This window comes from Burkholderia sp. NRF60-BP8, assembly GCF_001522585.2.
GTDB lineage: Bacteria > Pseudomonadota > Gammaproteobacteria > Burkholderiales > Burkholderiaceae > Burkholderia.
The window spans coordinates 170,345-227,765 of record NZ_CP013373.1 but is presented as its reverse complement, the minus strand read 5'-3'; the positions used below and the strand labels follow the sequence as shown (position 1 = coordinate 227,765).

Annotated in this window: 50 protein-coding genes, 1 tRNA gene and 2 riboswitches (2 of these 53 cut by a window edge); of the genes, 20 read left to right on the top strand and 31 right to left on the bottom strand. The window is 68.4% G+C overall.

The features are described 5' to 3' along the window. From flhA to flhD, 18 genes are all read right to left on the bottom strand, one after another. On the bottom strand, positions 1–232 hold the beginning of the coding sequence (gene flhA, locus WS54_RS14065; RefSeq protein WP_034209569.1) for a flagellar biosynthesis protein FlhA. Its footprint begins 1,871 nt before the window's first position; 232 of the gene's 2,103 nt are visible here — the first part of the coding sequence; the start codon lies at positions 230–232; the stop codon falls past the left edge of the window. Further along, positions 229–1,428, bottom strand: coding sequence for a flagellar biosynthesis protein FlhB (gene flhB / locus WS54_RS14060; protein ID WP_034209570.1), 1,200 nt, complete (start codon positions 1,426–1,428; stop codon positions 229–231). Before flhB ends, flhA begins: the two co-directional genes overlap by 4 nt. Before the next feature lie 510 nt (positions 1,429–1,938). Beyond that, positions 1,939–2,445 (bottom strand): VOC family protein, encoded by a 507-nt coding sequence (locus WS54_RS14050; protein WP_059780378.1) that lies wholly within the window; start codon positions 2,443–2,445, stop codon positions 1,939–1,941. Between the two features lie 162 nt (positions 2,446–2,607). After that, a complete protein-coding gene (locus WS54_RS14045) occupies positions 2,608–3,849 on the bottom strand; it encodes a DUF3443 family protein (protein WP_059780379.1) in 1,242 nt (413 codons plus the stop codon). Between the two features lie 16 nt (positions 3,850–3,865). Beyond that, positions 3,866–4,369, bottom strand: coding sequence for a DUF2844 domain-containing protein (locus WS54_RS14040; protein ID WP_034209573.1), 504 nt, complete (start codon positions 4,367–4,369; stop codon positions 3,866–3,868). 258 nt (positions 4,370–4,627) lie between these two features. Beyond that, positions 4,628–5,359 (bottom strand): protein phosphatase CheZ, encoded by a 732-nt coding sequence (cheZ, locus tag WS54_RS14035; RefSeq protein ID WP_059780380.1) that lies wholly within the window; start codon positions 5,357–5,359, stop codon positions 4,628–4,630. Between the two features lies 1 nt (position 5,360). Beyond that, complete coding sequence (gene cheY, locus WS54_RS14030) at positions 5,361–5,756, bottom strand: chemotaxis response regulator CheY (protein ID WP_006754880.1); 396 nt, start codon at positions 5,754–5,756, stop codon at positions 5,361–5,363. A gap of 67 nt (positions 5,757–5,823) precedes the next feature. After that, positions 5,824–6,915, bottom strand: a complete 1,092-nt coding sequence (locus WS54_RS14025; RefSeq protein WP_034209575.1) for a protein-glutamate methylesterase/protein-glutamine glutaminase — start codon at positions 6,913–6,915, stop codon at positions 5,824–5,826. After that, positions 6,912–7,685 (bottom strand): chemoreceptor glutamine deamidase CheD, encoded by a 774-nt coding sequence (gene cheD / locus WS54_RS14020; RefSeq protein ID WP_059780381.1) that lies wholly within the window; start codon positions 7,683–7,685, stop codon positions 6,912–6,914. The genes WS54_RS14025 and cheD overlap by 4 nt, the downstream gene beginning before the upstream one ends. Further along, positions 7,682–8,668, bottom strand: a complete 987-nt coding sequence (locus tag WS54_RS14015) for a CheR family methyltransferase (RefSeq protein ID WP_059780382.1) — start codon at positions 8,666–8,668, stop codon at positions 7,682–7,684. The genes cheD and WS54_RS14015 overlap by 4 nt, the downstream gene beginning before the upstream one ends. Before the next feature lie 3 nt (positions 8,669–8,671). Then, positions 8,672–10,630: a methyl-accepting chemotaxis protein gene (locus WS54_RS14010; protein WP_059780383.1), complete on the bottom strand. Its 1,959-nt coding sequence runs from the start codon at positions 10,628–10,630 to the stop codon at positions 8,672–8,674. A gap of 37 nt (positions 10,631–10,667) precedes the next feature. Further along, positions 10,668–11,183 carry a chemotaxis protein CheW gene (gene cheW / locus WS54_RS14005; RefSeq protein WP_034209579.1) on the bottom strand — a complete coding sequence of 172 codons (516 nt, stop codon included), beginning with the start codon at positions 11,181–11,183 and terminating at the stop codon, positions 10,668–10,670. 47 nt (positions 11,184–11,230) lie between these two features. Next, positions 11,231–13,489, bottom strand: a complete 2,259-nt coding sequence (cheA, locus tag WS54_RS14000) for a chemotaxis protein CheA (protein WP_059780384.1) — start codon at positions 13,487–13,489, stop codon at positions 11,231–11,233. A gap of 33 nt (positions 13,490–13,522) precedes the next feature. Beyond that, positions 13,523–13,900, bottom strand: coding sequence for a response regulator (locus WS54_RS13995; protein WP_034209581.1), 378 nt, complete (start codon positions 13,898–13,900; stop codon positions 13,523–13,525). A gap of 16 nt (positions 13,901–13,916) precedes the next feature. Beyond that, positions 13,917–14,936 carry a flagellar motor protein MotB gene (gene motB, locus WS54_RS13990; protein WP_059780385.1) on the bottom strand — a complete coding sequence of 340 codons (1,020 nt, stop codon included), beginning with the start codon at positions 14,934–14,936 and terminating at the stop codon, positions 13,917–13,919. Positions 14,937–14,949: 13 nt separating this feature from the next. Further along, entirely contained in the window at positions 14,950–15,810 is an 861-nt protein-coding gene (motA, locus tag WS54_RS13985) for a flagellar motor stator protein MotA (protein WP_034209583.1), read from the bottom strand. A gap of 193 nt (positions 15,811–16,003) precedes the next feature. Continuing rightward, the gene (flhC, locus tag WS54_RS13980) at positions 16,004–16,558 is read right to left on the bottom strand and encodes a flagellar transcriptional regulator FlhC (protein WP_034209584.1); all 555 of its coding nucleotides are present in this window, start codon (positions 16,556–16,558) and stop codon (positions 16,004–16,006) included. A gap of 93 nt (positions 16,559–16,651) precedes the next feature. Next, complete coding sequence (gene flhD, locus WS54_RS13975) at positions 16,652–16,972, bottom strand: flagellar transcriptional regulator FlhD (RefSeq protein WP_034209585.1); 321 nt, start codon at positions 16,970–16,972, stop codon at positions 16,652–16,654. Between flhD and WS54_RS33860 the strand changes: the two genes are divergently transcribed. Further along, complete coding sequence (locus tag WS54_RS33860) at positions 16,971–17,321, top strand: hypothetical protein (protein ID WP_162499608.1); 351 nt, start codon at positions 16,971–16,973, stop codon at positions 17,319–17,321. The two genes, flhD and WS54_RS33860, sit on opposite strands and share 2 nt — an antisense overlap. Before the next feature lie 315 nt (positions 17,322–17,636). Beyond that, positions 17,637–18,698: a glycosyltransferase family 4 protein gene (locus WS54_RS13965; RefSeq protein ID WP_059780386.1), complete on the top strand. Its 1,062-nt coding sequence runs from the start codon at positions 17,637–17,639 to the stop codon at positions 18,696–18,698. Between the two features lie 104 nt (positions 18,699–18,802). Here the strand turns inward: WS54_RS13965 and WS54_RS13960 are convergent, their stop codons facing one another. Then, positions 18,803–19,099 (bottom strand): H-NS histone family protein, encoded by a 297-nt coding sequence (locus tag WS54_RS13960; protein WP_034183894.1) that lies wholly within the window; start codon positions 19,097–19,099, stop codon positions 18,803–18,805. Between the two features lie 299 nt (positions 19,100–19,398). On the opposite strand from WS54_RS13960, the gene aqpZ reads away from it, so the two are divergent. Further along, positions 19,399–20,139, top strand: coding sequence for an aquaporin Z (gene aqpZ / locus WS54_RS13955; RefSeq protein WP_034209587.1), 741 nt, complete (start codon positions 19,399–19,401; stop codon positions 20,137–20,139). A 131-nt stretch (positions 20,140–20,270) separates the two neighbouring features. Here aqpZ and WS54_RS13950 read toward each other — a convergent pair whose 3' ends face one another. Beyond that, the gene (locus WS54_RS13950) at positions 20,271–21,095 is read right to left on the bottom strand and encodes a Cof-type HAD-IIB family hydrolase (RefSeq protein ID WP_034209588.1); all 825 of its coding nucleotides are present in this window, start codon (positions 21,093–21,095) and stop codon (positions 20,271–20,273) included. 219 nt (positions 21,096–21,314) lie between these two features. After that, positions 21,315–22,196 carry a BadF/BadG/BcrA/BcrD ATPase family protein gene (locus WS54_RS13945; RefSeq protein ID WP_059780387.1) on the bottom strand — a complete coding sequence of 294 codons (882 nt, stop codon included), beginning with the start codon at positions 22,194–22,196 and terminating at the stop codon, positions 21,315–21,317. A gap of 142 nt (positions 22,197–22,338) precedes the next feature. On the opposite strand from WS54_RS13945, the gene WS54_RS13940 reads away from it, so the two are divergent. After that, a complete protein-coding gene (locus WS54_RS13940; RefSeq protein ID WP_059780388.1) occupies positions 22,339–22,941 on the top strand; it encodes a DNA-3-methyladenine glycosylase I in 603 nt (200 codons plus the stop codon). Between the two features lie 105 nt (positions 22,942–23,046). On the opposite strand, the gene WS54_RS13935 is transcribed toward WS54_RS13940, so the two are convergent. Then, positions 23,047–24,291 (bottom strand): PepSY-associated TM helix domain-containing protein, encoded by a 1,245-nt coding sequence (locus WS54_RS13935; protein ID WP_059780475.1) that lies wholly within the window; start codon positions 24,289–24,291, stop codon positions 23,047–23,049. A 229-nt stretch (positions 24,292–24,520) separates the two neighbouring features. Here WS54_RS13935 and WS54_RS13925 point away from each other — a divergent pair, with 229 nt between their 5' ends. Next, on the top strand, positions 24,521–26,644 hold the full coding sequence (locus WS54_RS13925) for a TonB-dependent siderophore receptor (protein WP_059780389.1): 2,124 nt from the start codon (positions 24,521–24,523) through the stop codon (positions 26,642–26,644). Between the two features lie 166 nt (positions 26,645–26,810). On the opposite strand, the gene rpsU is transcribed toward WS54_RS13925, so the two are convergent. Beyond that, on the bottom strand, positions 26,811–27,023 hold the full coding sequence (gene rpsU, locus WS54_RS13920; RefSeq protein ID WP_006401410.1) for a 30S ribosomal protein S21: 213 nt from the start codon (positions 27,021–27,023) through the stop codon (positions 26,811–26,813). 519 nt (positions 27,024–27,542) lie between these two features. Between rpsU and WS54_RS13915 the strand changes: the two genes are divergently transcribed. The 5 genes from WS54_RS13915 (at position 27,543) to vioA (ending at position 34,457) form a co-directional block, all read left to right on the top strand. Next, complete coding sequence (locus tag WS54_RS13915) at positions 27,543–28,712, top strand: flagellin (RefSeq protein WP_059780390.1); 1,170 nt, start codon at positions 27,543–27,545, stop codon at positions 28,710–28,712. 132 nt (positions 28,713–28,844) lie between these two features. Then, on the top strand, positions 28,845–30,353 hold the full coding sequence (fliD, locus tag WS54_RS13910; protein WP_059780391.1) for a flagellar filament capping protein FliD: 1,509 nt from the start codon (positions 28,845–28,847) through the stop codon (positions 30,351–30,353). Between the two features lie 25 nt (positions 30,354–30,378). Beyond that, positions 30,379–30,678, top strand: coding sequence for a flagellar protein FliT (locus WS54_RS13905; protein ID WP_034209594.1), 300 nt, complete (start codon positions 30,379–30,381; stop codon positions 30,676–30,678). A 259-nt stretch (positions 30,679–30,937) separates the two neighbouring features. Continuing rightward, entirely contained in the window at positions 30,938–33,286 is a 2,349-nt protein-coding gene (locus tag WS54_RS13900; protein WP_059780392.1) for a tetratricopeptide repeat protein, read from the top strand. A gap of 28 nt (positions 33,287–33,314) precedes the next feature. Next, positions 33,315–34,457, top strand: coding sequence for a dTDP-4-amino-4,6-dideoxy-D-glucose aminotransferase VioA (gene vioA / locus WS54_RS13895; protein WP_059780393.1), 1,143 nt, complete (start codon positions 33,315–33,317; stop codon positions 34,455–34,457). Positions 34,458–34,467: 10 nt separating this feature from the next. Here the strand turns inward: vioA and WS54_RS13890 are convergent, their stop codons facing one another. The 4 genes from WS54_RS13890 to WS54_RS13875 all read right to left on the bottom strand — a co-directional run bounded on the left by WS54_RS13890 (position 34,468) and on the right by WS54_RS13875 (position 39,292). Then, positions 34,468–35,130 carry an acetyltransferase gene (locus tag WS54_RS13890; protein ID WP_059780394.1) on the bottom strand — a complete coding sequence of 221 codons (663 nt, stop codon included), beginning with the start codon at positions 35,128–35,130 and terminating at the stop codon, positions 34,468–34,470. Between the two features lie 122 nt (positions 35,131–35,252). Next, positions 35,253–37,196 (bottom strand): tetratricopeptide repeat protein, encoded by a 1,944-nt coding sequence (locus WS54_RS13885; RefSeq protein ID WP_442861317.1) that lies wholly within the window; start codon positions 37,194–37,196, stop codon positions 35,253–35,255. 207 nt (positions 37,197–37,403) lie between these two features. Continuing rightward, on the bottom strand, positions 37,404–39,017 hold the full coding sequence (locus tag WS54_RS13880) for a TIGR04222 domain-containing membrane protein (protein ID WP_059780396.1): 1,614 nt from the start codon (positions 39,015–39,017) through the stop codon (positions 37,404–37,406). A 199-nt stretch (positions 39,018–39,216) separates the two neighbouring features. Next, positions 39,217–39,292 (bottom strand) — tRNA-Arg (locus tag WS54_RS13875). Positions 39,293–39,543: 251 nt separating this feature from the next. On the opposite strand from WS54_RS13875, the gene WS54_RS13870 reads away from it, so the two are divergent. Continuing rightward, entirely contained in the window at positions 39,544–40,431 is an 888-nt protein-coding gene (locus tag WS54_RS13870; protein ID WP_059780397.1) for a c-type cytochrome, read from the top strand. Between the two features lie 105 nt (positions 40,432–40,536). Here WS54_RS13870 and WS54_RS13865 read toward each other — a convergent pair whose 3' ends face one another. Next, positions 40,537–42,624, bottom strand: coding sequence for a UvrD-helicase domain-containing protein (locus WS54_RS13865; RefSeq protein WP_034209606.1), 2,088 nt, complete (start codon positions 42,622–42,624; stop codon positions 40,537–40,539). 669 nt (positions 42,625–43,293) lie between these two features. On the opposite strand from WS54_RS13865, the gene WS54_RS13860 reads away from it, so the two are divergent. From WS54_RS13860 to WS54_RS13830, 7 genes are all read left to right on the top strand, one after another. Continuing rightward, complete coding sequence (locus WS54_RS13860) at positions 43,294–44,346, top strand: oxidoreductase (RefSeq protein ID WP_034209607.1); 1,053 nt, start codon at positions 43,294–43,296, stop codon at positions 44,344–44,346. Between the two features lie 387 nt (positions 44,347–44,733). Beyond that, entirely contained in the window at positions 44,734–45,096 is a 363-nt protein-coding gene (locus WS54_RS13855) for a hypothetical protein (protein ID WP_034209609.1), read from the top strand. Between the two features lie 113 nt (positions 45,097–45,209). Beyond that, positions 45,210–45,311: riboswitch (glycine riboswitch) on the top strand. Positions 45,312–45,345: 34 nt separating this feature from the next. Continuing rightward, a riboswitch (glycine riboswitch) is annotated at positions 45,346–45,479 on the top strand. An 83-nt stretch (positions 45,480–45,562) separates the two neighbouring features. Further along, positions 45,563–46,681, top strand: coding sequence for a glycine cleavage system aminomethyltransferase GcvT (gene gcvT, locus WS54_RS13850; protein ID WP_034209610.1), 1,119 nt, complete (start codon positions 45,563–45,565; stop codon positions 46,679–46,681). Positions 46,682–46,805: 124 nt separating this feature from the next. After that, positions 46,806–47,186: a glycine cleavage system protein GcvH gene (gcvH, locus tag WS54_RS13845; RefSeq protein WP_059780398.1), complete on the top strand. Its 381-nt coding sequence runs from the start codon at positions 46,806–46,808 to the stop codon at positions 47,184–47,186. A 58-nt stretch (positions 47,187–47,244) separates the two neighbouring features. Then, positions 47,245–50,172, top strand: a complete 2,928-nt coding sequence (gcvP, locus tag WS54_RS13840) for an aminomethyl-transferring glycine dehydrogenase (RefSeq protein WP_059780399.1) — start codon at positions 47,245–47,247, stop codon at positions 50,170–50,172. Between the two features lie 150 nt (positions 50,173–50,322). After that, entirely contained in the window at positions 50,323–51,465 is a 1,143-nt protein-coding gene (locus tag WS54_RS13835) for an alginate lyase family protein (RefSeq protein WP_034209613.1), read from the top strand. A 30-nt stretch (positions 51,466–51,495) separates the two neighbouring features. Beyond that, on the top strand, positions 51,496–52,884 hold the full coding sequence (locus WS54_RS13830) for an L-serine ammonia-lyase (RefSeq protein WP_059780400.1): 1,389 nt from the start codon (positions 51,496–51,498) through the stop codon (positions 52,882–52,884). Between the two features lie 66 nt (positions 52,885–52,950). Here the strand turns inward: WS54_RS13830 and WS54_RS13825 are convergent, their stop codons facing one another. Together WS54_RS13825 and vapB are read right to left on the bottom strand one after the other, a co-directional pair. Then, complete coding sequence (locus WS54_RS13825) at positions 52,951–53,352, bottom strand: type II toxin-antitoxin system VapC family toxin (protein WP_034209615.1); 402 nt, start codon at positions 53,350–53,352, stop codon at positions 52,951–52,953. After that, positions 53,352–53,588, bottom strand: coding sequence for a type II toxin-antitoxin system VapB family antitoxin (gene vapB / locus WS54_RS13820; RefSeq protein ID WP_034209858.1), 237 nt, complete (start codon positions 53,586–53,588; stop codon positions 53,352–53,354). Before vapB ends, WS54_RS13825 begins: the two co-directional genes overlap by 1 nt. Before the next feature lie 341 nt (positions 53,589–53,929). Here vapB and WS54_RS13815 point away from each other — a divergent pair, with 341 nt between their 5' ends. Further along, positions 53,930–55,633, top strand: a complete 1,704-nt coding sequence (locus WS54_RS13815; protein WP_034209616.1) for a thiamine pyrophosphate-binding protein — start codon at positions 53,930–53,932, stop codon at positions 55,631–55,633. After that, on the top strand, positions 55,630–56,724 hold the full coding sequence (locus WS54_RS13810) for a hypothetical protein (protein ID WP_059780401.1): 1,095 nt from the start codon (positions 55,630–55,632) through the stop codon (positions 56,722–56,724). The genes WS54_RS13815 and WS54_RS13810 overlap by 4 nt, the downstream gene beginning before the upstream one ends. A gap of 111 nt (positions 56,725–56,835) precedes the next feature. Here WS54_RS13810 and WS54_RS13805 read toward each other — a convergent pair whose 3' ends face one another. After that, positions 56,836–57,421, bottom strand: the 3' portion of a protein-coding gene (locus WS54_RS13805; protein WP_027783194.1) for a helix-turn-helix domain-containing protein. 431 nt of this gene lie beyond the right edge of the window; only the last 586 of its 1,017 coding nucleotides appear in the window; its start codon lies off the right edge, out of view; its stop codon occupies positions 56,836–56,838.

The following is a 57,421-nucleotide window of genomic DNA, read 5'->3' as shown; positions in this document are numbered from 1 at the left end:
TCGGGAACGCCGCGAAGTCGAGCGGCTTCATCGTGTACATGCTGACGAGCAGCACCATCACGGACAGCGCGATGTTGAACGTGAACAGCAGATCCAGCAGCAGCGGCGGCAGCGGCAGGATCATCATCCCCAGGATCATGCAGATGAGGATCGGGCCCGCGAGCGCGCGCAGGTTCGTGCCCGCGAACGGGTTCGGGCGCTTCGCGAACAGGCCGGTGGTCGGGGTGCTCATGCCGCGTTCCCTTGCTTGCCGAGCGTGTCTTCGGCTTCTTCGCGCTCGTCGTCGGCGGACACTGACGCGCCCTTGTCGAGTTCGGCCGGCACGTCGAGATCGACCGGCACCGCCGGGAACGCGCCGCCTTCCGAACGGAAGCGCTTGAGCTGGTACACCCACGCGAGCACTTCGGCGACCGCCGAGTACAGCGAGCCGGGGATCTCGCGCTCGAGTTCGACGTTGTGATACAGCGCACGCGCGAGCGGCGGCGCTTCGAGCAGCGGCACGTTGTGTTCGGCCGCGAGCTCGCGGATGCGCGCGGCGACGAGGTTCACGCCCTTCGCGACGACCTTCGGCGCGCGCATCTCGCCGTCCGTGTATTGCAGCGCGACCGCGAAGTGCGTCGGGTTCGTGACGACCACGTCGGCCTTCGGCACGGCCGCCATCATCCGGCGGCGCGCGATCGCGCGCTGCTGCTGGCGGATCCGCCCCTTCACGTGCGGATCGCCTTCGTTCTCGCGATGCTCGCGCTTCACTTCTTCCTTCGTCATGCGCAACTTCTTGTTGTACTGCCAGAGTTGGTAAGGCACGTCGAGCCCGGCGACCACCAGCATCCCGGCGACCGTCGTGCCGCAGCACACGGCGACCAGATGCAGCGCATCGGGCAGCGCGGCGCCGAGCGGCTGCGTCGCGAGACCGAGCAGTTCGTCCTTGCTGCGCCAGATCGCGATGCCGCCGATCCCGCCGACGACCAGCGTCTTCGCGATCGACATCCCGAGCTGGATCGGTCCCTGGATCGAGAAGATCCGGCCGAGGCCCGAGATCGGGTTCAGGCGGTCGAACTTCAGCTCGAACGTCTTTGGCGAAATCAGCCAGCCGCCGAGCGCCATCGGCGCGAGCAGCGCGGCGACGCCGGTGAGCGCGAGCAGCGGCAGCAGCGCGGCGAAGCCTTCGAGGCTCGCGCTGCCGGCCGCCGACAGCATCCGGTTGGTGTCGAACGCGGTCGCGCGATCGAACGTGAACGCGCCGCGCAGCATCGCCTGCAGATGGCCGCCCGACGGGCCTGCGAGCAGCCATGCGCCGTAGAACCCCGCCGCGAGCAGCGCGAACGAAGCCAGTTCGCGCGAACGCGCGACCTGCCCCTCCTCGCGCGCCTTCTCGCGGCGCCTGGGAGTGGCGGCTTCGGTCTTGTCGAGATCGCTCTCGTCTGCCACGGGGCCTCCGGTCGGGTACGGCGGAATGCCGCTTTCCAGTGACACCGATTATTCATGGAGGCGTCAAACGCCGATCGGTCGAGCAAAGCCGGGAAAGGGGGGTATTTCGGGGAATCGGGCGAGCCGCCGCAAACGCTGTCGGATCGGGGCCGCAACGATGCGACGCGCGGCGGAAAACGGTCCGGTCGGCGTATGGCGACGCGGTGGTCGCAAGCGGAGCGGCCGCGGCGTAATGCGACGGGGAACGGTGAAACGACGGGCGGGAAAGACGGGGGAAACGGGGCCGGACGCAATGGGGCCGGGAGTCGGGGGCGGTCTCGGGTCTCGGGTCTCGGGTCTCGGGTCTCGGGTCTCGGGTCTCGGGTCTCGGGTCTCGGGTCTCGGGTCTCGGGTCTCCGGCTTCGGGCTTCGGGCTTCGGGCTTCGGGCTTCGGGCTTCGGGGCTTCGGGCCCCGCGCGTCGCGACAGGCCGGCGGCCGCCGGCCCGAACGACCTGCAAGACCTGGGCGGCCTAAGCGGATTCGCCTGCCGCCGCGCGCTGCAGCGCGTCGAGATCGAGCTTCTTCATCGTCATCACCTGCGCCATCACGCGCTCGGCGCGGGCCGGGTCGCCCGTCATCAGTTCGGCCATCTGCACGGGCACGACCTGCCACGACACGCCGAAGCGGTCGCGCAGCCAGCCGCATTGCTGCGCGCGCTCGTCCCCGCCTTCGGACAGGCGCGTCCAGTAATGGTCGATCTCGTCCTGGTCGCGGCAGTTGACGACGAACGACACGGCCGGCGTCATCTGGAACACGGGGCCGCCGTTCAACGCGACGAACGCCTGCCCGTCGAGCTCGAACGCCACGGTCATCACCGCGCCCTCGGCGTTGCCGGACGCGTGCGCGCCGGCCTTGCCGTAGCGCGCGACGTGCACGATGCGCGCGTTGTCGAACACCGATACGTAGAAAGCGGCCGCCGCCTCGGCGTCGCGGTCGAACCACAGGAACGGCGTGATGCGCTGGATACGCGAGTTCATGGCGTTGTCTCCTCGATGTCGTGCCGGCACCGGTGCCGGTCTTACATCGTAGGCGCTATGCCGGCGCCTGGCAGCGATCCGGTTCGTAGCGCCCGCCCGGCACGCCGGAATAAAAAAGGGGCGATCGCTCGCCCCCTCGTTCCTGCGTCCGGCCGTGCCGCGTCAGAACGCGACGAACGGCTGCGCGCCGCCGCTCGCGGTCTTGTCCATCCCGAAGTAGATCGTCTTGCCGTAGAAGTGCGGCATGCCGATGTCGAGCCAGTTGGACGAGCCGAACGGGCCCGCGATGTCGTTGAACGCGAACGTCGACGGGTTCGAGAACAGCGAATCCGCGTTCGCGACCGTCATCGACACGGTGCCCGACGCGCCGTTCTGGCCGCTCAGCGTGGCCGAGTAGGGGGTCGTGGTCGACGGGCAGTAGAACTCCGTGTTCCGCGAGCACGGCGTCGACGTCGACGTCGAATCGTTGAAGAAATACGCGTTCGAGCCCGTATCGAAGAACGCGGTCACGTTGCGCCCCTGGAACGTCGCGCTGACGTCGCCGGTCGTGGTCGACGTCATCACCGTCTTGCCGCTCAGGTTCGGCAGGCCGAACGTCAGCGTGCCGGTCGCGCTCGCCTGCCCGCTGGGCGAGATGTCGGGCATCTGCACGCTCACGCCGTCGTTGTTCGCGAACCGATGCACCGGGTTGGCCACCTGCTGCGCGAGCGGCACGAGCGCGACCGTGCAGCTCGCGTTGTCGCCGTTCGGGCACGCGTAGTAGTTGTTGCTCGTCGACGTCGACGTCGCGCAGGTCGTACCGCAGTCGTACGGCGCCGGCCCGATGCCGAGGATCCCGTTCGCGCCGAGCGCGCCGGTCGAGTTGGCCGACGCGCCGCCGTTCGTGCACGAGCTCGGCACGTTCGTCGTGCCGAGGTCGCCGATGATCTGCACGGGCAGCGCGCTCGCCTGCTCGGCGCCGATCGACAGGTCGACGGTGCGCACCGACCCCCACGTGTAGCTCGACACGAACTTGCCGCATTCGGCGACCGGCGCGCCGCCGCTCGTCACCTGCGGCAGGCTGTCGTGCACGCCCGCCACCGCGCTGCCTACGAGCCGCAGCCCGTAGGACGCGGTATCGACGAGCACGTTGTTGACGATCTGGCAGTTCGACGTGCCCGGCACGCAGACCTTCACGCTGATGGTCGGGATGTTGATCACGTTCGCGGCGCCCGCGCCGACCGTGATGACGGCCGTGTTGCCGCTGTTGCCGTCGGACCCGCCCGAGCCATTGCCGCCGGTGTTGCCGTTGTTGGCCGAACCGCCGCCGCCATCGCCGCCGCCGCATGCCGTCACGAGCGCGGCCGTTGCGGCGAGGAGGCCCAGCATGCCGAGCCAGCGCTTGAATGTACGAGGAATGCTCAAGATCGCTCTCCCGCTGTCACTGGATATCGGTGCCGGCCACGCCGGCCGGCAGCGCCGACGGCAGCCATGCCTGGCCGGAGAAGGCGCCCATGTGGCCGCCCGTCCGGATCACGAGGCCGCTCGTCTCGACGGCCACCGGCGCGCGCCAGCCGCGCGCCCGATGCGCGGCCTCGACGCCGGCGGTGTACTGCGGGAAATAGCTGCCGAGCAGCGACGCGAGATCCGGCATCGTCGGCCCGCGCCACGCGAGGCCGAACACGCTGCCGGCGGCCGACGTGTATTCGTGAATGACGGTGCCCGATCCGAGCGTGATCTCACGGACGGTATAAGCGGCCGTGCTCGTCTGCACGCCGTCCGCCGAGCGCATCGCGCGCTGCAGCGCACGCACGGTGGCGGCCTGATCGTCCGCCGGCGGCGACATCGGCGCGCCGCCCAGTTCCGCGTGTGCGTGGACGGCCCACAGCACACCCATTGCAGCCGTCGCATGCGCGACGGTCCAGCCCAAGCGTTTCAGCTTCACGTTCCCCCCCACGGGACTGGCTTCGTTGCCGACGGCGCCGCCATCGGCCCACGCCGCCTGCCAACTTATGAATCTTACGGATGATGCTACGTTGCTGCTGACGCGTAGTATGCCTGCGGAGTGTGGCCAAGTGTCAATTCGACGCAGGATCACGCCGCGCCGCGCAGGGGCGGCGCGCACGGAAAAACGAGGCGGGGACGGGGAATGCACGCATCGGGCGGCCCGCGGAACGGGGCGCGCGGATGCGCCGCGGCAGGATCAGAAGCCGAGGCTCGCGAGCAGGTCGTCGACCTGCCCCTGGTCCTGGACGACGTCGGATTTGCCTTCCGGCGCGATCTGCGGGCCGTTCAGCAGCGATTCGGGGCTGCCGGTCGCGCTCATCTGCTCGGCCGCGAGCGCGGCCGCGGTGGCCGCGAACTGCTCGCGCCGCTCCGGCGCGATGTTCTCGACGAGCACGGTGAGGAGCTGCTGCTCGATCAGGTAGACCATGTCCATGATCTTCTTGATCACCTGCCCGGTCAGATCCTGGAAATCCTGCGCGAGCATGATCTCGAGCAGTTGCGCGCGGGTCGCCGACGTCGACTCGGGCAACGCGCGCAGGAACGCGCGCGTATCGTCCATCAGCTCACGCACTTCCGCGTGCTCGATCGGCGCGGCGTACCACTGCGCCCAGCGTGCGTCAAGCGCCTCGGCCTCGTTCTGCACGCGCTCCTGCATCGGCTTCGCGATCTCGATCGCATTCAGCACGCGCACCGCGGCCTGCTCGGTCATCGTCGCGACGTAGCGCAGCCGGTCGCGCGCGTCGGGCACGGCTTCCGCCGCGCGCTCGACGTGCTTGTCGAGCCCGAGCTCGCGCATCGAATCGCGCAGCGTGCGCGTGACCTGGCCGATGCGCGCGAGAATGCGGTCGCTCGGGAAGTCGGCGCCTTCTGGATGGCTGTCGGCGCTGAACCCCGCGCCGGCGAGCGCCGCATGGATCGGCTCGTTCACGTCAGCTCCCGGCTTTCGCCATCTTGTCGATGATCTTGTTCAGCTTCTCGTCGAGCGTCGCGGCCGTGAACGGTTTCACGACGTAGCCGCTCGCGCCGGCCTGCGCGGCCGCGATGATGTTCTCCTTCTTCGACTCGGCCGTGACCATCAGCACCGGCAGGTGCGTGAGCGTCGCGTCCGCGCGGATTTCCTTCAGCATCGCGAGGCCGTCGAGGTTCGGCATGTTCCAGTCGGAGATCACGAAGTCGAAGCCGCCGCCGCGCAGCCGCGCGAGGCCGGCCGCGCCGTCCTCGGCTTCGTCGACGTTCGTGTAGCCCAGTTCCTTGAGCAGGTTGCGGACGATCCGGCGCATCGTCGGGAAATCGTCCACCACCAGGATTTTCATGCTCTTGTCCATCGTCGTTCCTTTCCAGATTCGTTTCCGTCGGGACGCGTATCGTGGCACGCGCCCCGTGACATTCCCTTCACACGCGCTGCACGCGGTCGCCCATCGTCGCCAGGCGCGCCATCACGCGGCGGCTCATGTCGGCGAGCGGCGCGACCTCGTCCGCGCCGCCGAGCGCGATCGCCTCGCGCGGCATCCCGAACACGATGCAGCTCGCTTCGTCCTGCGCGAACGTGTGAGCGCCCGCGCGTTTCATTTCCAGCAGGCCGGCCGCGCCGTCGCGGCCCATCCCGGTGAGGATCACGCCGATCGCGTTCTTGCCCGCGTGCGTCGCCGCCGAGCGGAACAGCACGTCGACCGACGGGCGGTGCCGGTTCACCGGCGGCTCGTCCGACAGCTGCGCAATATAGTTCGCGCCGCTTCGCGCGAGCAACAGGTGCGCGTGGCCCGGCGCGATGTACGCATGGCCGGGCAGCACGCGCTCGCCGTGCTCGGCTTCCTTCACCGCGATCCGGCACAGGCCGTTCAGCCGCTGCGCGAACGACTTCGTGAAGCCCGGCGGCATGTGCTGCGCGATCAGCACGGCCGGTGCGTCGGGCGGCAGCGGCGTCAGCACTTCGCGGATCGCCTCGGTGCCGCCCGTCGACGCGCCGATGATGATCAGCTTCTCGGTACTGACGAGCGGGTTGTTGATCATCGGCGCGGCCGCGGCGCTGTCCGCCGTGCGGGCGGCGGCCTGCGGCTGCGGCGCCTGGCGCACGCGCGCGCGCGACGCCGCGCGGATCTTGTCGGCGAGCTTTTCCGCGTAGTCGAGCATCCCGTCGCGAATCCCGACGCGCGGCTTCGTGACGAAATCCACCGCGCCGAGTTCGAGCGCGCGCAGCGTGATTTCCGAGCCGCGCTCGGTCAGCGACGACACCATCACGACCGGCATCGGCCGCAGGCGCATCAGCTTCTCGAGGAAGTCGAGCCCGTCCATGCGCGGCATTTCGACGTCGAGCGTGAGCACGTCCGGGTTGTGCTGCTTGATGAGCTCGCGCGCGACGAGCGGATCGGGCGCGGTCGCGCACACCGTCATGTCGGGCTGGCTATTGATGATCTCGGTCATCAGGCTGCGGATCAGCGCCGAATCGTCGACGCACAACACTTTGATCTTCTGCACTGCGGTCATGCCTCCTGCTTTCTTGATTGGGTCGCCGCGTACTGGGCGCCCGGGCTCCCGGCACGCGGGTTCGCCGTCCGCGCGCCGCCGCCGCTGCCGGCCGGTGCGGCGCCGCGCGCGCCGAACAGCTCGATGCGCGGGCGCGCCGGTTGCGGCGGCGCAGGCCGCTTCGCGGCGAACAGCTCGACGTGCGCACGCGTGCGCGCGGCGCGGGCGCGATCGGCCTCGCGCGCGAGCGCGGCTTCGCGCTCGGTCACGCCCGGCACCTGCAGCCGCAGCTTCTTCACCATCGCGCGCCCGCTGTGCGGCATGAACGCGACCTTGCGCGGATGCACGCCCTGCAGGTCTTCCGCGGTGATGCGGATGCGCTCGAGCGCGAGGTAGCGGCGCACGAAATCCGCGTTGCGATCGCCGATGTTGATCGTCGTCATCCCGGCCAGTACGGCCGCGCCGCCGAACACCTTCGCCTCGATGCGCTCACGGCGCCCGCCGGCCTTGATCAGCTCGTTGATCAGCACTTCCATCGCATACGCGCCGTAGCGCATCGATTCCGACGCGGCCGCGCCCGGATCGGCGCCGTCGTCCGGCAGCATGAAGTGGTTCATCCCGCCGATGCCCGCGTACGGGTCGTGCAGGCACGCGGCGACGCACGAGCCGAGCACGGTCATCAGCACCATGTCCTCGGCCGTCGTGTAGAACTCGTTCGGCAACAGCTTCACGCCGGGGCGCTCGAAGTGGTTGTCGAAGTAGCGATTGGTCGCGATCGGCAGTGCGCTCATCCGCGCTCTCCATAGGCGAGCGCACCGCCCGCGTCGCGCGCGCGCGACGGCATCGCGCTCGCCGCGCTCGCCGGCGCGCCGCGCGGCCGTGCGCCCTGCGCGGCGTCGCGCGTCAGTTCGTACACCGTCTGCCCGCGCAGCCGGAACGCCTGCGTCACGTACGTGAAGTTCTCCGAATGGCCGGCGAACAGCAGCCCGCCCGGCTTCACGAGCGGCTCGAAGCGCGACAGCACCTGCCCCTGCGTCGGCTTGTCGAAATAGATCATCACGTTGCGGCAGAAGATCGCGTCGAACGGCTTCGCGATCCCGTAGTCCGCATCGGTCAGGTTCAACTGTTCGAAGCGGATCATCGCGCGCAGCTCGGGGCGCACCTTCACGCGGCCGGCCTGCGCGCCCGTGCCCTTCAGGAAGAAGCGCTTCAGCCGCTCCGGCGACAGGTGCTTGACCTGGTCGTACGTGTAGATGCCGGCTTCGGCCTTCGCGAGCACCTGCGTGTCGAGATCGGTCGCGAGGATCGACGCGCTGCGCGCAGCCGTTTCGCCGAGCGCCTCGATCAGCGTGATCGCGATCGAGTACGGCTCCTCGCCGGTCGACGCCGCCGAGCACCAGACCGATACCGGCGCCGGCCGCGCTTTCACGAACTCGGACAGGATCGGGAAATGGTGCGCCTCGCGGAAAAACGCGGTCAGGTTGGTCGTCAGCGCGTTGGTGAACGCTTCCCACTCGAGCGGATCGTCTTCCTGCTCGAGCAGGTCGAGGTAGTCGCGAAACGTGTCGAGGCCGCGCGCCCGCAGCCGTCGCGCGAGACGGCTGTAGGCCATGTCGCGCTTGTGCTCGGACAGCGAGATGCCCGCGCGTTGGTGGATCAGCGCGCGGATGCGGGCGAAATCCGCGCCGGTGAACGCGAAGTCGCGCCCCGGCTCGCCCGCGCGAGGCGAGGCATCCGGTGCATCGGGTCGAAACGGCGCGCGCGCGTGCGACATGGTTTAGAAGGTCTCCCAGTCGTCGTCGGACGCGCCGGCGGCCGCCAGCGCCGGCTTCTCGCCGTTCAGCGCCGGGCGCACGAGCGCGGGTTTCGCGGCCGGCTTGTCCGCCGGTGCAGCCGTCTTCGCGAGACGCGGGCCGTAACCGCCCGCCGCGGCGGCGCCGCGGGAAGCCGCTGCGTCCTTCTGCGTACGCGCGGCGGCATCGGCCTCGCGCTTCGGTTCGGGGGCGGCGACTGCGGCAGCCGCACGCGACGCCGGCGCGGCGCGGCGCGCCGCCGGCTGGGTCGCCGCCTGCGGCGCCGGCAGCGCGGCGACCGGTGCGTGGCCGCGCGATTCCGACGGCAGCGCGGCCGGTTCGTGCGCGACCGGCCGCGCGACGCCGCGCGCCGGCGCGAGCGCGATGCCGCCCGCGACGCGCCAGCCCGACACGATCGCCTTCATCTGGCGCGTCTGCTCCTCGAGCGACGCGGCCGCGGCGGCCGCCTGCTCGACGAGCGCCGCGTTCTGCTGCGTGACCGCATCCATCTGGCCGACCGCGCGGTTGACCTGCTCGATGCCGGTCGACTGCTCGTCGGACGCGGCGCTGATCTCGCCCATGATGTCGGTCACGCGGCGCACGGCCTGCACGATCTCGTCCATCGTCGAACCGGCGCGCGCGACGAGCGCCGAGCCGCTGTCGACCTTCTCGGCCGAATCGCCGATCAACTGCTTGATTTCCTTCGCGGCGCTCGCGCTGCGCTGCGCGAGCGAGCGCACCTCGCCCGCGACCACCGCGAAGCCGCGGCCCTGCTCGCCGGCCCGCGCCGCTTCGACCGCCGCATTCAGCGCGAGGATGTTGGTCTGGAACGCGATGCCTTCGATCGTGCCGATGATGTCGACGACCTTGCCCGAGCTCGCCGCGATGTCCTGCATCGTCGACACGACCTGGCCGACCACCTCGCCGCCCTGCATCGCGATATCCGACGCATTCACCGCGAGCTGGCTCGCCTGCCGCGCGTTTTCCGCGTTCTGTCGCACGGTGCCCGTCAGTTGCTCCATGCTCGACGCGGTTTCCTGCAGCGATGCGGCCTGCTCCTCGGTGCGCTGCGACAGGTCGGTGTTGCCGGTCGCGATCTCGCGCGCGCCGACGTCGATCGACTCGGTGCCGCGATGCACGGCCTGCACCATCGTCGTGACGGCGTCCTGCATCCGCTTGATGCCGCCGAACAGGCGGCCGATCTCGTTGGTGCTGAACACGCTCACCGGCTGCGTGAGATCGCCGCCGGCGATGCGCTCGAAGTGCGCGATCGCGTCTTCCAGCGGCTTGACGATCAGCCCGCGCAGCGCGAAGCGGATCGCGATCACGACGACGAACGCGATCGCGATGCCGGCCGCGATCAGCGCGATCATCATCGAGATCTGCGACTGCGTCTCGGCCTGACGTTCTTCCGCGCGCTTCTGCAGCGCCGCGATCACGGCCGCCGCCGTCTGGTCGAACGCGACGAACATCGGGCTGATCTTCGTGTCGGCGATCGCGTGATACGCCGCCATGTCGCCCGCGCGCGCCGCGGCGAATTCGGGCTCGACGCCTTCCTTCACGATCGTCGTATACCGTGCGGTGAGCTCGTCGACGAGCGCCTGCTCGATACCGGGCTTCGGCGTCGACTGGAATGCCTGCCAGTTCTGGTTCGACTTCGCATACAGCGCCTGCGCGCGCTCGAGCACCTTCGCGGCCTCGGCCGCATTGCCGGCTTCGGTCAGCGTACGGAAGCGGTCGAGCGCCACGCGCGAGCGCAGCAGGTGCGCGGCCGTGTCGTCGAGCGTATGGATCGCCGGCAGGTCGACGTGCGCGATCTCGTCGAGCGAGCGGCTCGCGTGATTCAGCGCGTAGAGGCCGAGCCCGCCGACCGCGGCGGTCAGGCACACGAGGATGAGTCCGACCGCCGTGAGCGTCGTGCGGATCGACCAGTTATGCAACATTGCAGATTCTCCCGAAATTGCTGCGCGCGCGGCGCGCTTACCCGCCGAGCGTCTCGATCAACGCCATTTCCCGGCTCGACATCAGCTTCTCGATGTCCATCAGGATCAGCATCCGGCCGTCGACCGTGCCGAGGCCCGTCAGGTACTCGGTCGTCAGCGTCGCGCCGAACTCCGGCGCCGGCATGATCTGGTCGGTCTGCAGCGTCAGCACGTCCGACACGCCGTCGACGACCATCCCGACCACGCGGTTCGACACGTTCAGGATGATCACGACGGTCTGGTGGTCGTACTCGACGCGGCCCAGGTGGAACTTGATCCGCATGTCGACGATCGGCACGATGATCCCGCGCAGGTTGATCACGCCCTTGATGAACTCGGGCGCGTTCGCGATGCGCGTGACGCTGTCGTAGCCGCGGATTTCCTGCACTTTCAGGATGTCGATCCCGTATTCCTCGTCACCGAGCGTGAACACGAGGAATTCCTGGCCCGTCGCGTCGCCGTGTTCCGCGTCGCGGCGATTGGTTGCCGCGTTCGCCGCGGCCGGATTGATCATTTGGACTTCAGCAGACACGTTTGCCCCCAATCGGTTGATGGCGAGAATCAGAACATCGCGAGCTCGGCGCCGGCACGGGCGCCGTGCGTCGCACGGGTTTCGCGGTTCAGCGCCGCGACGTCGACGATCAGTGCGACGCTGCCGTCGCCGAGGATGGTCGCCGCCGAGATGCCGTGCACCTTGCGGTAGTTGGTTTCGAGGTTCTTCACGACCACCTGCTGCTGGCCGACCAGCTCGTCGATCAGCATCGCGAAGCGACGCCCCTCGGTTTCCATGATCGTGACGATCCCCTGCGTCGGGTCGGTGCGCGCGTCGTCGACCGAGAACACCTCGTGCAGCGCGACCAGCGGCAGGTATTCGCCGCGCACGCGCACCACGCGCTCGCCGTTGCCGACCGTGTAGATGTCGTCGTTCGACGGCTGCAGCGACTCCATCACGAAGTTCAGCGGCAGGATGAAGATCTCGCTGCCGACCTTCACCGACATCCCGTCGAGGATCGCGAGCGTGAGCGGCAGCACGATCCGCGTGGTCGTGCCGCGGCCGGCCTGCGACGAGATCTCGACGTGGCCGCCCATCGACTGGATGTTGCGCTTCACCACGTCCATCCCGACGCCGCGGCCCGACACGTCGGTCACCGTCTCGGCGGTCGAGAAGCCCGGCGCGAAGATCAGTTGCCACACTTCGTCGTCGCTGATGTTCTCGGAGATCTGCATGCCCTGCTTCGCGGCCTTCGCGAGGATCCGCTCGCGGTTCAGGCCCGCGCCGTCGTCGCTCACCTCGATCACGATGTTGCCGCCGTGATGCGCGGCCGACAGCACGAGCTGGCCGACCGCGTCCTTGCCGGCGGCGACGCGCCTGTCGACGGTTTCGATGCCGTGGTCGAGGCTGTTGCGCACCAGGTGCGTGAGCGGGTCGATGATCCGTTCGATCAGGCTCTTGTCGAGCTCGGTCGCCTGGCCGAACGTGACCAGTTCGACCTGCTTGCCGAGCTTGCCGGCGAGGTCGCGCACGAGCCGCGGGAAGCGACTGAACACGTAGTCCATCGGCATCATGCGGATCGACATCACCGCTTCCTGCAGGTCGCGCGCGTTGCGCTCGAGCTGCGCCATCCCGTTGAACAGGCGGTCGTGCAGCGCCGGATCGAACGCGCTCGCCGTCTCGGCCAGCATCGCCTGCGTGATCACCAGTTCGCCGACGAGGTTGATCAGTTGATCGACCTTCTCGACGCCGACGCGAATCGAGCTGCCTTCGGCGCCGGCCGCGGCCGCGGCGGCCGGGCGGGCGCGCTTGTCGTCGTGGTGCGCGGCGGCCGGCGCCGCGTGGTCGGCCGGTTGCGGTTGAGCGTGCTGTTGCGGCTGCGGCTGCGCTGCGACCGCGGGCGGCTCGGCCGGCGCCGGCGCGGCCGGCTGCGGTGCGGCAGCCTGCGGCGCGAATACCTCGACGCGCGCGGGCTGCGCGGCGGGAGCCGCTTCGACCGCTTCGGCGGCGTCCTGCGCGACGGCCGGTGCCGGCTGCGCGGCCGGCGCCGTGCCGTGCGCGACGCGGATCTGGCTTTCGTCGATCACGAAACAGCACACCGCGACGATATCGTCGGACGGCACGTCCGATTCGACCCACAGCGACAGGTCGGCGCCCGCTTCCTCGCGACCGACGATCCGGCCGAGGTTGCCGAGTTCTTCGGTGAGCAGCGCCTGGTCCTTCGCGTCGACGCCGACCAGCGTGATCTTCAGGTGCGGGCCGCCGGCGCCGGCGTCGGCCGCCGGATGCGCGGCCGCGACGGCCTGCTCGACCACATGGTCGGGCGCGCGGTCGCCGCCGGCGGCCGGCGCTGCGGCGGGTGCGGCCGCCGGCGCCACGGCTGCGGCAACCGGGGCGGCCGGCGCGGGCTCGGCTGCGGCGGCGGACGCACCCGCCCCGCTTTCGGCCTGCAGCCGCTCGAGCTTCGCGCAGATCGCCGCGGCGGCCGCCGCGTCCGGTTCGGCGCTCGCGCGGTAGTCGACGAGCTGGTCGGACAGCACGTCCTTGGTCTCGAGGAACGCGTCGACCATGTCCTTGGTCAGCGTCAGCTCATGGTTGCGCGCGCGGTCGAGCAGCGATTCGAGGATGTGCGTCGTATCGGTCAGCGCGGAAAAGCCGAACGTCGCCGCGCCGCCCTTGATCGAATGCGCGGCGCGGAAGATCGCCGCCAGATCCTCGGGATCGGGCGAATCGACGTCGAGATTCAGCAGCAGCTGCTCCATCTGCGCGAGCAGCTCGTCCGCTTCGTCGAAAAAGGTCTGGTAGAACTGAGTGATGTCGAGAGTCATGCCCGGTCACCGGTTGAATTCGTCGCGTTCATGTCAGGAGGCAGCCGGCTCGGACAGCGTGGCGACCAGATCGACCAGCACGCCCGGGTCGATCGGCTTTTCGATCCAGCCGGTCGCGCCCGCGTCGCGTGCGGCGTCCTTGAACGCGTCGCTGCCCTCGGTCGTCAGCACGAGGATCGGCGTGTCCGCGTACGCGCTCAGCTTGCGCAGCGCGGCGATCACCTCGAGCCCGCTCTTGCGCGGCATGTTCTGGTCGGTCAGGACCAGGTCGTACGGCGCCGTCGCCGCCATGTCGAAGCCGGCTTCGCCGTCCGGCGCCACCGTCACGTCGTAGCCGGCCTGCGCAAGCGTGGCCTGCAGCAGCGCACGCATGGTCGCGGAGTCGTCGATGGCGAGAATGGTTCGGATCATGTCTGTCTCGGAAACGTCAGGGTTTCGGCGTCACGGCGACGGCGCTCGCCACGACCGGACGCACCGCCGGCGCCGGGCCGCCGAGCTGCTGCGCGAGCAGCTTCGAACCGGCCGCGTCGGCGGACAGCGTCGTCGTCGTCGCGTCGTCGCGCATCAGCGCTTCTTCGGATTTGCGATTCAGCACGATCACGCTGATCCGGCGGTTTTCCGGATCGAGCGGATCGGCCTTGTTCAGGTTCTGCGTCGATGCGAGGCCCAGCACGCGCAGCACTTTCGCCTCGTCCATGCCGCCGGAGATCAGCTCGCGGCGCGACGCGTTCGCGCGATCGGCCGACAGCTCCCAGTTGCTGTAGCCGCCCTCGCCGCCCGCGTACGGCACGGCGTCGGTATGACCCTGGACGATGATCCGGTTCGGCACGTCGTTCAGCGTCTTGCCGATCTCGCGCAGGATGTCGCGCATGTACGGCTCGACGTGGTCGCTCGACATCGCGAACATCGGCCGCTTCTGCGTATCGACGATCTCGATGCGCAGCCCCATCAGCGTCGAATCGATGCGGATCTGCTGCTTGAACTGGCGCAGCGTCGGATTGGCCTCGATCGCGGCCATCAGCTTGATCTGCAGGTCGTGCAGGCGCGCCTGCTCGAGCCGTTCGAGCGCGCCCTGCGCCTGTGCTTGCGCATGCTCGTCGACCGGCTTCGCGACGCGCTCGGCGAGCGACGTCGTGCCGTCGGTGCGGCGCAGCGTGCCGGCGTCGACGCTCGACAGGTCGCGGCCGCCGCCGTTGATGATGCTCGAGTCCTGCGAGCTGCGGTCGCCGCTGCCGAGAATCGCGGCCTTCAGCGGCATGTTGAAGTATTCGGCGATCCCCTTCAGCTGCACCGGCGTGACCGAACTCAGCAGCCACATCAGCAGGAAGAACGCCATCATCGCGGTCATGAAGTCCGCGTACGCGAGCTTCCATGCGCCGCCGTGGTGGCCCTTCTTCGCCGGGGCCACCCGCTTGACGACGATCGCGCGATCCTTGCTCTTGCTCATCGGTCGCTCCGCGTCACTTCGCCTTCACGCGGCGCACATGTTCTTCGAGCTCGGAGAACGACGGGCGCTCGGTGGAGAACAGCACCTTGCGGCCGAACTCGACCGCGATCGCCGGCGCATAGCCGTTCAGCGTCGCGAGGATCGTCACCTTGATGCACTGGAACATCTTGGTCGACTCGGCGACGCGCTGCTCCGCGAGGCTCGCGAGCGGCCCGATCAGCCCGTACGACAGCAGGATCCCGAGGAACGTGCCGACCAGCGCCTGCGCGATCATCGCGCCCAGCACCGCGGGCGGCTTGTCGGCCGACGCCATCGTGTGCACGACGCCCATCACGGCCGCGACGATGCCGAACGCCGGCATCGCGTCGCCGACGCGCATCAGCGCGTGCGCCGGGCCTTCGCCTTCCGCGTGGTGCGTCTCGATCTCCTCGTCCATCAGGCTTTCGATCTCGAACGCGTTCATGTTGCCGCCCACCATCAGGCGCAGGTAGTCGGTCAGGAATTCGACGATGTGGTGATCGGCGAGGATCTTCGGGTATTGCGTGAAGATCGGGCTCTTTTGCGGATCGTCGATGTCGGCCTCGAGCGTCAGCGTGCCTTCCTTGCGTGCCTTCGCGAGCAGCACGTAAAGAAGCGCCATCAGCTCCATATAGACGTCCTTCGTGTATTTCGAGCCCTTGAAGAGCGTCGGCAGCACGCGCAGCGTGGCCTTGATGGTCTTGCCGCCGTTGCCGAGGATGAACGCACCGACGCCGGCGCCCACGATCATCAGGATCTCGACCGGCTGGATCAAGGCGCCCAGATGCCCGCCTGCCAGCGCATAACCGCCGAAGACGGACAACAGCGTCACGAGTGTTCCCACGATAATCAGCACTGCCTGTCCCTCACGAAAGACCGGCGGGGAGACCGCCGTTAAACAGGTTTACGGCAGTCGGCAGGAAAACTTTCGCGGCCGCCCGGCGGCGGCCCGACGGTGTTTACCAGAGCAATGCGCGGACGATTCGCGCGGCCCGCGGGCGTCGCCCGTGCGCCGCTCGCGCCCCGTCCCGCCTTGCCCGGCCCGGCGCTCAGGCCGCGGCGGCGGCCAGTTCGGCGCGCGCGGCGGCGGCCTTGCGGGTCTTGCCGGCCCGCGACGGGGGCTGGCACAGGCCGCACACGAAACCTTGATGCGGATCATGCGCATGCGCGACGAAGTGGCCGCCGCAGCGCGTGCACGGCGTCATCTGCAGCATCCCCGAATCGAAGAAGCGCACCAGCGTCCATGCCCGCGTGAGGCTCAGCGCGGCCTCGTCGCCGGACAGATTCACGTGCTCCAGATAGAGCCGGTACGCCTTCACGATCGACTGGATCGGCTCGCAGCGGCCGTGGTCCTGCATGAACCGGTAGATGTTGTAGAACAGCGACGAGTGGATGTTCGGCTGCCACGTCATGAACCAGTCGGTCGAAAACGGCAGCATCCCCTTCGGCGGCGACACGCCCTTCAGTTCCTTGTACAGCTTGATCAGACGGTCCCGCGACAGGCTCGTCTCCGCCTCCAGCAGCTGCAGCCGGGCGCCCAGTTCGATCAGTTCGATGGCGAGGGTGATTTCCTTCACCTCGATCACGACGCTTTTGCTTGCCATGGTGATAACCGTCCGCTTGACGTTGTTCGAATGAATGGCCGATACGCTGCCGACCGGCGCGGCACGCCGGGACAGACGCAAGGGCGGGATGGATCAGCGGACGCCTTCGACCTGCTGCCCGGCCATCAGGATGGCCGAGTGGGCGTGCGTGACGACGTCGCTGCGGCCCTTGTCGGCGAGCGACGACAGCAGCGCGTGATCATCGAAGCGGAAGCGGCACAGCATCTGGTTCGACGCGGCCAGCTTCACGGTCTGGGCGAGCGTGAGGTTGGCGAGCACGTCGGCGAGTTCCTGGGAAATGCCCATGCGGAACATGCCCATCGCCTTGTCTTCCCGCAGCAGGCGCTGCGCGAGGAGGAGGTACGACAGGTTGACCTCTTTGATCTCACTGAGCATTTCGCTGGTAGCGCTCATGATTCCCCCGTTAAAAAGCTTTGCTTTGGCCATTCATGTTATGAAAACGTTTGCTCGATCGATGCGCAGCGGGCGCTCAATCGGCTCGTTTATAGTCTTACAGGGCGAATTTTGGCCAAACGGGATTTATGTCGGTATCAGCGAAGTGGCGTATGCCCTGCAGGATTTGTCTGTAAACCGTGTAGGAATTTTTCCGACAAGGCGAATTGAAAGGGAAGGGCGGAAAAGCGGGTTGCAACGCGAATTCGGTTGCACGGGGTGGATGGCCGCGGCGCGCGTGGCGCAAGGCTTGCCGGCGGGACCCGCCGACAATCGGATCGGTAAAAATTATAGTGCTTTTTCACGATAGCGCAACAATAGTTATGGCTGTCGCGATTCCCGATTCCGCGCCCTTTTTCTCGGGGTTTTCGCGTATTTCATCGTGTAACAAGCCTTAAGTGTTTGAAAAAACACTCGAACCCCGCAGGGCGATATCGATAATGAACTCCAATGGGCGGCGGCGCGAGCCGTGCCGGCCCGCCCCGCAGCTTGCCGACCGGCGCCCCGCGCACCCCGCCCGCGGCCCGGCCACGTACCGCGAACCGCGTGCGTCGGCAAGTTCCGCCACCTTGTACGGATCCGCATCGGCGCCGTCGCGCCGTCGGATCGACACAGGAGAACACCCATGCGAATTGCCCAGATCGCGCCGCTTTACGAAGCCGTCCCGCCGAAACTCTACGGCGGCACCGAGCGCGTCGTGTCCTACCTCACCGAGGCGCTCGTCGAACTCGGCCACGACGTGACGCTGTTCGCCAGCGGCGACTCCGTCACGTCGGCCCGCCTCGAGGCGGCGTGGCCGCGCGCGCTGCGGCTCGACCCGTCGGTCCGCGATTCGATGGCGCCCCATATGCGGCTCCTCGAGCAGGTCGCCCGGGTCGCGCACGAATTCGACGTGCTGCACTTCCACCTCGACTATCTGCCGTTCCCGCTGATGTCGCGCCTCGACACGCCGTACGTGACGACGCTGCACGGCCGCCTCGACCTGCCGGAGCTGCAGCCGGTGTTCGACGCGTTCCCGGATTCGCCGGTCGTGTCGATCTCGAACAACCAGCGCAAGCCGCTGCCGCAGGCCGCGTGGGCCGGCACCGTGTACCACGGGCTGCCCGACACGCTGCTCACCCCGCAGGACGTGAAGCCCGAATATCTCGCGTTCCTCGGCCGGATCTGCCCCGAAAAGCGTGTCGACACCGCGATCCGGATCGCCGCGCAAAGCGGGCTGCCGCTGAAGATTGCCGCGAAGGTCGACAAGGCCGACGCGGACTACTTCAAGGAAGTGATCGAGCCGCTGCTCGACCAGGCGCATGTCGAATTCATCGGCGAGATCAACGAAGCGCAAAAGCCGGCGTTCCTGTCCGGCGCGAAGGCGCTGCTGTTCCCGATCGACTGGCCGGAGCCGTTCGGCCTGGTGATGATCGAGGCGATGGCCTGCGGCACGCCGGTCGTCGCGTTCAACCGCGGCTCGGTGCCGGAAGTGATCGAGGACGGCGTGACCGGCTTCATCGTCGAAGACGTGCAGGGCGCGGTCGGCGCGCTGCACCGGATCGACAGCCTGTCGCGCAGCGCGATCCGCGCGCGTTTCGACACGCGTTTCAGCGCGAAGGCCATGGCGCAGCGTTACGTCGAAACTTACGAATCGCTTTGCGCGGCAACCAAGCAACCGGCATTGCGCCGGGTCGCGGGCGCCTGACACGGAAATCCGCACGGAAAATATTCCGGTAAATCCGCGCCGAAATCGGCGCGCAAAACAAAAGAGCCGCATCGTCGATGCGGCTCTTTCTATTCGGCTTGCGCTCACTCGATCAGGAAACGATCGCGGTTTTTGCCGGCGATCCAATTCGGCGGCTTGCCGCGCCCGCTCCAGGTTGCACCCGACTTCGGATCGCGGTATTTCGGCGGCAGCGGCGCCTTCTTCGGCGGACGCCCGCGCCGCGCCCGCTCCGCGAAGCCCAGGTCCTGGGCCGTCAGGCCATACTCGGCAATCATTCGCTGGACATCGGCAATCACCGCTGCCACTTCCTGGCGGCGCACGTCGTCCGCCTGGGCCTGCAGATCGGCGATCTGCGCCTTGAGTTTCGCGTATTGAGACATTTTTCGACTCCCCTTTTCGATGATGCGGCCCCGGCGAATCCGGCCGGGACACCAACATCCGTTACGTCGTCCGCACTGCCGCCCTGCCCTTCGAAATTAATGCTGCCATCTTTAACCGAATCGCCTATATCGAGAATGCGGACTTATTCTAATAAAAGGCATTCGTCAGCCATTCAAATTTAACAATCGTTTACCCTCCTGCGCCCGATTCATTTCCTATAATCCAGACCAATTCCGGACGACGGAATAAATTCGTTGCGTCGTTCGGGGTCTTCAACCCACTTGAACGAGGTCCTTAGATGAATCTTTCTCAGCGTCTCGCTGCAGAGGTATTCGGCACGTTCTGGCTGGTGCTCGGCGGGTGCGGAAGCGCCGTGCTGGCCGCCGCCTTTCCGGGCCTCGGCATCGGCTTTGCCGGCGTCGCACTCGCCTTCGGCCTGACCGTACTGACGATGGCATTCGCAATCGGCCACATCTCGGGCTGCCACCTGAACCCGGCGGTAAGCGTCGGCCTGACGGTCGCCGGCCGCTTCCCGGCGCGCGATCTCGTGCCGTACATCGTCGCGCAAGTCGTCGGCGCCACGCTCGGCGCGTTCGTGCTGTACCTGATCGCAACCGGCAAGCCGGGTTTCGATGTCGTCGGCAGCGGCTTTGCGACGAACGGCTTCGGCGATCGCTCGCCCGGCCATTACTCGCTCGCCGCATCGTTCATCTGCGAAGTCGTGATGACGGGCTTCTTCCTGTTCGTGATCCTCGGCGCGACCGACAAGCGCGCGCCGGCCGGCTTCGCGCCGATCGCGATCGGGCTGTGCCTGACGCTGATTCACCTGATCTCGATTCCGGTCACCAATACGTCGGTGAACCCGGCGCGCTCGACCGGCCCGGCGCTGTTCGTGGGCGGCGACGCGATCGGCCAGCTCTGGCTGTTCTGGGTCGCGCCGCTGATCGGCGCGGTACTCGCAGGGATCATCTACCCGCTGGTCGCCGGGCGTGACGACGCCGTCGACCTGCTGCCCGCATCAGCTCGCACAAGCGAATAAAACGTTACGGGGTCAAGCGAGCAGAGCAGCGAGCCTCACGCTGTCGAAGAACATCGAGGCAGGCAATTTCGACGGGCGCCCCTGGCGCCCGTTTTTCATTGCTGCACGGAAAACGCCGCCGGCGCGGGCGCTCAGGACGCGACGACGTCGTCCTCGAGCGAGAACAGCGTGCGCAGGTGGCGGGCGACGCCCGCGTCGAAGTTGTTGCCGATCCGCGGGATGTGCGGCAGCCGCGCCACCAGGTCGGGGTTCGCGTTGTTCATCATGAATGCGTGACCGGCGGTTTCGAGCAGGTCGATGTCGTTCATGTTGTCGCCGAACGCGATGCAGTGGCCGGCGTCGATGCCGAGCCGCGCGAGCACCGTGCGCAGCGCGCGCCCCTTCGACACGTTCGCGGTCATCACTTCGAGGCAGTCGGGCAGCGAGTACGTGACGTACAGCGTATCGCCGAACTGCACGCGCATCTGCTCGGCGACGACCGCCAGATCGGCCGGTTCGCCGATATACAGCACCTTCGCGATCGCCGCGCCGTCGTGCGCGGCCATGTCGATCACTTCGTACCGGAAGCCCGAATCCTGGTGGAATTCGAGCAGGTGCGGCGCTTCGCGGTCGATCAGCCAGCCGTCGTTGGTGAACAGGTTGACGATCACGCGGCCATGCGCGCCGACGACTTCCGGCTGCACCAGGCTGCGCACGACCGCTGCGTCGATGTCCTGCGCGTGGATCGTCGTGTCGTCCGGCGCATGCACGCGCGCGCCGTTCGACGTGATCAGGTACGGCCGAATGCCGAGGACATCGCGAATGCCGGCGACGTCCGCATAATGGCGCCCCGTGGCGATCACGAACTGCACGCCGTCGCGGTCGAGCCGACGAACGGTGTCGATCGTGTACGGGTCGAGCTGGTGGTCGCTGTTCAGCAGCGTACCGTCGAGATCGGTGGCGATGACTTTGTACATGGGACGGGAGAGTGGCGCTCGCGGCACGGAGGAAGCGTCATTTTAACGTCGTGCCCGACAGCGCGCCGGGCGGTTGCCGGCACCGCGCCGCCTGACGCGCTGCTGCGGCGCGGCATCTGCTGCACGCGCCGCTCGCCTTAACCGCCCGCCGCGGCCCTGGCCGACTTGGCCGACTTGGCCGACTTGGCCGATCTGGCCGATCTGGCCGATCTGGCCGAACTAGCCGCCCTCCGCCGCCCGCAACGCCTGCAGCGCGAGCCGCAGCGCACCATGCGCCGAATCGTCGAACGGCGCGCGCAGCCGTGCGGCGTGCCGCACCGGCACGGCCGGCGCGAGCGCGTCCGCCAGCCCACCGCACAGCGCGACCGGCAGCGCCTGCTGCGGATCGAGCGCGTCGATCATCTTGCCGATCTCGTCGCCGGCTTGCGCGATCAGCGCGCTCGCGACCGGATGCGCGCGGTGCGCGAACACGATCGGCGCAAGACGCGCGTAGGCCGTCTGGTTCGCGTCGCACGACCACTCGACGAGCGCGTCGCGGTTCTGCGCGCCCGTTTCCGCAAGGAGAGCCGTGGCGAACACGTCGCGCGGCACGCGGCCGTCGAGCGCCTGTTGCGCATAGGCGAGCGCGCGCACGCCGAGCCACGCGCCACTCGCTTCGTCCCCGGACGGAAAGCCGAAGCCGCCCGCGATCCGGCACGCGCCGGCCGCATCGAGCGCCGCCGCGATGCTGCCGGTGCCGAGCGCGACGATGAGCCCCGGCGCGCCGCCGTGCGCGCCGACGACGGTCGTGTACGCATCGCTCTCGATCGCGAGCGCGCCGAGCGGCGCCTTGGCGCGGAACGCGGCGAGCCACGCCGCGTTGTTGACGCCGGCGAGCCCGCAGCCGAGCGCGCACTGCGACCACTCGAACACGAGACCGGCCTGCGAGAACGCGTCCGCGCAGGCCGCGCCGATCGACGCCCAGGCGCGCTCGATACCGAGGCCGAGCCCCGACGGACCGCCGCGCCCCTGCGCCAGCTCGCGCCCGTGCCGGTCCGCCAGCACCGCGCGCGTGCCCGTGCCGCCGCCGTCGATGCCGATCGCAAAAAGTAATGCCGCCATGCCTTCATCCCGCTGATTCGAACAGGCGCCAAGCTTAACCGGATCGGCGCCGCGCGCCCATCTGCCGTTCGGCCGGCTATCCCGCCAAAAGGGCTTCCGCTATGCTGGCGCGATCGAATCGACACTGAAAACGAGGCAGACGATGTCGCAGCGGTGCAACTGGGTGAAGACGGAAGCGGACGCTCACTATCACGATACCGAGTGGGGCGTGCCGTCGCACGACGATCGCCACCTGTTCGAAATGCTGATCCTGGAAGGCGCGCAGGCCGGGCTGTCGTGGTCGACGATCCTGAACAAGCGCGCGGGCTATCGCGAAGCATTCGCCGATTTCGACGTCGACGCCGTCGCGCGCTTCACGCCCAAGCGCATCGAGAAGTTGCTGGAGAACCCGGGCATCGTGCGCAACCGCGCGAAGGTCGAAGCGGCGGTGACCAACGCGCGCGCGGTGCAGCGCATCCGGGAAGAGCACGGGTCGCTCGCCGCGTTCCTGTGGTCGTTCGTCGGCGACACGCCGGTTCAGAATGCGTGGCAGTCTTACCGCGACGCGCCCGCGTCCACCGAGCAGTCCGACGCGCTCAGCAAGGCGCTGAAGGCGTACGGCTGCAAGTTCATCGGCTCGACGATCTGCTATGCGCTGATGCAGGCGACCGGCATGGTCAACGATCACGAAGCCGGCTGCCCTTGCCACGCACGATGCGCGGCGCTCGGCGGCAAGCAGCCGGCACGCCGGCGCAAGGCGGGCTGACGGCGCAGGGGCAAACTCGCTACGGACGCCGCGCCGCTGCCCTGCGGCGGTGGCACCGTCCGCTTGCCGCTTGTTACTTGACGCTTGTTATTTGCCGTTCGGCCTTTACCGCGCCGCGCGCGACGACGCCGATACGACCGCCCGCGCGCTCCGCGCAGCTCGCACGCGTGCGCTGCGCTTCTTCACCCAGATGCAGATGCCCGTCACGCTCAGCATCGCGATCACGATGCCGAGCACGCTCACGGCGACACGTCCGGCGACACCGGCGATCCGCCCCGAGTGCAGCGGAAACTGCGCCTGCATGAACAGGTCGCCGGCCGAACCGCGGCCCGGCACCTGCGCGGCGACGGGCTTGCCGGTCACCACATTCCAGTACAGCCACGCGTTGCCGAGCCCGACGTCGCCATGGTCGTTGCCGGGCATGAAGAACCCGACCGCATAGGCATTCATCGCCGGGGCGAACAGCAGCGCACCCGGCGGCGCGGCGATTCCCGCGTCGCGGCCGGCCGAGCGCGCGATCTCGACGATTCGCTCGCGCGGCAATACCGGGCTGCCCGGCGGGGCCGGCGGGAAATGTTCGGGATTCGTGTACGGCGTTTCGGCGAGCGGCGACACCAGCGAGACCAGCGGGCGCACGACGGGCACGGCAAGGTTCATCGAAATCGACGTGACCGCGACGATGAGCAGCAGCCCCCACACCCACACGCCACCCGAGCGGTGCAGGTCGAACACGAGCGGATAGCCGCCGCGCCGCACGCGGAACGCGAACGACTTGCGCCAGCTTTTCAGGTTCGGAAACGCGAGCACGAGCGCGATCAGGCTGTCGATCGCCCACACGATGCCGACGACGCCCATCACCCAGAACCCGAAATTGATCCCGCCGTACACGGGCAGGAACAGCGAGTAGTGCAGCCGGTAGATGAACGGCATCAGGTCGAGCCGCGCGAGCGACGGCGCGCCCCATTCGCGGCGGCCCTGCACCGTGCCGGTCGCGGGATCGACGGCGATCTGGCTGAAACCGAGTGCGTACGGCTGGCCGGTTGCCGGATCGGTACGCGGCATCACGCCCGCCTGCAGCGTGTGCCCCGGTTCGATCGCGAGCGGCAGATAGGTCACCTGCACGCGCGGATCGGCGGCCTCGATGCGCGCCGCGAGCTCGAGCGGCGCAAGCGGCGCAAGCGGCGCCGCGCCGCTGCGCGCGATATAGAAATCCGGGTTCAGCGCCGCGTCGAGTTCGTGGTCCCACGCGATCAGCGCGCCGGTGAGCCCCGCGACGAACAGGAACAGCGCGATGGCGAGCCCGAACCAGCGGTGCAGGCGCACAAGAAACGGTCGCAGGAACGCGTTCATCGCGTGCGCGGCGAAAGAAAAGCGGGCCGGCACGAGCGGCGGCCCCGATTCCACGAAATGCAGTTCATTTGATGTCGGGCGCCGCGCAACGATCGTCCGGCCGGGTCGGGCGAGGCCGGATGCCCTTGTACGCGGCATGGAATTGTTGCGCGGTTGGCGGGTTTTGATACGATGCGCGACATTTTAACGCAATGCGAATGATTCTTACTCGCATTTTTACTCGCTCGCCATGACCGTCTGCCTCGCCCGCCCGCCTGTCCGTCCACGCCGCGTGGCCGCCGCTCTCGCCTGCCTTGCCGCGTCGCTCGCGCACGCGGACGATTCGCCCGGCGACGCCGCGGTACTGCCCGCCCTCAACATCACGGCCGCGCATGATTCGCCGCAACACTTGACCGACACGATCTCGACGGGTGCGCTCGGCACCCGCCGCCAGCTCGACACGCCGTTCTCGACGACCATCGTCACGTCGGAAGAGCTCGAGGCCCGCCAGCCGTACAAGCTCGGCGACGTGTTCGCGAACGACGCGTCGGTGTCGGACAACAGCGGCGCCTACAGCGCCTGGGCCAGCTACATGACGGTGCGCGGCATGCAGCTCGACTGGCAGAACGGCTACAAGATCGACGGACTGCCGTTCGTCACGTACGGCATCACGATGCCGTACGAGCAGCTCGATCGCGTCGAACTGCTGAAGGGGCTCGGCGGCTTCCTGTATGGCTTCGTGACGCCGGGCGGCGTCGTCAACTACGTGACGAAGCAGCCGGGCGCCGAACCGGTGCGCAGTGTCGACATCGGTTACCGGAGCACCAACGTGTGGACCGAGCATGTCGATCTCGGCCAGCGCTTCGGGCCCGACCACATGTTCGGCGCGCGGCTGAATGCGACCCACGAGGAAGGCAAGACCTACAACGACGGCAACATCCGCCGCGACAGCGTGTCGCTCGCGCTGCAGGCGAACCTGACGCGCGACCTGTCCGTGTCGTTCGGCGCGCTGTACCAGGACCGCCGCACGACGGGCCAGACGCCGTCGATCTTCACCGGCAGCTATCCGGGCGGCGCGCTGCCCGCGACGATCAGCGGCGGATCGACGAACCTGGGCGGCAAGGACCAGTACCTGAACACGAACCTGCAGCTCTATACGACCGGGCTGCAATACCAGCTCGCGCCCGACTGGCAGCTCGACGTCACGTACAGCTACAGCAAGGCGACGCGCCGGCGTAACGAAAGCACGCTCTACCTGCAGGACGCGGCCGGCTACTACACCGACAGCCGCTACGTCGGCATGGAGGATCACCGCTTCAGCCAGTGGCGCGCGATGGTCGAGGGCAAGGTACGCACGGGCCCGTTCAGCCACCAGATCGTGCTCGGCGCATCGTGGCAGAAGCAGGCGAACGACTATTCGGCGAACAGCGTGTTCGTGCCGCTCGGCGCCGGCAACCTCTATGCGCCGAATCCGTACCGCTACGAGAGTCCGCACGGTTTCATCCAGTACCGCACGAGCGAGATCGTGCAGAAATCGCTGTTCGCGAGCGACACCGTGCAGTTGACCGAGCGCTGGTCGGTGCTGGCCGGCGTGCGCTACATGAACTACACGCAGCGCGCGTTCCAGGCGAGCGGCGTCGAGGACCCCGGCTATCGCCAGAACGGCGTAGTGACGCCGACCTTCGCGGTGATGTTCAAGCTCGCGCCGACGACCACCGCGTACGCGAGCTACGCCGAGTCGCTCGAGCCCGGCAGCCGCGTGAACGACGTCTACGCGAACGCGGGCCAGGTGCTCAAGCCGTTGCGCAGCAAGCAGTACGAGCTGGGGATCAAGAGCGAGCACGCGCGCTGGAGCGCGACGGCCTCGCTGTTCCGCATCGAGCGCAGCGCCGAATACGCGAACGCCGCGAACGTCTACGTGCAGGACGGCGAATCGATCATTCAGGGGATCGAGGTCGGCGCGCGCGCGAAATTCGGCGCGCACTGGAACGCGGGCGTCGACGCGATGCTGCTCGACGCGTGGTACGCGAACGGGATCGGCAACAATGGCAACCGCGTGGCCGGCGCGCCGCGCTTCGTGCTCGCCGGCGACCTCGGCTATGCGGTGCCGGGCGTGCCGGGGCTGACGCTCGGCGTCGACGCGAAATTCACCGGCGCGACGCCGCTGCGCGCGGCCGGCGGCCTCGACGCACCGGGCTTTCTCGTCGTCAACGCGGGCGCCCGTTACCTGACGCGGGTCGGACGGCACGACGTGACGCTGCGCGCATCGATCGACAACGTGTTGAACCGCCGTTACTGGGAATACCAGTACGCGGACTACGTGAAGCCGGGCGACCCGCGCACGGTGAGCCTGAGCGCGAAGATCGATTTCTGAACGCCGCGGCCGGCGGCCGCAACCCGCTGGCCGCAGGGTCTCGCCAGCCGGCGGGAACACCCGCGCCGCAATGGCCCCGGGATTTTCCCGGCCCGCAAAAGCAAAACGGCGGAGCGGCCTCTTTCGAGGCACACTCCGCCGTTTTGCGGCGAACCGGCAGACGCTCTTAGTGGAGCTTCTTCGGCAGCATCTGGCTGCGCAGACGCTTGTGCAGGCGCTTGACGGCTGCTGCCTTCTTGCGCTTGCGGACTGCGGTCGGCTTTTCGTAAGACTGGCGCTCACGCAGTTCAGCGATCAGGCCATTTTTTTCGATAGCGCGACGAAAGCGGCGAATCGCCACTTCGAACGGCTCGTTTTCTTTCAGAAGAATCGTCGTCATGTCGTTCCTAAATTGCTTAAACGGTCAAAAACGTAGCGGCCAAGCGCCACGCACCGGCCATCCGAGCGTTCCCACAACAGGCGAAACGAGCGGAAATACGGCCTCGGAGGCCGGAAAAGAGAGGCGGAAAGCACCGCGAGTACGCTTCACAACCGCGTGCAGCGCCGCGTTTGACTGCCAGCAGACATGCCGAAACCGGCAAAGGCGTGACAGAAAATCTCAATTCAGCCCGCCATCATAGCAGGGAATCACAGACAAAACCACCCTTTTGTCGGTCGTGTGCGCACAGCGTCGCGACTGCGTCTCCGCGCCTGTTTCTGCCCCGTTTAATCCGGCGCCGTGCTGCGCCGGTCCGAATTGACAAAGAAGGATAAAAAATCGGGCCGAATCTGCAAGCGCCCCTCAAGTTTTGTTTTGGTGCGCCGAAATCCTGCTCTGAGGCGGCCAGCAATGAACGAGTGCTTCCGCCGACGCCAAAACGGCTTTCCAGGGCTTTCGGCTTACACAGGAGATTTTTCCATGCTCGGAATTAACAGCAACATCAACTCGCTGGTTGCACAGCAGAACCTCAACGGCTCGCAAAACGCCCTGTCCCAGGCCATCACGCGCCTGTCGTCGGGCAAGCGCATCAACAGCGCAGCGGACGACGCGGCAGGCCTCGCGATCTCGACCCGGATGCAGACCCAGATCAATGGTCTGAACCAGGGCGTGTCGAACGCCAACGACGGCGTGTCGATGATCCAGACGGCATCGAGCGCACTGTCGTCGCTGACGAACAGCCTGCAGCGTATCCGCCAGCTGGCCGTCCAGGCGTCGACGGGCACGATGTCCACGACCGACCAGGCAGCACTGCAGCAGGAAGTTGCGCAGCAGATCCAGGAAGTGAACCGTATCGCGTCGCAAACGACGTACAACGGCACGAACATCCTGAACGGCAACGCAGGCATCGTGTCGTTCCAAGTTGGTGCGAACGTCGGCCAGACGATCTCGCTGGATCTGAGCCAAAGCATGTCGGCCGCACAGATCGGCGGCGGCCTGGTGCAGAAGGGTCAGACGGTCGGCACGGTGACGGGCCTGAGCCTCGACGCCAGCGGCGCGTACACGTCGGCGGCGGCGTCCGTAACGGTTACCGCGATCAACGTGCTGTCGGACGGTAAGGGTGGCTACACGTTCACCGACCAGAACGGCGGCGCCATCTCGCAAACCTATGCTCAGTCCGTGTTCGGCTCAAACGCAACGGGCGGCACGGGCGCGGCAGTCGGCGCTCTGACGCTCCAAACGAGCGCAACCAGCGCCGGTGGCAGCAGCATGTCGGCAGCGGCACTCACCGCGGCCACGAACGCCGTTGCGCAGATCAACGCAGTCAACAAGCCGGCAACCGTGTCGGGCCTCGACATCAGCACGGTCAGCGGGGCGAACGTCGCGATGGTGTCGATCGACAACGCGCTGCAGACGGTGAACAACGTGCAGGCGGCACTCGGCGCGGCGCAAAACCGCTTCACGGCAATCGCCACGGCGCAGCAGGCAGAATCGACCGACCTGTCGTCGGCACAGTCGCAGATCACCGACGCGAACTTCGCGCAGGAAACCGCGAACATGTCGAAGAACCAGGTGCTGCAGCAAGCAGGCATCTCGGTGCTCGCACAGGCGAACTCGCTGCCGCAGCAGGTCCTGAAGCTCCTGCAGTAATCGCGTAGCAACCGACGGCCGGGCCCCGCATAACGCGCGGCCCGGCCGCAGGCACTTGGCGCGCGGGGCGTTGCCCCGCCGCCAGGTCTTCCCCCAGAATTCCACGGATCACCCGCCGCACGGAGCACTACGATGTCGACGATCAATCCCGCCGTCACCGCCGCCAACAACTCGGCCAACAGCGCGCTGCAGCAAGCCGCCCAATCGATCATCAGCGGTTCGACCGGCAACTCGTCGATGGACGTCAACTCGCTCGTGACGGCACTCGTCAATGCGAAGACCGCGGGTCAGGCCGCCGCGCTCAACGCGCAGCAAAGCAGCGACAACACCCAGATTTCCGCGTACGGCGCGCTGTCGGCCGCGCTGAGCGCCCTGCAGGCCAGCCTCACGACGCTGTCGAACGGCTCGCTGCAGAACACCTTCACCGCGACCGCGAGCGGCACCGGCCTCACCGCGACCGCGGGCGCCGGCGCGGTGGCCGGCAGCTACTCGGTCGGCGTCACGCAGATCGCGACGTCGCAGTCGCTGTCGTCGGCCGCGTTCGGCGCGTCGACCGCGCTCGGCACCGGCACGATGACGCTGTCGCTCGGCAGCCAGTCGTTCACCGTCGACGTGAACAACACCAACAACACGCTGTCCGGCATCGCCGCCGCGATCAACTCCGCGACCGGCAACCCGGGCATCGTCGCGTCGGTCGTCAACGGCAGCGACGGCGCGCACCTCGTGCTCAGCTCGACGCCGACCGGCGCGGCGAGCACGATCGGCGTCGCCCTCAGCAACGTCGCGGGCGACAACGGCCTGTCCAGCCTCGGCGTCACGTCGACGGCCAGCACGACGGGCGGCCAGTCGACGATCACGTCCGCGAACGGCAGCGCCGCGTGGAAGCAGAGCACGGCCGCGCAGGACGCCGCGTTCACGATCAACGGGATCGCCGGCACGAGCGCGAGCAACACCGTGACGAGCGCGATCACCGGCGTCACGCTGAACCTGACCAGCGCCGCCGTCAGCGCCACGCAGCCGCAAACGTTGACGGTCGCGACCGACACGAAATCCCAGGCCGCCGCGATCAACAACTTCGCGACGCTCTACAACACGCTCGTCACGACGATGGGCTCGCTGTCGAGCTTCACGTCCGGCGCGTCGTCGCAAGGCCCGCTGCTCGGCGACTCGACGCTCAACACGATCAAGAATGCGCTCGCGTCGATCGTCGCGAGCGGCGTGAACAGCAACGGCTCGACGGTCAACCTCGCGTCGATCGGCGTCACGCTGCAGGCCGACGGCACGCTGAAGGTCGACAGCACCGCGCTCAACGGCGCGCTGCAGAACAATCCGACGGGCGTCGCGTCGCTGTTCAACTCGACGAACGGGATCGGCGAGCAGTTGACGACGAACATCACGAACTACACGAAGACGAACGGTTTGATCGCCGCGCGCACGACCGCGCTCAGCAACGATCTGAAGAACGTCGCCCAGCAGCAGACGACGCTGACGAACTACGCGGCACAGCTGACCACCCAGTACCAGGCGCAGTTCACCGCGCTCAACACGCTGATGGCGACGATGAACAGCAACTCGCAATACCTGACCCAGCTGTTCGGCGGCGCGAACAGCGGCGGCGCGCTGGCGAACAACAAGAGCTGACCGCTAGCCGGACAGGAGAGCCTCGATGGAACAGACCGAACTGATCGCCCGGATCGACGCGCTGACCGACTCGATCGAACACGCGGCCACGATGGCCGACTGGGCCGAGGCCGTGCGCCTCGCCGATGCGCGCTGGCAGCTCGTCGCGCTGCTCTCGACCGATCAGCCGCCCGTCGGCATCGCCGCGATCCGCCGCATGCAGGTCAGCAACGACCGCATCTTCGCCGACGCGCAACGCGCGCAGCAGGAGCTGACCGACGAATACCAGGCGGCGATGAGCCGCGTGCAGGCTGTCGGCCAGTACCAGAGCATCGCGAGCCGTTGAGACGCGCCGCGCGGCGTGCTCGACACGTGCGCGCCGCCCACCCGACAACAAGAACTACGCGCTGATGTGAGGGCGTGCTCGTTCGCCTCCCCGCCCGCCTCGTGCGGGCGTTTTTTTGGGGTGTCGCCAGCCGCACCACCCCTCCGTCGGCCGACCGGTCAATCGGCCAAACTGACCGGGCTTTTCCCGTCATCTCGCGGCATCGGCGCGACGGCGCGCTACCGATAATGGTATCGACCGACTTTCCGCAGATTTCATCATGTTCTCGACCGAACCGCCCGCCTCCGCCGCGCTCACGCCTGAACAGCAGCTTGCGCAGGACATTGCGCTCGTCATGGAGAACGCGCTCGAGCGCCAGCGCAGCGGCGCATTCGACGACGCCCGGGCGCTGTACGAGGCCATCCTCGACGCGGTGCCCGCGCATGGCGACGCGCACTACAACCTCGCGGTGCTGATGGTCGATACGGGTCAGGCGGCCGATGCGGTGCCGCATTTCGAAGCCGCCATCGGCGCGAACCCGGACAACGGCTACTACTGGGTCAGCTACATTCATGCGCTGCATCGCACCGGGCAAACGGCCGCCGCATGGATCGCGGTCGAAATCGCGCAGCAGCGCGGTGTACGAGGCCCGGCGCTCGACGGGCTGATCGCGCAACTGGCGTCGCCCGACGTCGTGCTCGCGACGGCAGCGGTCGCGGCCCCGAGCGACATCGACACGGCGATCGTCCAGGAAATCGCGGCCGGCGCGACAGCCGAACAGCGCGACGCCGGCAAACCGGTCCGTCGCCCCAATCAGACGCTGCTGCAAAAGCACGCAGCGCTGTTCGACAGGCACAAGCACGCGGAAGCCACCGCGCTTGCGCGGCAGTTGGTCGCCGATTACCCGAAAGACGGCGCATGCTGGCGCGCGCTGTCCGCATCGCTTCACCGGGAAGGCCACTTCGCGGAGATGATCGAAGCGGGCTTTCGCACGATCGAATTGCTGCCGGACGAAGTCCTCGTGCGCATCCTGCTCGCCGATACGCTGCGGATGATGAACCGTCTCGCGGAGGCCGACGAGCAGTGCAAGCGCCTGCTCGAGCTCCAGCCCGATCACGCGGAGGCCATGCGGATTCGCGGTCTCGTGCTGTTCGCGCTGCGCCGCACAGATGAAGCGATCGCGGCCTGCCGACGGGCGGTCGAGCTTGCGCCGGGCGCCGCTGCACCATGCGGCACGCTCGGCTTCGTGCTGCTCGAACTGGGCGCGACGCAGGAAGCGATCGGCTGGCTGAAGCGCTCCATCGAAATCAATCCGGCCGACAGCGTCACCCACAGCAGCATGCTGTTCTGTATCGCGCACAGCAGCGACTTCGATCCGCAGACGCTCGTGGCGGAACACCGCAAGTTCGGCGAGCGCTACGACAATCAAAAGCGCAAGCGCGCGGCCGTGTTCTCGAACTCGCGCGACCCGGCGCGCAAGCTGCAGGTCGGCTTCGTGTCGGGCGACCTGTTCAGCCACGCGGTCGCCTCCTACGCAGTGCCCGTGATCGAGCATCTCGCGGCCGATCCCGGCATTGCGATGCACTTCTATCACAATCACTTCGAGGAAGATCACACGTCCGAGCGTTTCAAGGCCCACGCCACGACCTGGCGCAACGTCGCCGGCATGAGCGACACGGCCTTCCTCGAACGCGTACGCAACGACCATATCGACATCGTGATCGACCTGTCGGGTCATACCGGCCGCAACCGGCTCGTTGCGCTGGCGCAGCGCGCGGCGCCGGTTCAAGCGTCGTGGATCGGCTACCCGGCCACGACCGGCCTGAGCAAGATGGACTACTACCTGACGGACCGCTTCGTCGCGCCGCACGGCGCATTCGACGACCAGTTCGTCGAACAGATCGTGCGACTGCCCGCGATCGCGCCGTTCATGCCGCCGCCGAACTGTCCGCCCGTGAACGTGCTGCCGGCGCTGCACAACGGCTATACGACTTACGCCAGCTTCAACCGCCTGAACAAGCTGAGCCCGCACGTGATCGAGGTTTGGGCGCGCGTGCTGCACGCGGATCCGACCGCGCGCATGGCGCTCGGCGCGATCGGCAGCGACGGCGACCAGCAGACGCTGACCGCATGGTTCGCGGCCGCCGGTATCGACGCCAACCGCCTGACGTTCCACCGGCGCTCGAACATCCCCGTCTACATGCAGCAGCATCACGGCGTCGACCTCTGCCTCGACGCGTTCCCGTACACCGGTTCGACGACGACGCTGAATGCGCTATGGATGGGCGTGCCGACCGTGACGATCCCCGGCGCGACGATGGCCGGGCGCGGTAGCGCGGGCTGGCTGCAGCATGTCGGGCTCGATGCGTACATCGCGACGGACGAGAACGATTTCGTCGCGAGGGCGCTGGCGCTCAGCCGCGACACCGCCGCGCTGCAGGCGCTTCGCGCCGGCCTGCGCGCGCGCTGCGGAGCGTCCGCCGCGTTCCGCCCGGCCGTCGTCGCGGCCGGGCTGTCGTCGGCGCTGCGCACGATGTGGACCCGCTGGTGCGCGGGAGAGCCCGTCACCGCATTCGACACGCCGCTGTTCGACGACGTGACGACCGCACAGGCCGCGGCCGACGCCTGAGCGCCGCGCGTTATCGAGAGAGACCACCATGACCGCCAACCTGCCCGCATCGTCCGTCGCGCAACTGCCGCACGAACGCATCTACGTCACGCAACCGCACCTGCCGCCGCTCGCGGAATTCCTGCCGTATCTCGAGAAGATCTGGGAGAGCCGCACGCTGACGAATGGCGGCCCGTTCCACCAGCAGTTCGAGCGCGCGCTGTGCGACTATCTCGGCGTGCCGTACCTGTCGCTGTTCGCGAACGGCACCCTCGCGCTCGTCACCGCGCTGCAGGCACTGCGCATTACCGGCGAGGTGATCACGACGCCGTACTCGTTCGTCGCGACCGCCCATTCGCTGCTGTGGAACGGCATCAAACCGGTATTCGTCGACGTCGCGCCCGGCACGCTCAATCTCGACCCCGCACGCATCGAGGCGGCAATCACGCCGCACACCACCGCGATCATGCCCGTGCATTGCTACGGCAACCCGTGCGATGTCGACGCGATCCAGAAGATCGCCGACAACTACAACCTGCGCGTGATCTACGACGCGGCGCACGCGTTCGGCGTGCAGAACGCCGACGGCAGCGTGCTCGCGCACGGCGACCTGTCGGTGCTGAGCTTTCACGCGACGAAGGTGTTCAACACGTTCGAGGGCGGCGCGATCATTTGCCCCGACGCGAAGACCAAGCAGCGGATCGACCACCTGAAGAACTTCGGCTTCGTCGACGAGGTCACCGTCGTCGCACCTGGCATCAACGGCAAGATGAGCGAAATCAACGCCGCGTTCGGGATGCTGCAGTTGCAGCATATCGACGGCGCACTCGCACGCCGCCGCGAGATCGACGCGTTGTACCGCACGCTGCTGGCCGACGTGCCCGGCATCCACTGCGTGCCGCGCGGCGGTCAGACCGTCGCGAACCACGCGTATTTCGCGATCCTCGTCGACGAAGACTATCCGCTCGACCGCGATGCGCTGTACCAGAAGCTGCGCGACTACGACGTGTACGCGCGCCGCTACTTCCATCCGCTGATTTCGGAATTTCCGATGTACCGCGGGCTGCCGTCCGCCAGCCGCGACAACCTGCCGGTCGCAACGGAGGCCGCGCGCAAGGTGTTGTGCCTGCCGATCTACCCGGCGCTCACTGACGACATGGTCCGCCGCATCGTCGAGCTGATCGCCTTCTGACCCGCCGCATCTACAAGTAACGTTCGTCGGCCGCGCGCGCGCGGATCCGGCGCGCCGGGTTGCCGTACGCCACCGTGTACGGCTCGACGTCGTGCAGGACGACCGCGCCCGCGCCGACGACGCTGTGCTCGCCGACCGCAATCCGGTGCCGCAGCATCGCGCCGAGGCCGATCGCCGCGCCGCGGCCGATCCGGCAGTTGCCGCCCGTGACGACGCCCGGTGCGAGGCTCGAGAAATCCGCCATCACGCCGTCGTGGTCGAGCGACGCGTTCGTGTTGACGATGCAGCCTTCGCCGATCGAACAGCTCGGGTTGATCACCGCGCCGGCCATCACGACCGTGCCCGCGCCAATCGTCGACGCCTTGCCGACGCACGCGGCCGGATGCACCGCCGACACGCGCGGCAGGCCCGGCACGAGCGCCGCGAGCCCGGCCGTCACGGCCTCGCGTGCATGATTGTCGCCAATGGCGACCAGCAGCCCGACGATCCCGTGCCGGTCGACCAGTTGCGGCACATCGCGCTCGGCGCCCAGCACCGCGTAGCCGAGCGTCTGCTCGCCGGGCGTCCGGAACGAATCGATCAGCCCGGCGATCCGGTACCGGCCGGCCTGTTCGACGATGTCGATCACGACCTTGGCGTGACCGGAGGAGCCGACGATGATGATGTTTTCCACGAGGGCCTCGATTGATCTGATAAGCAGCGGCAGCACGGTCGCGTTTCGCGCAGTATGCCGTGTCGTCGCGCCCGTGCCGCGCGCGCCGTCACGTCAGACGCTACGCGCCGTTTCGTCCGCCGTCACGCGTGCGATGCAAAATACGCAGCAAACGCCCCCCTCAACCGCTCGGCCAGCCGAATCCAGCTTTCTTCGCGCCCGCGCCGGAACAGCCGCACCGTGCCCGGATACCACGGCGAATCCTCACGGTCGTGCATCCACCGCCAATCCACGTCCTGATTCGGCAGCAGCACCCAGCAAGGCTTGCCGAGCGATGCGGCCAGATGCACGGTCGACGTGTCGACGCACACCACGAGATCGAGTTGCGCGACGATCGCGGCCGTATCGGCGAAATCGTCGATCTCCGAGCCCAGGTGCAGCAACGGCAAGCCGCCCGGCGGATGCCGCGCCTCGTCCTCGCCCTGCCCCTTCTGCAGGCTCACGAAATTCACGCCCGGCACGCTCCACAGCGGCGTCAGCAACGCCAGCGACGGCAGCGAGCGGTGCGCGTCGTTGTGATGCTTCGGATTGCCTTTCCACACGAGGCCCACGCGCGGGCCGGTCGGCAGCGCATCGAGGCGCGCCCCCCAGCGGGCGACGCGCGCCGGCTCGGGAACGAACCGCACCGGCGGCGGGATCGTGTCGAGTGTCGTGCCGGCGTGCATCGGCGCGCTCAACAGGCTCGTCCAGTAATCGAATTGCGCGGCCTGCGCGGTGGCCGTCTCGTGATCGAGCACCGCGTCGACGCCGTCGACCGTCTCCATCAGCCGATGCAGCGCCGGCTGGCACGCGAACACCACGCGCGCCGCCTGCCGCGCGCGAAACTCCGCGAAATAGCGGCTGAACTGCAGCATGTCGCCGAGGCCGTCCTCCTGCCAGACCAGCAACGTCTTGCCGGCCAGCGGCTCGCCTTGCCATTGCACGCACCGCAGCACCTCGCGGGTCCGGCGATGCACGAACGTCGACTGCTCGTAGCGGGACTCGTAGCGGCGCCACCCTTCCTCGAACCGTCCGCGACTGAGCAGCAGCGTCGCCAGCCCGAAGCGCGCGTCGTCGTAGTCGGCGCGCAGCTCGAGCGCGCGGCGGTATGCGCGTTCGGCTTCGTCGAGGCGGCCCGCATGCGCGAACGTCGTGCCGAGGTTGTAGTGCGCTTCGGCCATCTGCGGCGCAAGCGCCAGCGCGTCGGCGAACGCGATGGCCGCTTCGTCGTGGCGGCCCTGCGCACGCAGGACGCAGCCGAGATTGTTGTGCGCCTGCGGCAGGTCGGGTCGGCAGCGGATGGCGTCGCGATAGGCCGCTTCCGCTTCGGGCAAACGATCGAGGTTCTGCAGCGCGATACCGAGGTTGTAATGCGCTTCCGGATGATCCGGACACAGCGCTATGGTCTGCCGGCTGGCCGCCTCCGCTTCCGGCAGCCGCTGCATGTCGACGAGGATCGCGCCGAGATTCGCGTGCGCGAGCACGTGATCGGCACGAACGGCGATCGCGAGCCGGTACGCGAGCTCCGCCTCCGCCGGCCGGGCGAGGACGCGAAGCAGGTTGCCGAGATCGGTCAGCACGTCGGGCGACCGCGGCTCGATCGACAGTGCCTGCCCGAACGCCTGTTCGGCCTCATCGAGCCGGCCGAGCGCTTCGAGCACCTTGCCGAGCCGGTGATGGTGCGACGCGCGCAACGGCGTGACCGACGCCAATTGCCGGCGGGCGATCACCTCCGCCTCGGGTAGCCGCCCCTGCGACACAAGTAGCGCGCCAAGTCCTTCGTATGGCGGATCGAACGCCGGCATGGCATCGATCGCGCGTCGCCACCAGGCTTCCGCGTCGGCCATCCGGTTCAGGCCAAGCGCGCACACGGCCGCGACGTGCAGCGCCGCAATGGCCGGTGCGGGCGCATCGAGCAGCGGCGCGACGCGCGACAGCGCGTCGGCAAACCGTCCGTTCTGGCACAAGGTCGCGGCGTGTTGAACGCACGCGGATTCGTCGGAAGCAAGCGTCGTCATGAAAGGCTGGGCAAAGCGGCGGACATTCATCGCGTCCGGCCGTCGACGCGGCGGCCCGGCGCGCGCGACGTGCGTCGCGACCGGACAACCGTTTCGGCACGGAAAGCGTCGATCGACAGGTTACCGAAGCGCGCATGCAGGCGATGCGGTGATGTGAGCCCATTCCTTGCGGCTGTTCGGGCGATGGACCTGCCGCCCGGCGCGTGCCCGACCTCCGGTGCGTGGCACCGTCCGCGTTCAGCTCGACGAACACCCGCCGCAACTGCTCGAACTGCACGAACTGGAACTGCACGAACTCGACGAACTGCAGCTCGACGACGAGCAACTGCTGTCGGACGAATCGTACGACGTGCCGCCGCCCGCTTTCGCCGCGGCAACCGGCGGCACCGGCGAGGCGGCCAGCACCGTGCCCGAATACGCCGACCACGCGGTACCGGCCAGCGCGCCTGCGCCGAACAGCGCGGCGGTCCACAACAGCGGGTCCGGATCGTCGCGTTCTGCGTCGCGTGTCCCGCGTGCTTCCTGCGCGTTGCGCGCATGCGACGCCTCACGCGCGGCCCGCGGATCGTGCGCAGTCCGGCGCTCGAGCAACGCGGCGCGCCCGGCCGCCGTGGGGCCGCCCCGCCCGAAGCCGGTCAGTCGCCGCGCGACGATCCGGTACGCGATCGCGTACACCGCCATGCAGATGCCGAGCAGCAGCACGGGCCGCCCGCGGCTCAACCCGACCGCGAGCTTCGCGGCGCCGGTGCCGAGCACGAGCAGCACGATCGCGCGCGCGGCCAGGCGCGACGCACGCAACTCGCCGGGCGCCCAGAACCAGCCCTGCGCCCGCATCCCGTCGACCACCTCCTGCGCATACCCGGCAAGCCGCTCGCGAAACACGCCGTAGCGCACGGTGCCGGACGGTTGCTCCTTGAGCCACACGCAGTGATCGTCGTACCGGCCCGCGCGTTCGAGATCCGCGATCTTCACGTAACCGCCGTGCCGGGGAAGGGTCCACAGAACGACCGCGCCCGCATGCGCGAGCCACATCGTCACGACTTGCGCGACCCGCGCTTCGCCGCCGGTGAGATAGGCGACTTCGTCGGCGCTCAACCCGGACGAAGCCTTGCGCGTACGCCGCCCCCAGCGACGGACGCGAAATTCGAGAGCCTGGAGCGCGACGATCAGCAGCAACGCAACGACACAGGCCGGCACGTAGAACGCGAGAAACTGCGGCCCCGTGTAATTCAGCACGTTGAAGTCCTGCGCCGATGCGCAGGTAGCGGCGACGCTCGCGGCCGCCGCCGACCACGCGAGTTTCGGCAGACGGTTGCGCCATGTGCGGCGCGGCGGCGCGGAGGCCGTGCCGTCAGGCTGCTGCGCGTCCGCCTTCGCATCGGCCGGCCGGTCGACGGGACGCGGCCAGATCGATGCCGGCGGCTCGCAGCCGAACAGCCGGCGATAGCTGTCGAGCGTGTCGCGATAGCGCTGCGCGTACACGGCGGCCTCGTCCTGCGCGCCGGTGCCGGGCAGGTGGTGCAGCGGCGCGCGCAACACGCCGGCGCAGAACACGTCCCAGTATTCGAGCGTGTATTGCAGATGGAAATGCCACGCGGCATCGACCGCGACCGACGGCGTGACCGGATGCCCGGCCGCCTGTGCGAGGAACGCGAAGCGCTTGTATTCGTCGATCACGGCCAGCGCGTGGTCGTGCGACCAGCCTTCGGCTTCGGCGAGGCGCCGGCTGTACGGCAGCGGCGCGTGAGGATCATCGGGGGAATACGCGTGCAGACGCGCAAGCAGCGCCTGCTGTGCCTCGGTCGGCGCGCACGCGGCGACTGCGGTCGAGGTAGACGGGATGGCAGCCATCGGGAGTCGGCGCGATGCGCGGACGGCCGCCGCGATCGACGCTTGGAGTTGTCGTTGTGGGCGATTCTCGCACAACGGAAAGGCGGCGCAATAGCGGGGGAAATGACGACGCGATGGCGAGACGGCCGTGCGGTGACGCTACGCTCGAGCGACTTCGAAACAACGGATCGGGAAGTTCGACGCCTGGAATCAGGCTATTTGGCGCGCCCGGCTGGGATCGAACCAGCAACCCCTGCCTTCGGAGGGCAGTACTCTATCCATTGAGCTACGGGCGCGTGAGACAGTGAAGCGACCCCATATACAGGCCGCCCACGATTGGCAAGACGGCAAGGATACCCGGTTTCCCATGACGCGTCCACCTCGCCCGCCGAATCGCCGTCGGGCGAGCCTGCGTGCGGGTAAACACGCGCCATCGCACCGCTCGCCGTGATGTAAACGTTCCGTCTATAATCGTCCGTGCTTCATTGGACTGCCATTTTGCCGTTGCACCGCGCTCACAATTCCTATTCACGGAGACGAGGCAAGCATGAGCGAAGCACCCCACGAATCTCCCGTCAAAACCCCCGGGCAGCTGATTGCCGTCATCATCGCGTCGTTCGCGATTCCGATCGTCCTGATCGTCCTGTTCGCCAATTACGCCAACCATGCGTTCCGTTCCGGCGCCGGCACGGACGCGCTGTCCGACGAGCAGGTCGCCGCACGTATCGCCCCGATCGCGAAGGTCGACGTGAAGGACGCCAACGCGCCCCGTACGTACAAGACGGGCGAGGAAGTCTACAAGGCCGTCTGCGTGACCTGCCACGGCACCGGCGCCGCCGGCGCGCCGAAGTTCGGCAACAAGGACGACTGGGCGCCGCGCATCTCGCAAGGCTTCGACACGCTGCTGAAGACGGCCCTCGCGGGCAAGGGCGCGATGCCGGCGCGCGGCGGCACGAGCCCCGACGACGTCAGCGACTATGAGATTGCGCGCGCGATCGTCTACATGGCGAACAACGACGGCGCGAACTTCCCCGAGCCGGCCGCACCGGCCGCCAACGCGGCGCAGCCCGCCAGCGGCGCACCCGCGTCGGGCGCCGACGCGTCGAACGCGCAAGCCGCCGCCGCCATGGCTGCGATCGCCGCGATCCCGAAGGCCGGCGAAAAACCCGCGGCCGCCCCGGCCGCCGCCGATGCGGCAACGGCCGGCAAGGCGCTGTACACGTCGACCTGCCAGGCCTGCCACGCGGCCGGCGTGCTCGGCGCGCCGAAGTTCGGCAGCAAGGAAGACTGGGCGCCGCGCCTGAAGGATTCGATGGACACGGTCTACAACTACGCGCTGCACGGCAAGGGCGCGATGCCGCCGAAGGGCGGATCGAACGCGTCGGATGCCGACGTGAAGGCGGCCGTCGATTACATGGTCAACGCGGCGAAGTAACGCTCCCGCCCGGCCATCCGTAAAAAACCCCCGCGACGCACGCGCATCGCGGGGGTTTCGTTTTGTGTTGCCGGTTCGTCGCGCCATCGTACGCGCGGCGCCGCGTCACTTCTGCAGCAACGCCTTCAGGCTCGCGAGCCGGTCCTTCGGCGACATCGGCGCCTCTTCCGGCGTCGGCGGCGGCGCTTCGTCGAGTCCCATCTCGGGAATGAACCGCGACGGTTCGCACACGACCGTCTCGCGCGCCCGCTTGCGCTTCTTGCACCAGTTCAGGTGCAGGCTGCGCTGCGCGCGGGTGATCGCGACGTACATCAGCCGGCGCTCCTCCTCGATCCGTTCGTTGTCGATCGGGCCGTCGTCCTCGCTGCCGCCGCGGTGCGGCATGATGCCTTCCTCGACGCCGACCAGGAACACGTGCGGATATTCGAGCCCCTTCGACGCATGGACGGTCGACAGCCGCACGGCGTCCGGATCCTCGTCCTTGCCTTCGAGCATCGACATCAGCGCGACGGTCTGAATCAGGCCGAGCAGGTTCTTGCCCGTATCGGCGAGCCCGTCCGCGTTGTGGAAACCGTCGGCCTCGCCGTCGACGGCGTCCGTCTCGGGCTTCGTACCCTTGCGCTTCAGCCATTCGAGGAATTCGAGCACGTTCTGCCACTTCGACTGCGCCTGCCGCTCGTCGAACGCGTCGTACAGGTACGCCTCGTAGTGGATCGCCTCCATCATGTCGTCGAGCACGACGGTCGCGGGCTCCTTGTCCGCGCGCTCGGTCAGGCGCTGGATGAAGTCGCAGAACATCCGCAGCGGCTCGACCTGGCGCGCCGACAGCCGCGCCTCGATCCCGCCCATGTACACGGCCTCGAACAGCGACACCTTCGCCTGCCCCGCGAACGACCCGAGCGCCTCGAGCGTCGTGTTGCCGATCCCGCGGCGCGGCGTCGTGACCGCGCGGATGAACGCGGGATCGTCATCGGCGTTCGCGATCAGCCGCAGGTACGCGCACAGGTCCTTGATCTCGGCCTTGTCGAAGAACGACTGGCCGCCCGACAGCACGTACGGAATCCGCTCGCGCCGCAGCACCTGCTCGAAAATCCGCGCCTGGAAGTTGCCGCGGTACAGGATCGCGTAGTCGCGGAACTGTGCACGCCGCTCGAACTTGTGCGCGGACAGCCGAAACACGACCGATTCGGCCTCGTGTTCCTCGTCGTTGCATGCCGTGACGGTGATCGAATCGCCCATCCCGTGCTCGGACCACAGCTTCTTCTCGAACAGCTTCGGGTTGTTCGCGATCACGTTGTTCGCGGCGGTCAGGATCCGCACCGTCGACCGGTAGTTCTGCTCCAGCTTGATCACGTGCAGCTTCGGGAAATCCTTGCCGAGCTGCGCGAGGTTCTCCAGCGTCGCGCCGCGCCAGCCGTAGATCGCCTGGTCGTCGTCGCCGACCGCCGTGAACGCGGCGCGCGGGCCCGCGAGCTGCTTGAGCAGCTCGTACTGGCACGCATTGGTGTCCTGGTACTCGTCGATCAGCAGGTAGCGCAGCTTGTTCTGCCAGCGGTCGCGCACCTGCTCGTTCTTCGCGAACAGCTCGGCCGGCAGGCGGATCAGGTCGTCGAAATCGACCGCCTGGTACGCGTGCAGCGTCGCCACGTAGTTGCGGTAGACCAGCGCGGCCTGGTGCTCGTCCTCGTTGGCCGCGATCGCCATCGCCTCGTCGGGCATGATCAGGCCGTTCTTCCACAGCGAGATGATGCTCTGGATCTTGCGGATCAGGCCCTTGTCGGTCGTGCCGAGCTGCTCCTGGATCATCCCGAAGCAGTCGTCCGAATCCATGATCGAGAATTGCGGCTTCAGGCCGACGTGCTCGGCCTCCTGGCGCAGGATCTGCACGCCGAGCGAGTGGAACGTGCAGACGGTGAGTTGATTGACGGGCACCTTGCGGCCTTCCTTGCCGGGCGTGGTGAGCGTCTTGCCTTCCAGCAGCTTGGACACACGCTCGCGCATTTCGGCGGCGGCCTTGTTCGTGAACGTGACGGCGGCGATATGGCGCGGCTCGAAGCCTTTCGCTTCGATCAGGTGCGCGATCTTCTGCGTGATCACGCGGGTCTTGCCGCTGCCCGCGCCGGCGAGCACGAGGCAGGGACCGTCGAGGTAGCGCACCGCTTCATTCTGAGCGGGATTGAGGCCTGCGGACATGATGGCGGATGGTGTTGCTGGTTGACGGCGGAACGCCGGGAGGATGCCGTGCGCGGCAAGCTGGCGAAGCAGGCGCACACGCAGGCAGGACGCGCATGTTAACACGTCGGCGGCGTGTATTTCGGGCGCGCCGCAGGGCAGGGGCGCGCAGGCTTGCCGGGCGGGCGCCCCCTGTCCGTTCGCCGGGGGCGCGCCTGTCCGTTCGGCCAATCCGGCCCCGTCCGCGCTGCGATCGGACACAATACGCACTCCCCCGGCGCCACCCGCCGGCCCGCTTCAAATTCTCCTGAGCCATCACCGGATCGATCTCATGGAATACCTGCTCGCCGCCGCCGCCGTCGGCCCCCTGCCGTCCGTGCGGGGGCGTTACATGCGCCGGCGCCGCGTCGCGCCGCGGCAGCCCGAGGCGAGCGGCCCGCGCGACGGCGTGGCCGGCGACGGCCAGCTCCCAGGCAGGCTGGCCGCCACGGCTCGCCGCGCGTCAGTTGGTCACGCCGTACGGCGCCCATCCCGCGCAAAATGCCGGCATGCCTCGCGCAAACGCCGCATCGCTTCGCGCGTTTCGCCCGACGCGTCTGTGCAAGCGGCGGCGCCATGCCAAAATAGCCGGTCGTCTCCGTGCCGCTTCGGCGCGCCATCCTTTAATTTCCTTCGCAGCCAGGAATTGCCATGTCGTCATTGCTCAGGATTGGTTTGATGGGTTTCGGTTTCGCCGGCGCGACGTTCCACGCGCCCGTGATCGCCACGAGCGGCCGCACTGAAGTCGCCGCGATCGCGACGGGTCAGTCCGATCGCGCGCACGCCGCCTATCCGGGGGCGCGCATCGTCCCCGACCTCGACGCGCTGCTCGGCCTCGACGACATCGAATGCGTGGTGATCGCCACGCCGAACGACACGCACTTCACGCTCGCGCGCCAAGTGCTCGAAGCCGGCCGCCACGTGGTCGTCGACAAGCCGGTCACGCTCACCGCCGACGAGGCGCTCGCGCTCGCGCGGCTCGCGAACGCACGCAGCCGGTTGTTCGCGCCGTTCCACAACCGCCGCTGGGACGGCGATTTCCTCACCGTGCGCCGGATCGTCGACTCGGGCGAGCTCGGCCGCGTCACCTGCTTCGCGTCGCACTTCGACCGCTTCCGGCCGACGCCGCGCACGCGCTGGCGCGAGGAGCCGGCCCGCGGCGGCGGCCTGCTGCTCGACCTCGGCCCGCACCTGATCGATCAGGCGCTCGTGCTGTTCGGCACGCCGGACACCGTGAGCGCCACCGTCAAGACGCGCCGCGACAACGGCACGGCGCCCGATTTCGTGCACCTGCTGCTCGGCTATCCGGACAAGGACGTCGCGCTGCATGCGAGCGCGCTATCGGCGATCGAGCCCGCGCGCTTCACGCTGCACGGCACGCGCGGCAGCTACCAGAAGTTCGGGCTCGACACGCAGGAAGACCAGCTCAAGGCCGGCCTCACCGCCGACGACGTCGAATTCGGCGGCGGCAATCCGCCCGGCCTGCTGCGCGTGCTCGACGGCGACGTCGAGGTCGAACGTCCGGTGCCGACGCTCGACGGCCAGTACGCGGAGTTCTACCGCGCGCTCGCCGCATCGATCCGCGACGGCGCGCCGTTCCCCGTCACCGCGCAGGACGCGGTCGACGTGATGACGATCATCGAGCTCGCCGCGCAGAGCGAGCACGACGGCCGCCGGCTGCCGTTCGTGCGTCGTATCGTCTAATCGTTGCCGGCCGGGGCGGCGCCGCCGCGGCCGGCATCCCACGCCTCGCGCCACGCGCCACGCGCACCGTAGCGTTTGCCGCCCGCGGCCCCGTCGGCCCCGTCGGCTCGGTCGGCTCGGCGGCTCGGCGGCTCGGTCAGCTCGGTCAGCTCGGTCAGCTCGGTCAGCTCGGTCAGCTCGGTCAGCTCGGTCGGCTAGGTCGGCTAGGTCGGCTCGGTGACTCCGTGGCTCCGTGGCTCCGTGGCTCGGCGGCACGGCGGCACGGCGGCACGGCGGCATGGCGCCTCAACATTTCGTTACAAATGGTGCGGGAACGAAAGTCAGCGGTCGCCCGGTCTGACGCGTTTCTCGAAAATCGAACCGACACCCATCCGTCAGGAGAATTTGATGCAACGGTTGATTCGCGCAGCAGCATGCTGCGTCCTGGTTTCCTCGCTCGCGGCCTGCATCGTGCAGCCGCAGCGGCCGGCCCGGCAGGCGCCCCCGCCCCGACCGAATCCGCAGGTCGTCGCGAACGACCGCATGCAGGAGGTCCAGGGCCGGATCGACAACCTGCACCGCCGGATCGACGCGCGCGTGAACGGCGGCTACTACCCGCCGCCGTATGGCGCGCAGTTGCACCACCGCCTCGACGTGATCCGCCAGGAAGCGAGCGACATGGCGGCCCAGCACAACGGCGGCCTGTCCGGCGACGAGCAGCGGGTGCTGAATCAGGAACTCGACACGGCCGCACGCGCGATCGGCGAGTAACGCGCCGGCGCCTGGCGGAGCGGATGACGCGGCGGCGCCCAGGGCCGCCGCTTGTCGCGAAGCGACATTCTTTTGCCCAAATTGACAATGCCCACCCGCTCGCGTACAGTCGCCCGCACGCGTCGGGAGAGCGTGCGACCGGGTGTTCCGACACCGGTTGCGCCGCCGAAGGGGCACACCCGCAAACTCTCAGGCAAAAGGACCGACCGCGTCGGGAAACCGCGTGCGCGCACTGCGCGCGCAATACGTTCCCCGCACTCTGGAGAGCGGCAGTAGCCCGCAGCGCATTGGCTGCGCGGGCAAGCTGCCCACCGAAGGGGCGCGCGCTCGCTGGGCTTGGCCCGCAGCGCAATCTCTCAGGTATCGAGGACAGAGGGGCATGTACCGGATTGCTCGAGGCCATCGGCCGCGGCGGTCGGCACATGGCCGTTCTGATCCGCGCGCAAGCGCCTTGCCTGAGGCCTCGATGACTGCACTGAATCACACCCCGCTCAACGCCGCGCACCGCGCGCTCAATGCCCGCATGGTCGACTTCGGCGGCTGGGACATGCCCGTCAACTACGGCTCGCAGATCGAAGAGCACGCGGCCGTCCGCACCGACGCCGGCATGTTCGACGTGTCGCACATGTGCGTCGTCGATTTCACCGGCAGCCGCGTGCGCGCGTTCTTCGAGCATGCGATCGCGAACCACGTCGGCAAGCTCAAGACGCCCGGCAAGGCGCTCTACTCGTGCCTGCTCAACCCGCAGGGCGGCGTCATCGACGATCTGATCGTCTATTACTTCACCGAAGAATTCTTCCGCGTGGTCGTCAACGCCGGCACCGCCGAGAAAGACATCGCGTGGTTCAACCAGTTGAACGAGCAAGGCGGTTACGGCCTGACGATCGCGCCGCGCCGCGATTTCGCGATCGTCGCCGTCCAGGGTCCGAACGCCCGCGAAAAGGTCTGGGCGACGGTGCCGTCCGCACGTGCGGCCACCGGCGAGCTCAAGCCGTTCAACGCCGCGCAGGTCGCCGGCACGCCGTTCGGCGATCTCACCGTCGCGCGCACCGGCTACACCGGCGAAGACGGCTTCGAAGTGATCGTCCCGGCCGTGCACGTCGTAGCGCTGTGGAATGCGCTGCAGCAAAACGGCGTGCGCCCGTGCGGGCTCGGCGCGCGCGACACGCTGCGCCTCGAGGCCGGCATGAACCTGTACGGCCAGGACATGGACGATACCGTCTCCCCGCTCGACGCGGGCCTCGCCTGGACGGTCGACCTCAGCGCGCCGCGCGACTTCGTCGGCCGCGCCGCACTGGAAGCCAACGGCACGCGCGCCGCGTTCGTCGGCCTGATCCTGCAGAAGGAAAACGGCAAGGCGGGCGGCGTGCTGCGCGCGCACCAGAAGGTCGTCACGCCGCACGGCGAAGGCGAGATCACGAGCGGCACGTTCTCGCCGTCGATGCAGGAATCGATCGCGTTCGCGCGCGTGCCGACGGCCGTCCAGATCGGCGACACCGTCCAGGTGCAAATTCGAGACAAGAATCTTCCCGCGCGCGTGGTAAAACTGCCGTTCGTGCGCAACGGCAAGGTCCTCGCTGCGTAACGACCGAGAAGCGGCCGGGGCCGCCTCCCGGCAAGCCGGGAGATGGCGCCCGGCGCAACCCCATCCGGCGCACCATGGCGGCGCGCCAGCAGAACGAACACACCTTTTTATCCAGGAGCATCCGATGAGCAACGTCCCGGCCGATCTGAAGTACACCGACGAACACGAGTGGATCCGCACCGAAGCCGACGGCACGCTGACGGTCGGCATCACCGATCACGCGCAGAGCACGCTCGGCGACATCGTCTTCCTCGAGCTGCCCGAAGTCGGCAAGTCGGTGACGGCGGGCGACGCCGTCGGCGTCGTCGAATCGGTGAAGGCGGCATCCGACATCTACTCGCCGGTGTCCGGCGAAATCGTCGAAGTCAATGGCGCGATCGTCGACGCGCCGGATCAGGTCAACAGCGACGCGTACGCAAGCTGGCTCTTCAAGATCAAGCTCGCGGACGGCGCATCGACCGACAAGCTGATCGACGCCGACGCCTACAGCAAGCTGATCGACTAATTTCCCTACCCGAACCGCGCGGCGCCGGCCTCGGCCCGCGCGGGACCAGAGTCACGCCATGAAGCTCGAACACCCGGACCGCCTGATGAACCGCACGCCCCTCTCGCTCGCCGCGCTCGAAACGCACGACGCGTTCGCCGAACGCCACATCGGCCCCGACGCCGCCAGCCAGCAGGCCATGCTCGACACGCTCGGCTTCGCGTCGCGCGCCGCCCTGATCGACGCCGTGATCCCCGCGTCGATCCGCCGCGCCGAAACGCTGCCGCTCGGGCCTTTCGCGCAGCCGAAGAGCGAGGCCGAAGCCCTCGCCGCGCTGCGTGCGCTCGCGGACAAGAACCAGGTGTTCCGCTCGTATATCGGCCAGGGCTACCACGACACGCACACGCCGGCCGTGATCCTGCGCAACGTGCTCGAAAACCCGGCGTGGTACACGGCCTACACGCCGTACCAGCCCGAAATTTCCCAGGGCCGCCTCGAGGCGCTCCTGAACTTCCAGCAGATGGTGGCCGACCTCACGGGTCTCGCGATCTCGAATGCCTCGCTGCTGGATGAAGCCACCGCCGCGGCCGAAGCGATGACGCTGCTGCAGCGCACCGGCAAGCCGAAGTCGAACGTGTTCTACGTCGCCGACGACGTGCTGCCGCAAACCCTTGAAGTGATCCGCACGCGCGCGCTGCCGATCGGCATCGAGGTCAAGACGGGCCCGGCCGCCGACGCCGCGCAGGCAAACGCGTTCGGCGTGCTGCTCCAGTACCCGGGCGTGAACGGCGACGTGCGCGACTACCGCTCGCTCACCGAAGCGATCCACGCGGCCGGCGGCCACGTGGTCGTCGCGGCCGACCTGCTCGCGCTCACCGTGCTGACGCCGCCCGGCGAATGGGGTGCGGACGTCGCGGTCGGCAACACGCAGCGCTTCGGCGTGCCGATGGGCTTCGGCGGCCCGCACGCCGCGTATCTCGCGGTGCGCGACGAATTCAAGCGCCAGATGCCGGGCCGCCTCGTCGGCGTGACCGTCGACGCGCAGGGCAAGCCCGCGCTGCGCCTCGCGCTGCAGACGCGCGAACAGCACATCCGCCGCGAGAAGGCCACGTCGAACGTGTGTACCGCGCAGGCGCTGCTCGCGATCATGGCGAGCATGTACGCGGTCTACCACGGCCCGCACGGCCTGAAGACGATCGCGCTGCGCGTGAACCGCATCGCGGCGCTGCTGGCCGCCGGCGTGAAACAGCTCGGCTTCGCGACCGTCAACGACACGTTCTTCGACACGCTGACGATCGATACCGGCGCGCGCACCGCGCAGGTCCACGAACTCGCGAAGGCCAAGCGCATCAACCTGCGCCGCGTAAGCGACACGCAAGTCGGCGTGTCGGTCGACGAAACGACGACCCGCGACGACCTCGCCGATCTCCTCGACGTGTTCGCGCAGGCCGCAGGCGGCACGGCACCGGCCGTCGATGCGCTGGACGCAGGTCTCGACGGCGTCGCCGCGCTGCCGGCCGGCCTCGAGCGCACGAGCGCGTACCTGACGCACCACGTGTTCAACCGCCATCATTCCGAAACCGAAATGCTGCGCTACCTGCGCAGCCTGTCGGACAAGGATCTCGCGCTCGACCGCTCGATGATCCCGCTCGGCTCGTGCACGATGAAGCTGAACGCGACGTCGGAAATGCTGCCCGTCACGTGGCCCGAGTTCGGCCGCATCCACCCGTTCGCGCCGGCCGAGCAGACCGTCGGCTACCGCGAGATGATCGACCAGCTCGAACAGATGCTCGTCGCGGCCACCGGCTACGCAGCCGTGTCGCTGCAACCGAATGCGGGCTCGCAGGGCGAGTACGCGGGCCTGCTGATCATCCACGCGTACCACGCATCGCGCGGCGAAGGCCATCGCGACGTGTGCCTGATCCCGGCGTCCGCGCACGGCACGAACCCGGCGTCCGCGCACATGGCCGGCATGAAGGTCGTGGTCGTCGCGTGCGACGCGCAGGGCAACGTCGACATCGCCGACCTGAAGGCGAAGGCCGAGCAGCACTCGAAGAACCTCGCGGCGATCATGATCACGTATCCGTCGACGCACGGCGTGTTCGAGCAGAACGTCCGCGAGATCTGCGAGATCGTCCACGCGCACGGCGGCCAGGTGTACGTCGACGGCGCGAACATGAACGCGATGGTCGGCCTGACCGCGCCGGGCCAGTTCGGCGGCGACGTGTCGCACCTGAACCTGCACAAGACCTTCTGCATCCCGCACGGCGGCGGCGGCCCGGGCGTCGGCCCGGTCGCGGTCGGCGCGCACCTCGCGAAGTTCCTGCCGAACCAGCGCTCGACCGGCTACGCACGCGCGGAAGACGGCATCGGCGCGGTGTCGGCCGCGCCGTACGGCTCGGCGTCGATCCTGCCGATCTCGTGGATGTACATCGCGATGATGGGCGCGAAGAACCTGACCGCCGCGACCGAAACCGCGATCCTCAACGCGAACTACATCGCGAAGCGCCTCGCGCCGCACTACCCGGTGCTGTATTCGGGCCCGGGCGGGCTGGTCGCGCACGAGTGCATTCTCGACCTGCGGCCGATCAAGGAAACGAGCGGCATCAGCGTCGACGACGTCGCGAAGCGCCTGATGGACTACGGCTTCCACGCGCCGACGATGAGCTTCCCGGTGCCGGGCACGCTGATGGTCGAGCCGACCGAATCGGAATCGCAGGAAGAACTCGACCGCTTCATCGCCGCGATGATCGCGATCCGCGAGGAAATCCGCGCGGTCGAGGAAGGCCGCGCCGATCGCGAGGACAACCCGCTGCGTCACGCGCCGCACACGGCCGCCGTCGTCACCGCGAACGAATGGCCGCATGCGTACTCGCGCGAGCAGGCCGCGTACCCGGTCGCATCGCTCGGCACGAACAAGTACTGGCCGCCGGTCGGCCGCGCGGACAACGCGTACGGCGACCGCAACCTGTTCTGCTCGTGCGTGCCGGTGTCGGACTACGCATAACGCGCGTCACGCCCGGAGCCGACCGACGGTGACCGCACCGCACGCAACCCCGGTTGCGTGCGGTTTTTGCGTTCGTCGGGCCGACCGGTTCACGTTCATCCGCCAATCCGGCTAACATCACACGCGATCCAGCCAATGAAGGAGTTCCGCATGGTGCGTCCGATGTTTCCGGGCCATGGTGCAACAGAGCGGCGGCCGCGCACGCGCGCAGGCCGTTCCGTGCCGATGCTCGTCGCGTCGCTGTCGCTGGCCGCCGCCGGCCTCGGCATGTCCGGCCGTGCGCACGCGGCGATGAATTTCTGCGCGGCGCCGGCGCTGCAGGCGAGCGAGACGACGCAGGCCGAGCCAGGCGTGCAGGCGCTGATCCGCAGCGTCGACGCACGCATCGGCGAGCAGCCGAAGGCGATGGCGCGCGTGCACACCGAAGGCACGCTGCCGCACGAAGGCATCTACGACCAGAGCGCCGCCGCGCTCAAGGACATGGACCTGATGCGCGATGCGGCGCTCGCGTGGCGCGTGACGAACGCGCCGCGCTACCTGCAACTCGTCGACCGCTTCCTGTCCGCGTGGGTCTCGACCTATCAGCCGAGCTTCAACCCGATCGACGAGACGCGCTTCGAGAGCCTGATCGTCGCGTACGACATGACCGCGAGCGCGCTGCCGGTGAAGACGCGCAACGCGGCGGCCGCGTTCATCGCCAAGCTCGGCGCCGGCTATGTCGCGCAGGTCGACGCGCAGAAGCGCCCGCTCACCGGCACCTGGCGCAACAACTGGCAGAGCCACCGGATCAAGCTGATCGCGCTGTCCGCGTTCACGCTCGGCGACCGCAAGATGATGAACGCCGCGCAGCGGCTGTTCGTCGAACATCTCGCCGACAACATCGGCCCGGACGGCAAGACCTGGGATTTCGAGGAACGCGATGCGCTGCATTACGCGGTCTACGATTTGCAGCCGCTGGTGACGGCCGCGCTCGCCGCGCGCCGCTTCAACCGCAACTGGCTGCGCGAGCGCGGCGCGAACGGCGCGACGCTCGCGGCCGCGCTCGACTGGCTCGTGCCGTATGCGCTCGGCGAGAAAACGCACGAGGAATTCGTGAATTCGCCGGTGCCGTTCGACGCGAAGCGCCGCGAGGCCGGCCTGCCGGGTTACACGGGGCAGTGGGACCCGAAAAACGCCACCGAACTCTTTCATCTGGCCGCGCGGCTCGACGGGCGCTATGCCCGCGTCGCGCAGCAGCTTTCCCCAACGCCGCCCGCATGGCTCGCCGCGTGCCTGCCATTGCAGGCGCGCTAGCTTCATTCTTATCGCAAGGCAGGTATCGAAATGGCAGTCAGCGTGTTTGACCTCTTCAAGATCGGCATCGGTCCGTCCAGTTCGCACACGGTCGGACCGATGCGCGCGGCGCTGATGTTCGTCCAGGGCCTCGAGCGCGACGAGCTGCTCGACGCGACGGCCCACGTGAAGGTCGAGTTGTACGGCTCGCTCGGCGCCACCGGCAAGGGCCACGGCACCGACCGCGGCGTGATGCTCGGCCTGCTCGGCGACGCGCCCGACACCGTGGATCCCGACACGATCGACGCGCGGCTGGAAGACGTCCGCAAAACGAAGCGGCTCGCGCTGCTCGGCACGCATCCGGTGCCGTTCGTGCTGAAGGACAACATCGCGTTCTACCGCCAGGCGCTGCCCGAACATCCGAACGGGATGAAGCTGCGCGCGAGCGACGCGAATGGCGCGGTGCTGGTCGAGCGCACTTACCTGTCGGTCGGCGGCGGCTTCGTCGTGACGGCCGGCGCGCCGAACACCAAGGTACTGAGCGCGGCCGAGCAGATGACGCACCCGTTTCGCACCGGCGCGGAGCTGCTCGCGCTGACCGCATCGACCGGCAAGTCGATCGCGCAACTGATGTGGGAAAACGAGCGCGCATGGCACACCGAGGAAGAAACGCGCGACGGGCTGCTGAAGATCTGGGCCGTGATGCAGTCGTGCGTGTCGCGCGGCTGCGGGATCGGCCATCCCGATGCCGACGGCAACCTGCCCGGCCCGTTCCAGGTCAAGCGCCGCGCGCCGCAGCTGTACCGCACGCTGACCGGCAGCCCGGAGCGCGCGCTGCAGGACCCGCTGTCGATGATCGACTGGATCAACCTGTACGCGATCGCGGTCAACGAGGAGAACGCGGCCGGCGGCCGCGTCGTCACCGCGCCGACCAACGGCGCGGCCGGCATCATCCCGGCCGTGCTGCATTACTACACGCGTTTCACGCCCGGCGCGAACGAACAGGGCGTGATCGACTTCCTGCTGACGGCCGCCGCGATCGGCATCCTCTACAAGCTCAACGCGTCGATCTCGGGCGCGGAAGTCGGGTGCCAGGGTGAAGTGGGTGTCGCGTGCTCGATGGCGGCCGGCGCGCTCGCGGCCGTGCTCGGCGGCACGCCGCAGCAGGTCGAGAACGCGGCCGAGATCGGGATGGAACACAACCTCGGCCTGACCTGCGACCCGGTGGGCGGGATGGTGCAGATCCCGTGCATCGAGCGCAACGCGATGGCGTCGGTGAAGGCCGTCAACGCGGCGCGCATGGCGCTGCGCGGCGACGGCTCGCATTACGTGTCGCTCGACTCGGTGATCAAGACGATGCGCGAGACGGGCGCCGACATGAAGACGAAGTACAAGGAAACGTCGCGCGGCGGGCTCGCGGTGAATATCGTCGAATGCTGATGCCGGCCCCGGCGGCGGCGCGGGATGGACCGATATCCCGCATTGCCGCCGGCACGGCGCCCGGCGCTAGTCGTTCAGCCAGTTCTCCAGTCGCAGCCCCGGATAGCTGACGAAATCCCGCTCGTTGTTGGTCACGAGGACGACATCGAGCGACACCGCATGCGCGGCGATCAGTTTGTCGAGGTGATCCTTCTTCCGCTCGCGGGTGGCGTCGCGGATCGGGCCATACGCTTGCGCGGCCGCGGCGTCGAACGGCGCGACGGGAATATCCTCGATCAATGCGGCGAGATGGCGGCGCTCCCGGGCCGGACTCGCACATGCGGTCACGCCGTACTCGAGCTCCGCATAGGTGATCGCCGACATGACGACGTCGCCCGTGTAGCACTGCGCGAATCGTTTCGCGACCTGCTCCGGCTGATGCTTCATCAGATAGATGCACATGTTGGTGTCGAGCATGAAGCGCGGCATCACAATCCCTCGCGTTCGGCCTGCTCCTGATCGCCGCGCCCTTCGGCCATGAAGTCCGGCCCGAATTTCGCGAATTTCTGCAGTACCTGCGTCAGCGGCCGCCGCATCGGCCGAATCCGGATTTCGTCCCCGACGCGCTCGATTTCCAGTTCGATGTCGCTGCGTTCATAAGCGAGGTCCGCTGGAATTCGCACGGCCTGCGAGTTGCCGTTCCTGAATACCCTCGTGGTATGCATGTCGATCTCCGCTCGGATGTACATTGTATGTACATTATCCGATGCGGGCGAAGATGTAAATCCATGTGTGTACATAAGCCTCCCGATGGCATTCCGCTCGATACGTCAGCGTCAACGCCCCCGCTGAACGCCGACATGCCGATTCGGCGTCGGGCTCAACATCCATGGCACTCACTTTCCGCCGTCGCACGAACGCGCACAAGCTGGCCGGAAGGCCAATCGAAGCCGGCGCGCACGGGCCGCCCCGCCCAGCGTTCCGACACTTTTCAATGGCCGGCGTACCGGCGCTCGGTCAACCGGCGTAAGCTGTACGTCCCGCTACCCAAGGGAGACGGCTGCCCATGTCGCATTCCAAGGATCTCGAGCCGCGCGCCACCACCGGTGCGCGACTGCTCGTCGATGCGTTGCTCGCCAATCACGTCGAACGCGTGTTCTGCGTGCCGGGCGAGAGTTTCCTCGCCGTGCTCGATGCGCTGGCGGACGACACCGCCCGCATCCAGACGGTCGTCTGCCGCCACGAGGCGGCCGCCGCGAACATGGCCGAAGCGGTCGGCAAGCTGACCGGCCGCCCCGGCATCGCGTTCGTCACGCGCGGGCCGGGCGCGACGCATGCGTCGATCGGCGTGCACACCGCGTTCCAGGATTCGACGCCGATGATCCTGTTCGTCGGTCAATGCGCACGCGAGCACCTCGACCGCGAAGCCTTCCAGGAAATCGACTACCGCCGGATGTTCGGCCAGATGGCGAAATGGGTCGCGCAGATCGACGATCCGCGCCGCATCCCCGAATACCTGAGCCACGCGTTCCACGTCGCGACGTCCGGCCGGCCCGGCCCGGTCGTGCTCGCGTTGCCGGAGGACGTGCTGTCCGACGCGTGCGCACCGCAGCCCGTCGTGCCGGCCGCGAAACGCATCGCGGCGGCGCCGTCGGCCGCGCAGATCGACGAGCTGCGCGAACGGCTCGCGCGCGCGGAACGGCCGTTCGCGATCGTCGGCGGCAGCGGCTGGACGCCCGACGCCTGCGCGAACCTGCGCACCTTCGTCGAACGCTGGCAATTGCCGGTCGCGTGCGCGTTCCGCTACCAGGACACGATCGACAACGCACACCCGAACTACGCGGGCGACGTCGGGCTCGGGATCAACCCCGCGCTCGCGAAACGCATCCGCGATGCCGACTTGCTGCTCGTGATCGGGCCGCGCCTCGGCGAAGCGACGACCGGCGGCTACACGCTGCTCGACATCCCGAAGACGCGCCAGACGCTGATCCACGTGCATCAGGGCGCGGACGAACTGGGCCGCGTGTACGCCGCCGACCTGCCGATCGTGTCCGGCATGCCCGAGATCGCCGCGCCGCTGGCCGCGCTCGAGCCGCCCGAGCGGCCCGCGTGGGCCGGCGCGGCCGCCGACGCGCACCGCGCGTACCGCGAATGGCATGCGCCGCTGCCGATGCCCGGCGACGTGCAACTCGGCGACGTGATGGTGCAGTTGCGCGAGCGCCTGCCGCACGACGCGATCCTGACCAACGGCGCGGGCAACTATGCGATCTGGCTGCATCGCCACTTCGCGTACCGGCACTTCCGTTCGCAGCTCGCGCCGACGAGCGGCGCGATGGGCTACGGACTGCCGGCCGCGCTAGCCGCGAAGTCGCTGTATCCGCAGCGCGCCGTCGTCGCGCTCGCCGGCGACGGCTGCTTCATGATGGCCGGCAACGAGCTCGCGACCGCGATGCAATACGGGCTGAACATCGTGGCGATCGTCGTCAACAACGGCCATTTCGGCACGATCCGCATGCATCAGGAGCGCAACTACCCGGGGCGCGTGCACGGCACGGGACTCACGAACCCGGATTTCGCCGCGTATGCACGTGCGTTCGGCGCGCATGGCGAGACGGTCGAGCGCACCGCCGATTTCGCGCCCGCACTCGAGCGCGCGCTGACCTGCGGGTTGCCCGCGGTGATCGAGATCCGCATCCCGCAGGACGCCAGCACGCCCGCCGCGACGCTCGAGCAGATCCGCGAGCAGGGCCGCCGCGCGCGTAGCGCATGACGATGGACATGCGCACCGCGCCGCCCGTCGCCGCGCTGTCGCCCGACGACGCGCTGACCTGCCCCGGCACGCTGCTCGCGCCCGACGGCATGCTCGTCGCGCCGTACGACCTCGAGCATGGCGACACGCGCGCCGAAGGCCACGTGCCGGCCGCGCCGGCGCTCGGCCTGCTGCACGCCGCTCACCGGCCGTTCCGCGTCGATTACGGCGACGCGCGGCACGTGCACGTGATCAACGGGATGGGCGTCACGCTCGGCGATTCGGTAATCGGGCTGACGGCCCTCGCCGCGCTGCGCGCGGCCCATGCGGGCCTGCGCTTCACGCTGTACCGGCCGGCGCGCGCGCCGCGCTATGTCGATGCGCTGTACGCGCTCGCGGCCGACGTCGTCGCGCCGTCACGCACGCTGCCGTGCGCGGCCGACGCGCTGCCCGCCGACGCGCATTGCATCGACGTCGGCAATCACCTGTACTGGCCCGCATTCGCGCGGCTGCCCATGATCGATTTCTTCCTCGACGCGCTCGGCGTCGATCCGGCCGCGGTGCCCGCCGCCGCGAAGCGCAACCGCTGGCTCGCGCGGCTGCCGCTGCCCGCGCTGCCGGCCGCGTGGCAGCGGCCGTACGTGCTGTTCTGCCCGAATGCGAGCACCGCGGTGCGCAGCGTGCCGCCCGCGCTGTGCATCGGGTTCGTGGAGCGGCTCGCGCAGCGTTACGGGCTGCCGGTGGTCGGCTTCGGCCCGCTCGCGCATCCCGCCTACGTGGACGTGAGCCGCGACGCGACCGACACCGCGCGCTTCATCGCCTGGATCAAGGGCGCGAGCCTGCTGTTCGCGCCGGACACGGCGGCCGTGCATCTCGCCGACGGTTTCGACGTGCCGACGCTCGCGTGCTTCACGACGATCGGGCCGGCATGGCGCGTGCGCGACTATCCGCACTGCGTGCCGGTCACGCTCGACGTGCCGGCCGAATTGCACGGGCTGCACCGCAGCGAGCGGCCGGACGATCTGGCGGCGGTCGAAGCCGCTTACCGCGCAGTCGACTGGGACGCGCTGGCGTGGCCCGCGCCGCGCGGCGCGGCGGCGACGGCCATCTGAGCGAAGCCGGCGCGGCGGCGAGCGGAACACGATCGAATCGGCAGCGCGCGCCCGGCGCCAGCGCCCGCTGCGCCCGCCGCCCCGGCCGCCCGGCACCCCGTGCCGAGCGTCTCACGCGCGATCGCGCAGCGTCTCCGACGGCCGCTTGCCGAACAGGCGCCGGTAATCGGTCGCGAACTGGCTGAGATGCCAGAAGCCCCATGCCTCCGCGACGTCCTGCACCGAGCCGGCCGCGCGCCCGCACAGGTCGCGCCGCGCGCCGTTCAGCCGCAGCGTGCGCAGGTAGGTCGCGGGCGCCATCCCGAGTACGTCCTGGAAGCAGTACTGCAGCGTGCGCCGGCTCACGTGCAACTGCTCGCACAGCTCGGGCACGCCGACCGGGCGCGTGCGGTGCGCGAGCACGTAGTCGCGCGCCTGGTCGACGAGCCAGCGGCGCGTCGACGGCGCACTGCCGCTGCCGTCGTCGGCCGGCTGCGCGCACGCGTCGAACAGCGCGGCCAGCACTTCGGCCTGCAGGTCGTCGCGCTGCGCATCGGGCAGCGGGCCGGCCATCGCCACCGCACCGTCGAGCCGGCGGCCGAGCAGCGCGCACAGGCGCGCGAGCCGCGCGTCGCCGACCTGCATCACGCGCTGCGTGAACAGCCGCTCGTCGAGCGCGCGACGCTCCACTTCCTCCGCATAGCGACGCAGCACGTCG

What these genes read in the sequence shown, in the direction of transcription:
- gcvH (WP_059780398.1), top strand. Translation starts at nt 46,806, where the DNA reads ATGAGCAACGTCCCGGCCGATCTGAAGTACACCGACGAACACGAGTGG.
- motB (WP_059780385.1), bottom strand. Translation starts at nt 14,936, where the DNA reads ATGAGCAAGAGCAAGGATCGCGCGATCGTCGTCAAGCGGGTGGCCCCG.
- WS54_RS13935 (WP_059780475.1), bottom strand. Translation starts at nt 24,291, where the DNA reads ATGAACGCGTTCCTGCGACCGTTTCTTGTGCGCCTGCACCGCTGGTTC.
- WS54_RS13915 (WP_059780390.1), top strand. Translation starts at nt 27,543, where the DNA reads ATGCTCGGAATTAACAGCAACATCAACTCGCTGGTTGCACAGCAGAAC.
- WS54_RS13900 (WP_059780392.1), top strand. Translation starts at nt 30,938, where the DNA reads ATGTTCTCGACCGAACCGCCCGCCTCCGCCGCGCTCACGCCTGAACAG.
- WS54_RS13835 (WP_034209613.1), top strand. Translation starts at nt 50,323, where the DNA reads ATGGTGCGTCCGATGTTTCCGGGCCATGGTGCAACAGAGCGGCGGCCG.
- flhC (WP_034209584.1), bottom strand. Translation starts at nt 16,558, where the DNA reads ATGGCAAGCAAAAGCGTCGTGATCGAGGTGAAGGAAATCACCCTCGCC.
- WS54_RS13825 (WP_034209615.1), bottom strand. Translation starts at nt 53,352, where the DNA reads ATGCCGCGCTTCATGCTCGACACCAACATGTGCATCTATCTGATGAAG.
- cheA (WP_059780384.1), bottom strand. Translation starts at nt 13,489, where the DNA reads ATGACTCTCGACATCACTCAGTTCTACCAGACCTTTTTCGACGAAGCG.
- WS54_RS13960 (WP_034183894.1), bottom strand. Translation starts at nt 19,099, where the DNA reads ATGTCTCAATACGCGAAACTCAAGGCGCAGATCGCCGATCTGCAGGCC.
- WS54_RS13885 (WP_442861317.1), bottom strand. Translation starts at nt 37,196, where the DNA reads ATGAATGTCCGCCGCTTTGCCCAGCCTTTCATGACGACGCTTGCTTCC.
- WS54_RS13880 (WP_059780396.1), bottom strand. Translation starts at nt 39,017, where the DNA reads ATGGCTGCCATCCCGTCTACCTCGACCGCAGTCGCCGCGTGCGCGCCG.
- fliD (WP_059780391.1), top strand. Translation starts at nt 28,845, where the DNA reads ATGTCGACGATCAATCCCGCCGTCACCGCCGCCAACAACTCGGCCAAC.
- rpsU (WP_006401410.1), bottom strand. Translation starts at nt 27,023, where the DNA reads ATGACGACGATTCTTCTGAAAGAAAACGAGCCGTTCGAAGTGGCGATT.
- cheY (WP_006754880.1), bottom strand. Translation starts at nt 5,756, where the DNA reads ATGGACAAGAGCATGAAAATCCTGGTGGTGGACGATTTCCCGACGATG.
- vapB (WP_034209858.1), bottom strand. Translation starts at nt 53,588, where the DNA reads ATGCATACCACGAGGGTATTCAGGAACGGCAACTCGCAGGCCGTGCGA.
- gcvP (WP_059780399.1), top strand. Translation starts at nt 47,245, where the DNA reads ATGAAGCTCGAACACCCGGACCGCCTGATGAACCGCACGCCCCTCTCG.
- flhD (WP_034209585.1), bottom strand. Translation starts at nt 16,972, where the DNA reads ATGAGCGCTACCAGCGAAATGCTCAGTGAGATCAAAGAGGTCAACCTG.
- aqpZ (WP_034209587.1), top strand. Translation starts at nt 19,399, where the DNA reads ATGAATCTTTCTCAGCGTCTCGCTGCAGAGGTATTCGGCACGTTCTGG.
- WS54_RS13870 (WP_059780397.1), top strand. Translation starts at nt 39,544, where the DNA reads ATGAGCGAAGCACCCCACGAATCTCCCGTCAAAACCCCCGGGCAGCTG.
- WS54_RS13965 (WP_059780386.1), top strand. Translation starts at nt 17,637, where the DNA reads ATGCGAATTGCCCAGATCGCGCCGCTTTACGAAGCCGTCCCGCCGAAA.
- WS54_RS14050 (WP_059780378.1), bottom strand. Translation starts at nt 2,445, where the DNA reads ATGAACTCGCGTATCCAGCGCATCACGCCGTTCCTGTGGTTCGACCGC.
- WS54_RS14025 (WP_034209575.1), bottom strand. Translation starts at nt 6,915, where the DNA reads ATGACCGCAGTGCAGAAGATCAAAGTGTTGTGCGTCGACGATTCGGCG.
- WS54_RS13830 (WP_059780400.1), top strand. Translation starts at nt 51,496, where the DNA reads ATGGCAGTCAGCGTGTTTGACCTCTTCAAGATCGGCATCGGTCCGTCC.
- WS54_RS14010 (WP_059780383.1), bottom strand. Translation starts at nt 10,630, where the DNA reads ATGTTGCATAACTGGTCGATCCGCACGACGCTCACGGCGGTCGGACTC.
- WS54_RS13950 (WP_034209588.1), bottom strand. Translation starts at nt 21,095, where the DNA reads ATGTACAAAGTCATCGCCACCGATCTCGACGGTACGCTGCTGAACAGC.
- WS54_RS14015 (WP_059780382.1), bottom strand. Translation starts at nt 8,668, where the DNA reads ATGTCGCACGCGCGCGCGCCGTTTCGACCCGATGCACCGGATGCCTCG.
- WS54_RS33860 (WP_162499608.1), top strand. Translation starts at nt 16,971, where the DNA reads ATGATTCCCCCGTTAAAAAGCTTTGCTTTGGCCATTCATGTTATGAAA.
- cheW (WP_034209579.1), bottom strand. Translation starts at nt 11,183, where the DNA reads ATGATCAATCCGGCCGCGGCGAACGCGGCAACCAATCGCCGCGACGCG.
- WS54_RS13905 (WP_034209594.1), top strand. Translation starts at nt 30,379, where the DNA reads ATGGAACAGACCGAACTGATCGCCCGGATCGACGCGCTGACCGACTCG.
- WS54_RS13860 (WP_034209607.1), top strand. Translation starts at nt 43,294, where the DNA reads ATGTCGTCATTGCTCAGGATTGGTTTGATGGGTTTCGGTTTCGCCGGC.
- cheD (WP_059780381.1), bottom strand. Translation starts at nt 7,685, where the DNA reads ATGAGCGCACTGCCGATCGCGACCAATCGCTACTTCGACAACCACTTC.
- WS54_RS13855 (WP_034209609.1), top strand. Translation starts at nt 44,734, where the DNA reads ATGCAACGGTTGATTCGCGCAGCAGCATGCTGCGTCCTGGTTTCCTCG.
- WS54_RS13940 (WP_059780388.1), top strand. Translation starts at nt 22,339, where the DNA reads ATGTCGCAGCGGTGCAACTGGGTGAAGACGGAAGCGGACGCTCACTAT.
- WS54_RS13995 (WP_034209581.1), bottom strand. Translation starts at nt 13,900, where the DNA reads ATGATCCGAACCATTCTCGCCATCGACGACTCCGCGACCATGCGTGCG.
- WS54_RS13945 (WP_059780387.1), bottom strand. Translation starts at nt 22,196, where the DNA reads ATGGCGGCATTACTTTTTGCGATCGGCATCGACGGCGGCGGCACGGGC.
- WS54_RS13865 (WP_034209606.1), bottom strand. Translation starts at nt 42,624, where the DNA reads ATGTCCGCAGGCCTCAATCCCGCTCAGAATGAAGCGGTGCGCTACCTC.
- WS54_RS13810 (WP_059780401.1), top strand. Translation starts at nt 55,630, where the DNA reads ATGACGATGGACATGCGCACCGCGCCGCCCGTCGCCGCGCTGTCGCCC.
- vioA (WP_059780393.1), top strand. Translation starts at nt 33,315, where the DNA reads ATGACCGCCAACCTGCCCGCATCGTCCGTCGCGCAACTGCCGCACGAA.
- WS54_RS13925 (WP_059780389.1), top strand. Translation starts at nt 24,521, where the DNA reads ATGACCGTCTGCCTCGCCCGCCCGCCTGTCCGTCCACGCCGCGTGGCC.
- WS54_RS13815 (WP_034209616.1), top strand. Translation starts at nt 53,930, where the DNA reads ATGTCGCATTCCAAGGATCTCGAGCCGCGCGCCACCACCGGTGCGCGA.
- gcvT (WP_034209610.1), top strand. Translation starts at nt 45,563, where the DNA reads ATGACTGCACTGAATCACACCCCGCTCAACGCCGCGCACCGCGCGCTC.